Raw genomic sequence first — 56,013 nt, 5'->3', positions numbered from 1 at the left:
GCAGAGGGACCGGAGTTGGGCGGCAGCACGCGAAGCCGCCGTCGCCGAGCCCCGCGAAGCCGTCTGGATCGACCCGGTCTCCCTGCCCCGGACCACCGACGACCCGGCGGTCACCGAGGTCCCGGCGCACATGCCGCAGGAGTCGGACCCGGCACCCGCCCCGGAGCCGGCCCTGCGCCCGTTCAAGCTCGGCAGATTCGAGTTCACGAACCTCAACCAGACGGACCGGTACCTCGACAAGGCCGTCCGGATCATCGAGCTGCTCGACGAGCACGCCACCATCAAGGACTACGTCGGCGACCGCACCGTCCGCATCACCCTGCACGTGCGGACCACGGAGACCCCGGCCGACGTGCGCGACCTCGGTGACGACGGCGTCGAGATCAACCTCGCCAGTTACTACTTCGAGAAGTACGACGTCGGCTACATCATGGGCATGCTGGCCCACGAGATCGGCCTGCACCCCCTCGCCTCCCGCAACGAGCGGATCCCCGAGGAGGAGGACCTCTACCAGGGCATGCCGCTGCTCGTCCCCGGACTGGAGAGCCTGACCACACCCCGTTTCATGAACACCGACGGCGCGGGCCAGGCGGACCACGTGATGGCCGCGTTCCCGCACACCATCCGGCACGGCGTCTACCGCGACATCGTCCTGGAGATGGCCGAGGTCCTCGCGCGGCACGCGCGGGTCGGCGTGAACGGCGCCAAGCCCAAGGACGTCACCGACCTCATCGACACCTACCTGATGGACCTCGCCTCCATCGCGGTCACCAACGACCACCGCGCGCAGGCGCTCAGGGAACCCGCCTACACGGCACGGGTCTACAACGCGTACAAGGCGCAGCTCGCCGAGCGCCTCGCCCAGGACAGCCCCGTACGCGCCCTCCTGCCCGCCGACAAGGGACGCTTCGGCGTCCTTGGCGACTTCGCCGCACTCGCCGCCGCCATCGGAACCAACAACCGCGGCGACAGCATCCAGCGCCCCGCCGCTCCGGCACCGGCCGCGGGCACCACCGGCGAGGCCCGCCCCCGGCTGCCGCAGAGCGGCACCGGCGTCGCACCGCGCGTGCAGCAGGGCCCCGGCACGGCACGCACGGCACCGGAGCCGGCCCTCGTCCCCTTCACGTCGGGGAACTTCGAGTTCACCAACCTCAAGCACACGGACGAGAAATACCGCGACAAGGCCGTCCGGATCATCGGGGTGCTGCGCAAGCACGACACGATCCGCGCGTACATCGGCAGCCGGCCCGTCCGGATCACCCTGCACGTACGCACGACGGAGACCCCGGCCGACGTGACGGACCACGGCGAGGACGGTGTGCAGATCAACCTCGCCAGCTACTACTTCGAGAAGTACGACGTCGGTTACATCATGGGCATGCTGGCCCACGAGATCGGCCTGCACCCTCTCGCCTCCCGCGACACCGGCATCCCGGACGAGGAAGGAATGTTCGCGGGGATGCCGCTGACCGTTCCCGGGCTGACGGATCTGAAGACGCCCCGGATGATGAACACCGAGGGCGCTGGCCAGGCCGACCACATCATGGCCGCGTACCCGAGCAGCACCCGGCACCGGATCTACCGCGACATCGTGCTCGACATGGCCCACGACCTGGCGGAGGAGGCGCGGGAAGGCGAGGAGGGCGCACGGGAGCAGGACGTCACGAACCTGATCGACTGCTACCTGATGGACCTCGCCACGATCGCGCTCACCAACGACAGGCGCAAGGACGCGGCCTGGGAACCCCGGTACACGGCGAAGGTCTACAACGCGTACAAGGAGCTGTTCGCGGCCCGGCTGGCGCCGGACAGCCCCGTACGGCGACTGCTGCCGAAGGACAAGAGCTGGTACAACGTCACCGGCAACTTCCTCGGCCTCGGCAGCAGCCTCGCGTTCAACAACCAGGGCGACAGCATGCAGACCGCCGCCCTGCCGCAGCCGGCCGGCGACACCGCGGAGACCCGCTCCCGGCTGCCGCGGCAGAGCGCGGGCACCGTCGCACAGGACCTGCCGTCCGGCACGACGCGGCCGGCCGGACGCCGGGACGACCGGCCGCGCTTCGTGGTGCGGTCGAGCTTCGACGTAAGGCGGTTCACCTACGACGGCGACCCGGTCACCGACCTCACCGTCCGTGTCGCACTGCGCGGCCCGGACGACCAGGCGGCCCGGACCTTCGCGCAACTCGCCGCGGGCGTCGCCGAGTTCCTGAACGCCCCGGGGCACCGGCTGCCCGGCGGCGACCTGCTCCACGTGAGCGTCGAACACGTCGACCCCTCCGAGGCCCCGCACCTGACCGTGGACCTGACGGGCCGGGACCGGACCATGGACCAGAACACCTGGTGGGCGGACGCCGAGCCCGTACAACTGGTGCACGAGCTGACCCACCAGCTCGGCCTGCGCGACGAGTACCGGGACGCCGACGCGCCCCACCGCCCCCATATCCCCGGGAGCCTCCTCGGCGACCTGGACGCGGCCCCCGAGCACCTCTCGCTGCGCGCCGCCGGTCTGCGCGGGCGCCACCTGGCCCTGCTGGGGGCACTGATCGGGGACGTGCCCAGGCGGTCCGAGCCGAACGGCGAGGACGGCGAGCAGACCTGGAACGCGCTGCGCACGGTCACCGACGGGGTCCCCCGGGAGTCCGTGTGGGTCGACCCGGTCTCGCTGCCCGGGCAGCGCGCGGCCGACACGGACGGCACGGCGGACACGCGGGGCGCCGAGGTCACGGGCGTCCCGGCCCGTATGCCGCAGGACCCGGACGCGGGGCCCGCACCCGCCGCGCCGGCCGACGTGCCGTTCTCGTCGGGGAACTTCGAGTTCACCAACCTGGCGCACACGAACGAGAGGTACCGCGACAGGGCGATCCGCATCATCGACCTGCTGCGCAAGCACGACACGATCCGGGACTACATAGGCGGCCGACCCTGCCGGATCACCCTGCACGTGCGGACGACGGAGACCCCGGCCGACGTGCGCGACCTCGGCGACGACGGCGTGCAGATCAACCTCGCCAGTTACTACTTCGAGAAGTACGACGTCGGGCACATCATGGGCATGCTGGCCCACGAGATCGGCCTGCACCCCCTCGCCTCCCGGAACACGAAGATCCCCGAGGAGGAGGACCTGTACCGGGGCATGCCGCTGCTGGTCCCGGGGCTGGAGGGCCTCACGACACCGCGGTTCATGAACACCGAGGGCGCGGGCCAGGAGGACCACGTCATGGCCGCTTTCCCGCACTCCATCCGGCACGGCATCTACCGCGACATCGTCCTGGACATGGCCCGGGTGCTCGCCGAGGACGCGCGCGCGGGGGAGGAGGGGGCGAAGCCACAGGACGTCACCGACCTGATCGACTGCTACCTGATGGACCTCGCCTCCATCGCCCTGACCAACGACCACCGGACGAACGCGGCGCGGGAGCCCGGCTACACCGCGCGGGTCTACAACGCCTACAAGGAACTGTTCCGGGAACAGCTCGCGCAGAGAGCCCCCGATCTGCGCGCCCTCCTGCCGTCCGACAAGAGCATGTTCGGGGTGATGAACGACTTCCGGCGCATCGCCACGTACGTCGCGATCGGCAACAGCGGCGACAGCATCCAGCGGACCGGCCGGGCGTGAGGCACGGCTGAGCATCCCGGACCTCACGGGACCCCGGAGAGGCCCGTCCCGCGCGCCGGCCGCGAGGTGTCAGACTGACGCCATGAACGAGCGCGAATTCGGCAGGTCAGGACAGCACGCATCCGTCATCGGCCTCGGCACGTGGCAGCTGGGCGCGGACTGGGGCGACGTGGACGACAAGGACGCCCTCGCCGTGCTGGAGGCGGCGGCGGAGTCGGGGGTCACCTTCTTCGACACGGCCGACGTGTACGGCGACGGACGCAGCGAGCAGACGATCGCCACCTTCCTGCGCGGCAGGCAGGACCTGCACGTGCTGGTCGCGACCAAGATGGGCCGCCGTGTCGACCAGATCCCCGAGAACTACGTCCTCGACAACTTCCGTGCCTGGAACGACCGGTCACGGCGCAACCTCGGCGTCGACCGCATCGACCTGGTGCAGCTGCACTGCCCCCCGACCCCCGTGTACTCCTCCGACGAGGTGTTCGACGCCCTCGACACCCTGGTCGAGGAGGAGCGGATCGCCGCGTACGGCGTGAGCGTCGAGACGTGCCAGGAGGCGCTGACGGCGATCGCCCGCCCGAACGTGGCGAGCGTCCAGATCATCCTCAACCCCTTCCGCATGAAGCCGCTCCGTGAGGTGCTGCCTGCGGCGGCCGCGGCCGGCGTCGGCATCATCGCGCGCGTCCCGCTGGCCTCCGGCCTGCTGTCGGGCAAGTACACGAAGGACACCGTGTTCGGCGAGAACGACCACCGGACCTTCAACCGGCACGGTGAGGCCTTCGACCAGGGCGAGACCTTCTCCGGCGTCGACTTCGCCACCGGCGTGGAAGCCGCGGCCGAGTTCTCCGCGCTCGCCCCGGAGGGCTTCACCCCGGCCCAGCTCGCGCTCCGCTGGATCGTGCAGCAGCCCGGCGTGACCACCGTGATCCCGGGTGCCCGCTCCCCGGAGCAGGCCCGCGCCAACGCCACCGCCGCCAAGCTGCCGGAGCTGTCCGCGCAGACGCTCGACGCGATCGGTGAGCTGTACGAGCGCCGGATCAAGGAGCAGGTCGAGGGCCGCTGGTAGCGGTTCCTCGCCCGAAACCGAGGAGGCGGCTCCACCCGGAGCCGCCTCTTTCCCGTCGTCCCGACCTGAGTGGCTTCCCCCTGCCGACTCCCTGAGCGGACGTCGGCCCGAACCGCTCCCGCGCGAGGACCCACCGCAGGCGCCCCGCATCCAGGTGACCGGACGTGGCAGGCGCACAGCGTCCACCGGACGTCGCGCACGCCCCGCATCCAGGTGACCGGACCTCGCGGGCGTACCGCCAGAGCACGTGCGTCACGCCGGCCCCGGACCCGGTCGTTCACCACGGTGTCACCGTCCGGACGCGCCCGTCGCTTCCCGCACTTCGCGGAGCCTTCTATCCTCGCGTCGGGCCGCCGCCCGAAAGCCGTCGGGTGCGGGCCCGTTGGACCTGTCCTGCACCGCTCCACCGTCGGAAGGCGACACCGCACATGCGCCCACCATGGCTGCGTACGGCGAGACGGCTCGGCATCCGATCGGCCGCCCTCCTCGTGACCAGCGCCCTGGCCCTGGCCGTTCCGTCCCCGGCCGTCGCGGCGGCCCGCCCGGCCGACCGGCCGGTCTCCTACGTCGACCCGCTGATCGGCTCGGCGAACGGCGGCAACACCTACCCCGGCGCGACCCTCCCGTACGGGATGATCGCCTGGTCCCCGACCAGCACCACCGGCGACCAGACCAGCACCGGGGCCGCCAACGGCTATCAGTACGACGCCACCCGCATCCGCGGGCTGAGCCTGACCCACGTCAACGGCGCCGGCTGCAACCCGGGCGCCGCGGGCGACGTCCCGATCATGCCGTTCGTCGGCGACGTGACGTCCTCGCCCTCGGCGGACACCAAGGACGCCGTCTACGCGGCCGACTTCGCGCACGCCGACGAGAAGGCCGTACCGGGGCGCTACACCCTCGGTCTCAAGTCCGGGGCCGGCGCGGACCTGGCCGTCGGCAAGCGGGCCGGCGTCGCCGACTTCAGCTTTCCGGCCGGCCGTCCCGCCAACCTGCTGTTCCGCGTCTCCAACTCCCTCAACGGCAGCGAGGACGCGCACGTCGACATCGACACCGCGCACCGCAAGGTCACCGGCTGGGTGCTCACCGGCGCCTTCTGCGGCCGCCGCGCCAACGGCGGGACCAACAACCGTAAGAGCTACTACAAGCTGTACTTCAGCGCCTCGTTCGACCGGGCCTTCTCCTCCGTCGGCACCTGGAAGGACAACACGCTCTCGGCGGGCTCCACCTCCGCCTCCGGGGGCGAGGGGTACGCCACGGGAGCGGACCGCGCCGGCCGCGGCTCCGGCGGCTACGTCGGCTTCGACACGCGCTCTGACAACGATGTCCGGATGCGGATCGGCATCTCCTACGTCAGCCTCGACGGCGCCGAGGCCAACCTCCGCGGCGAGATACCCCCGCGGGCGAGCGTCGACGACGTGGCCCGTGCGGGCGCCGACGCCTGGAACCGCGAACTGAGCACCGTGCGCGTCGCGGGCGGCAGCACCGCGCGGCGCACCACGTTCTACACGGCGCTCTACCACTCCCTCATGCAGCCGAACCTCATCAGCGACGCCGACGGCCGCTACCACGGCATGGACGCCGAGGTGCACCGCCTGGCACGCGGCCAGCGGGCCCAGTACAGCAACTTCTCGGGCTGGGACCAGTACCGGGCGCAGATCCAGCTGCTCGCCCTGCTCAAGCCGAGGATCGCCGGCGACTTCGCCCAGTCGCTGTTCAACTTCGCCGGGCAGAACGGCGGGGTGTGGGACCGCTGGGTGCACGTCAGCGGCGCCACCCACGTCATGACCGGCGACCCGTCGGCGGCCACCCTGGCCACCTTCTACGCGATGGGCGTCCGCGACTTCGACTACGAGGGAGCCTTCGAGTCGCTCGCGCGCCAGGCCACCGTGCCGCACGCGGACGGACTCTCCGACGCCGGCTGCCCCGGGCAGTGCGTGGGCCAGCGCCCCAACCTGGCCCAGTACCTCGGCTCGCACTACGCGGCCCAGGACGTCTGCCACTGCTGGGGCGGTGCCGCCGAGACCCTGGAGGACGCCGTGGCCGACTCCGCGCTGGCGAAGTGGGCGAAGCTGCTGGGCCGCGACGAGGAGGCGGCCGCCTTCGCCGAACGGGGCGGCTACTGGCGCAACGTCTTCAACCGCGACGCCACGGCCGACGCCGGTTACGTCCAGGCCCGGAATCTCGACGGATCGTGGGTGACGCCGTTCAGCCCGGGCAGCGACCGCGGCTTCGCGCAGGGCACCAGCGCCACGTACACCTGGATGGTGCCGCAGGACGTCCAGGGGCTGGCCGCGGCCATGGGCGGCCGGGAGCGTGCCGCCGAACGCCTCGACGGGTTCTTCCACACGGCGGACGGCGCGTGGTCGGTGCGCGGCGGCGACCCGCTCCGCTACGACCCCACCAACGAGCCCGGCATCCACGCCCCTTGGCTCTACAACGCCCTCGGACAGCCCTGGAAGACCCAGGCGACCGTGCGGCAGATCCTCGACACCGTCTACGGCACCGGTCCCGCGGGACTGCCGGGCAACGACGACCTGGGCACCATGTCCGCCTGGTACGTCTTCTCCGCGCTCGGGCTCTACCCGCAGACCCCGGGCAGCGGCGCGATGCTGCTGGGCGCCCCGCTGTTCCCGGAGGCGGTCGTCGACCGGCCGGGCGGGACCGGCATCACCGTCGAGGCCCCCGACGCCGACGCGGCGCACCCGTACGTCGGCGCCGTAAGGCTCGACGGCCGCACCACGAACCGCTCATGGGCGGGGGCCGGCCTGGTGAAGAGGGGCGGCACGCTCACCTACCGGCTCGCCGAGCGGCCCAACACCTCGTGGGGCACCGACCTCGCCGGTCTGCCGCGGTGACCGCTGCGGCTCCGTGCGGACACTCAGCGTGTTCTCATGGAGCCGCACCCCCGGGACGGGAACTGAACCTGTCCGTAACGGCGTTCAAGCTTTCGAAGGACGCCGCACGGTGTGCGTCGCGAGCCCGCGGTGTGACGGCCTTCACGTTCATGTGTCGGACAGTGATGAATTCCTTACAAGGGATACACGTACCGGTGTGCATAGAGGCATCGTCAGACCGCGGGAGGTTCTTCGTGCGACCGTTCACGCTCAACTACGCCCTGCCCACAGGGCAACCGGCGGCCGCCCTGCCTCCGTACCACTTCGACGCCTCCCTGCAGCTGAACGTGCTGCCGGACGGACGCCCGGCGGTCAGTGACCGTGCGTTGCTGATGGCCGCGGGGACCACGACCTCCACCGCCGGTTCCCAGACGCACTTCGACGACTGACGGACCGCCGCGGATGACGGTCCTGGTCCTCACCGCCGAGGAGGATGTCACCGCCGACATGGTGGTGGCCGAACTGAACGCACGCGGTGTCCCGGTGGTACGGCTCGACCCCGCCGACCTCCCCGACAAGGCGGTCCTGTCCGCCGACTACGCGCACGGCGACTTCGAGGGCCACCTGTCCGTGAACGGCCATGTGCTCAGCATGACGGGCCTGCGCTCGGTGTGGGTGCGGCGGCCGGGTGAACCGGCCGCCCACGCGGCCCATGCCTCGCCGTGGCTCACCGCCGAGACCCGGCAGGCCCTGTTCGGCATGCTCTACTCGGCCGTCACCCGCTGGATGAACCACCCCGGCAGCGCCGAGCAGGCCCGGCACAAGCCGTGGCAGCTGCGCGTCGCCCACCTCAGCGGCTTCGCGGTGCCGCCGACGGTCGTCACCACCGCGCCGCGTGTGGCGCAGCAGTTCGCGGAGGAGTACCGCGACGTGGTGGTGAAGTCCGCGTCGGGACCGCCGCCCGGGGACCCGACGGTGTCCCTGCCGACCACGCTGATCGGGCCCGACGCGGACTTCTCCGGCGTGGCGGCAGGACCCGCGCTGCTCCAGCGCTACGTCCCCAAGCGGGCCGACATCCGGCTGACCTGTGTCGGGTTGCGGCTGTTCGCCGCCCGGAAGACCGCCGCGCCCGGGCAGATCGACGGGCGTTACGGCGACACCGGCCACCTCTGGGAGACCACCTCCGTGCCGGACCGCGTCGCCAAGTCGGTCCAGGAGTACATGGCGTTCACCGGGCTCGCCTACGCGGCCTTCGACTTCGCGGAGGACGCCGAGGGCCTCTGGTGGTTCCTGGAGTGCAACCAGGGCGGGCAGTTCGGCTTCGTCGAGCTGGAGACCGGGCAGCCCATCGCCGAGGCGGTCGCCCTCTGGCTGGCCTACCGAAGACCCGGCTCCGACACCCGGACGGACTGAGCGGCACGGCCGCTCACGGCCCGTCAGGTGCGCGCGTGCTCTCCCGTGGACCGCGACAGCATCATCTCGGCCTGGCGCCTCTCCCGCGCCGCTTCCAGACGCGGACGGAGTCGGTTGACGCCCGGCGCGCGAGGGCCGTGCCGCCCGTACGGCTGTGCCTGTGGCGCGGCGCGACCGACACCGCCGGTGCGGGCGTCCCCGGATCACCGGCGAACGGGAACAGAATGACCTCGGGGCGCGTGTCGAGATCCCCGTCCCTGCTGCGTCCCCGCAGTGGACACGGTCACAACGGCCGTGGCGCACCGAGGAGAACACCATGGCCAAGTACCTGCTGCTGAAGCACTACCGGGGCGCGCCCTCGCCGGTCAACGACGTGCCGATGGACCAGTGGACGCCGGAGGAGGTCACGGCCCACGTCCGGTACATGCAGGACTTCGCGGCCCGCCTGGAGCGCACCGGGGAGCTCGTCGACGTCCAGGCCCTCTCCCCGGAGGGCATGTTCGTCCGCCACGACGGCGAGGGGCGGCCCCCGGTCACCGACGGCCCGTTCGCGGAGACCAAGGACCTGATCGCCGGCTGGATCATGATCGACGTCGAGACCCACGAGCGGGCGCTCGAACTGGCCGGCGAGCTGTCCGCGGCCCCGGGCGCGGGCGGCAGACCCATCCACGAGTGGCTGGAGGTGCGTCCGGTGATGGCCGCGCCGCCGACCATCACGGAGTGAGACGCGTGGACGAGGCACTGCTGCGGACCCTCACCCCGGCGGTGATCGGTGTCCTCGTCCGCCGCGGAGCCGACTTCGCGGCGGCCGAGGACGCCGTGCAGGACGCCCTGGTCGAGGCGGTGCGCCGGTGGCCGGAGGACCTGCCCCGGGACCCCAAGGGCTGGCTGGTCACCGTGGCGTGGCGCAAGTTCCTCGACGCGGCCCGCGCCGACGCCTCCCGGCGCCACCGCGAGGTGCGCGTCGAGGTCGAGCCCGCACCCGGCCCGGGCGAGGCGGTGGACGACACGCTCCAGCTGTACTTCCTGTGCGCGCACCCCTCCCTGACGCCGGCCTCGGCCGTCGCGCTCACCCTGCGCGCGGTCGGCGGCCTGACCACCCGGCAGATCGCGCGGGCCTACCTCGTGCCGGAGGCGACGATGGCCCAGCGGATCAGCAGGGCCAAGCGGACGGTCTCCGGCGTCCGCTTCGACCGCCCCGGCGACGTCGGCACCGTGCTCCGGGTGCTCTACCTGGTCTTCAACGAGGGGTACTCCGGCGACGTCGACCTCGCCGCCGAGGCGATCCGGCTCACCCGCGAGCTGGCGGCCCGGATCCCCGACGAGGAGGTCGCGGGCCTGCTCGCGCTCATGCTGCTGCACCACGCCCGGCGCCCGGCGCGGACCGGCCCCGACGGCGCTCTCGTGCCGCTCGCCGAGCAGGACCGCGGCCTGTGGGACACCCGGCTGATCGCCGAGGGGGTTGGCGTGCTCCAGGCGGCGCTCGCCCGCGACCGGCTGGGCGAGTTCCAGGCGCAGGCCGCCATCGCCGCGCTGCACGCCGACGCCCCCTCGGCCGAGGAGACCGACTGGGTGCAGATCGTCGAGTGGTACGACGAGTTGGTGGCCCTCACCGGCAGCCCGGTGGCCCGCCTCAACCGTGCCGTCGCGGTCGGCGAGGCCGACGGCCCCCGGGCCGGCCTTGCGGCCCTGGCGGACCTCGACCCCGCCCTGCCGCGCCACACGGCCGTCGCGGCCTATCTGCACGAGCGGGACGGCGACACCGCCACCGCGGCACGGCTCTACGCGGAGGCCGCCCGGTCGGCCACCAGCCTGCCGGAGCGCGAGCACCTCACCCGCCAGGCGGCCCGGCTCAACGCCCGCCTGCGCGGGTGAACACCGCACGGCGGACGCGGGGAGCGTACGGGCGGCGGGTCGTGTCTCACCCGGCGGAGGCGCGGAAGGTGCGCAGGAAGACGTCCAGCGCACGCCGGTTCGCGGTGTCGTCCCAGTCGGCGGCCGGGGTCGTCCAGCGGAAGGAGAAACCGCGGCCCGGCCCGGTGAGGAAGCCGCGGCCGAGGGTGCGCTCGCGGACGCCGGAGGATTCGGACAGCCACTCCATGTCCGCCGCGTCCAGGCCGCGGTAGTCGACGGAGCGGATGGCGCCCACCCGTTGGTAGTCGACGGACGTCCGCTTCAGGGAGGGCTCCAGGTCCCGCCAGACACCGACGGGGTCCGGCCCGAGCCGCTCGCTGTAGGTGACCGCCAGCGTGCGCGGATCGCCGGACGCGCCGAACGTCACCCGGTAGGAGGCGTCGGAGGCGCTGTCCCGGTCGACCGGCCGCCAGCCGGTGGGCAGGGCGATAGAGAACCCCTCGGGCGCGTCGTAGCGGCGGAAGCCGGCGGGCGGACCGCTCCGGTCGGGCCGGGAGGGTGAGACGGAGGGCGCGGGAGAGGACGGCCCGGACGAGGTGGGCGGCGCGGAGGACCGCGCGGTGGGCGGCACGGTGGGCGCGTTCCCGCCGGCGGCCGGGCGGGACGGCTCGGGGCGGGACGCGGAGGGACCGCCGTCCTGGCCGCCGCCGGTGAGGGCGAGGGCGGCGAGCGAGGCACCGGTCACGGCCAGCGCAAGAACGCCCAGCAGCACCGGCCGGCCCACGGTGCGTCTGCCCCACACCCGGCCGGTGCGCCAGGCGGCCGCGTAGGCGTCGCGCAGACAGGGCAGCGGCGCGTCCGGCCCGGGCTCCCCGGGGTCCTCGCGCAGGATGCGGGTGAACGCCGCGCGCACCACCGGCTCGGGCAGCCGTTCCTGCGGGTCCTTGCGGAGCAGCCCCTGGACGGCGGGGCCGAGCGGTCCGGCGTTCTGCGGGGAGCGGATGGGCAGCAGGTCGACCGCCCGCAGGGTCGCCTCGACCGGGCCGCGGTCCCGCACGGGCGGACGCCCCTCCACCATCGTGTAGAGGATCGCCCCGAGCGCCCACAGGTCCGACGCGGGCCCGGCTCCCTCGCCGCGCGCCTGCTCGGGGGAGGCGTACGACGGCGCGGTGACGCGAGGCGAGGCAGCGGCGCCCAGCAAGCCGAAACCGGCGACGAGCACCCCTCCGTCGCCGCGCACGAACACCTGCCCGGGACTGAGGTCGCCGTGCGTGATGCCCTCGCGGTGGGCCGCCGCGAGGACGTCGAGGATCGCGAGGCCCGTGCGGGCGGCCCGGACGTAGCTGACCGGCCCCTGCCGCAGCAGGTCGCTCAGCGGGGTGCCGTCGATCCGGTCCATGACCGTCCACAGCGCGCCGTTCTCCTCGACGACGTCGAGGACGGTGGCGACCCGGCCGGGGCAGGCCAGCTCCATGCTCTCGGACTCGCGCAGGATGCGGGCGGTGCCGGGGCGTGCGCCCGTGCCGTGCCGCGATTCGGTCAGGGAGACCGGCCGCCGGAAGCGGACGTCCTGACCGCGCAGTCCCGTCCGGCCCTCCTCCCGGTGCACGACCTCCTCGGGCCGGTACCGTCCGGCGATCAACTCCTGTGTGCTGGCTTGCCCTTCGGTCATGGTCATCCCTCGCTGCGCACCGGTCTCACGCCTTTCCCGGTTGTACGGCGGGGGCGGCGCCCGGCGTTCAACGCGGACGCGATTTGGGCGGCCGGGTTCGTCCCGGACGGCGCGCTTCGAGCAGGCGTGCGGACAACTCGCGCCAGGCGATGGCCAAAGGGTGACGCTACGGCGTGGCGCCGATGTACGACTCGGCGAAGGCGGCGCCCGCGGCGGGGGAGCGCAGCAGGCGACGCAGCCGGGCCGCGGCGGCACCCGCGCGGAAGGGGTCGCCGGAGGAGGGGCCGTGCAGCAGCTCCGCGAACCACCGCGAGAACTCCTGGTACTCCCACACCCGCCGCAGGCAAGCCGCCGAGTAGCCGCGCAGGCCGCTGTCGTCTCCCTCCCCGCAGAACGCGATGAGCGCGTCGGCGAGCAGGAAAGCGTCGTGCAGGGCCAGGTTCATGCCCTTGGCGGCGATCGGCGCGACGAGATGGGCCGAGTCCCCCGCGAGGTACAGTCGCCCGTACGACATCGGCTCCACCACGTAGTTGTGCATGTCGAGCACCCGCTTCTCGATGAGCCGGCCCTCGGTGAGGGGAGCGGCCCCCGGGACGGCCAGCCGCGCGTGCAGCTCGGCCCAGACCCGCTCGTGGGACCAGTTCTCCGGGTCGTCCCCGGGCGGGCACTCCAGGTAGTAGCGGGTGACCTCGGGGCTGCGGGCCATGTGGGCGGCGAAACCGCGCGGGTGGATGCCGAACACCACGCAGTCCGAGGACGGGGGCGCCTCGGCGAGCAGCGCCAGCCAGCCCACCCCGTACTCGAAGCGGGAGACGGGCGCGTGCTCGGCGGGCAGGTGGCGGCGGGTCACCCCGCGGGCCCCGTCGCAGCCGGCGACCACCGCGCAGTCGACACGCCGCCGCGCGCCGGTCAGGGGGTCCGTGTACGACACCGAGGGCTCCGTGCCCTCGATGCCGGTCAGCTCCACGTCGCGCACCCCGAAGCGGATGTCGCCGCCCCGCACGTCCGCGTACTCCCGCACCAGGTCCGTCACCAGCAGGGGCTGCGGGTACACGAAGTGGCGGTCCCCGGCCGGCTCGGCGTAGCGGAACCTGTGCCGCTCGCCCGCGAACCGGAACTCGCACTCGTGGTGGGGCTGAGCGCGCTCCACCAGCCGCTCTGCGAGCCCGTGCCGGCGCAGGGCACGCACGGCCCACTCCTCGATGAAGCCCGCGCGGGGCCGCTGCTCGACGAACTGTCTGCTCTCGGTCTCCAGGACCACGCAGCCGACGCCCGCGGCCCGCAGGATGTTGGCGACGGTGAGACCGGCCGGACCCGCGCCGACGATGACGACGGGTATGCGCTCGGCCGGGGCGGAGGAAGTGGGGGAGGCGGGATTCACCGGACCATCATGACGGCGCCACCACCGCGAACGGCCGCCGTGCACAGGCGGGTTGGCTCGCGCGCGGACCCCGGCGCGGCCGTGTCCGCGCCGGGGTCCGCACCGCTCCGGCGGACGGCGTCAGGCGAACGCGTCGCGCAGCGCCGGCAGCAGCGTCTTCTCCGACCAGTCGAGGAAGGCGTGCTGGGAGTCGCCGCCGATCTGCACCAGCGCGACCTCGGTGAACCCGGCCTCGGCGTAGGGGCGTACGGCCTCGACGAAGGCCTGGGGGTCGTCCCCGCACGGAATCGACTCGGCGACGTCGTCCGGCGTGACGAACTGGGTCGCCCCGGCGAAGGACTGGGGATGCGGAAGCTCCGAGTTGACCTTCCATCCGCTGCCGAACCAGCGGAACTGGTCGTGCGCCCGCTGTACGGCCGCCTCGCGGTCCGGGTCGAAGCAGACGGGGAGCTGCCCCACCCGGGGCTTGCCCTGCCCGCCGTGCCGGTCGAAGCCCTCGAGGAGCTCCGCCTTGGGTTCGGTGGCGATCACGAGGTCGGCGAAGCGGCCCGCCAGGCGGCAGGAGCGCTCGCCGGACACCGCGAGCCCGATCGGCGGGGCCTGGTCCGGGAGGTCCCAGAGCTTGGCCGACTCCACGTCGAAGTGCGTGCCGCGGCGGGTGACATGGCCGCCCTCGAACAGGTCGCGGATGATGCCGACCGCTTCCTCCAGCATCTCGTGCCGCACGTCGACCGAGGGCCAACCCCCGCCCACCACGTGCTCGTTGAGGTTCTCGCCGGAACCGAGGCCCAGCCGGAACCTGCCCTCGGACAGCAGCTGCATCGTCGCCGCCTTCTGCGCCACCACCGCCGGGTGGTAGCGGAAGGACGGGCACGTCACGTACGTCATCAGCGGGATCCGCGAAGTGGCCTGGGCGGCGGCCCCGAGCACGCTCCAGGCGTACGGGGAGTGGCCCTGGGACTCCAGCCACGGGAAGTAGTGGTCCGAGGTCACCGAGAAGTCGAACCCGGCCTGCTCGGCCCGTACCACGTGGTCGACGAGGTCACGGGGGCCGGCTTGCTCCGTCATCATCGTGTATCCGATTTGCACCATAAGGAACGGGTCCCCGATCCGGTGATCCGGAAACAGGGACCTTCCCCCGTACGGCGCTACCCCGCGACGCGGGCCACGAACTCCCAGCTCCCGTGCGGCGCCTCGTACACGACGAACCCGGGCTCGGCGCGCACGAACGCCGCGCCCTCGGGCTCCCGGACGTCCGAGCGGGCCCCCGCCGGGACGTGGACCTCGGCCGTCGATCCCACCGGCACCCGCACCGACAGCCGCAGCGCGGTGCCGACGACGGACCACGCGACGGACGCCTCGCCCCGGACCGTGCGCACCGAGGTGCGGGCCCAGTCCACGCCCGCACGGCCGTCGGGCCGCACGGTGAAGGTCCGGTACCCGGCGTCACCGGGCCGCAGTCCCGCCACGTTCTCGTACAGCCACTGCACGACCGTGCCCTGGAAGTAGTGGTCCCGGGAGCGGGAGTCCAGGGGCCACATCTCCCACATGGTGTCCGCGCCGTGCTCGAACCAGTACCCCCAGCCCGGGTACGTGCGCTGGGTGGCTATCGCGTGCGCCACCTCGGGGTGCCCCTGCGCGGACAGCTCGCGCAGCAGCACGCTCGTCCCGAGGGCCCCGGTGTTGAGATGGTCGCCGCGCCCGCGGATGTCGGCGAGCAGCGAATCCACGACGCTCGCCCGGGCGCCGGGCGGGACGAGTCCGAAGGCGAGCGGGACGCAGTTGCTGGTCTGGCGGTAGCCGGGGTCCTTGGCGGTGCGGTAGTGGCCCTCCGGGCTCAGGAAGGCGGCGTTGAATGCCTCCTTCAGCTCATCGGCCGCCTTGCGGTAGCGGACGGAGACATCGTTGTCGTCGAGCAGGTCCGCGAGTTCCGCCGTCCCGGTCAGGGCCCGGTACAGATAGGCCGTAGCGGTGAGCCGGGTGTCCTCGGGCGGGTTGCCGCCGTAGCCCGGCGGCAGGTAGTCGCCGAGGGCGGTCACCGCGAGCCCGTCCTCCAGGCGTGAGATCTCCCAGTCCAGGTAGCGGGTGAGGGGCTCCCAGTGGTCCCGGGCGAGCCGCTCGTCGCCGTACACGCGGTACATCTCGCGGACGAGGAAGGGGTAGACGGTCGTCCACTCGGGCGAGGGGCCGAGGTCTCCGTAGCCCCAGCCGCCGCTGGGGACGATGACCGGGAGCTGCCCGTCGCCGTTCTGGCTGTCCGCGAGGTCGCCCAGCCACTTGGTCAGGAAGCGGTGCACCCCGAACGCGTACGCCATGACGGGCGCGCCGAGCTGGGCGTCGCCGGTCCAGCCGTTCTTCTCGTACATCGGCGTGTCCGTCGGGATGCCATGCAGGTTGTTCAGGACCGTGCGCCGCATCGCCGCCTCCAGCCGCTCGTAGAACGGTTCCGAACAGGCGAAGGCGCCTGTCCGTTCGACCGGGGTGTGCACCACCCGGCCCAGCACCTGCGAGGCTTCCGGCTTCGCGGGCAGGCCGCTGACCTGCACATAGCGGAAACCCTTGTACGAGAAGGCGGGCTCCCACACCTCCTCGCCGCCGCCCGCGCACACGTACTCGTCCGTCTGGAAGCGGCCCGGCACGTGCCCGGTCTCCGCGTGCACGCTCCCGTCGTCCTTCAGCTTCTCGCCGTGCACGAGCCGGACCGTCGTCCCGGCGGGCGCCCGGACGGTCAGCCGGGACCAGCCCGCCATCGTGCGCCCCATGTCCACGACGTACACACCCGGCCGCAGCTCCGACACGGCCACCGGGCGCACGGTCTCCACCACCTCGATCGGGTCGTGCCCCTGGGCGCGCAGCGTCCCCTTGGGGGCCGGCTGCCGCGGTGCCTTCCGCCAGCCGGTGTCGTCGAACCCGGGGCGCGTCCAGTCGCCCGGTGCCTCGCGGGCGTCGTAGGTCTCGCCCGCGTAGAGGGAGTTGGAGCGGGTGGGGCCCTCGGTCAGCCGCCACCGCCCGTCCGTGGCGACCGTGGTGCGCGAGCCGTCCGGGTGGTCGATCTCCAACTGGGCCAGCAGCCGGGGCTCGCCGTGCCAGGGCGGCCGGTGCCAGTTCCACACGTTGGGCGTCGTCATGCCGAAGAAGCCGCGCCCGAGCGTGACTCCGATCGCGTTGCGGCCGCGCCGGACGCGGTCCGTCACGTCGTGCACCGCGTACAGCACGGTCTCGTCGTAGTCCGTGAAACCGGGGTCGAGGACCTGGCGGCCGACCCGTACGCCGTTGAGTTCGGCGTCGTAGTAGGCGAGCCCGCTGAGGTACAGGCGGGCGCGCGCCACCGGCTTGGGGACGTCGAACTCGCGGCGCAGCAGCGGAGCGGGCCGCTCGGGCGCGGGGACCGTCACGCCGTCGCCCCAGGGACCCTGTCCGTAGGGGGCGAGCACGGCCGCCCGCTCCCACCGTCCGTCGTCGAACTCCGGCTGCTGCCAGCCCTGTTGCTCGCTGTCGGCGCAGAGCCAGCCGCCGTCGGTGACGAACTCGACGGTGCCACCCGCCGCCGTCTCGACGAGCAGCCGGACGAGCAGCCCGCCCGGGTTCACCGAGGCGGGAGCGCCGCGGTTGGTGGCGAGCGCGGCCACCACCATCCGCCCGCCGGGCGCGGCCCGCACCTGCCCGGTGACGTCCGCGGACTGTCCGGTGCGCCAGGCGTCCGTCCGCTCGTCCTGGTGCAGCACCCGCTGTCCGCCGACGTACAGCGTGAAGTCGTCGTCGGCGGTGGCCACCAGCGTGGCGCGGCGGACGTCGGTGCCGGCGGGAAGCGTCGTCGTGCCGCGGAACCAGCGCGGCCCGGTGGGGGAGGAGCCGGCGGTCGAGCCCGGCGACCAGATCCAGGCCGCGCCCTCGAAGCCGGGGGGCTCGGGGGCGGCGTCCGCTCCGATCCAGACACCTCGCCAGGCGTCCTTTGGCATCGTTGTCTCCCACCAGCGCGAGGTGCTCCACGCGGACGGGCGGCCGTCGCCGTCCCAGACGCGGACCTGCCAGTGGTAGCGGGTACGGGCCTTGAGGGCGGGGCCCGCGTACACGACGCCGACCGTACGGTCGGACGCGACCCGGCCCGAGTCCCAGACGAGGCGGCGCCCTTGCCGCAGCTCCCCGGCGTCCAGCGCGACCCTCACCTGGTAGGCGGTCTGCCGGGCCGCGTGCCCCTCGGCCGTCAACTCCCAGGTCAGCCGCGGGCGTTCGACCGCGGTGCCGAGCAGCGTCTCGGCGTACTCGACGGTGGTCCGTTCGATGCGCAGCCCGCCCGGCCGTACGGCGTCGCCGCCCCGGTCCTCGGACGCGGACGCGGTGCCGGCCGCCGCTCCGAGCGCGACGGACGCGCCCGCCCCGGCGATGGAACTTCTCAGGAAGACCCGGCGGTCCCAACCCTTGGCCATCTGTGCCCCTCGGTGGATTTCGATGGATTCGGCCCATGCGTCGCCAGGGACCCATGGTGATTGAAACGTTTCATTCCGTAGTCGTCGATCCTATGCACCGGCTGTGGCGGCCTTCAAGAGGCGTGCACGGGTGGCGTGGACACCAGGGAGGCGCGCGGGAAGGATGGCGTGTGCACGCAGCGGGCGTTCGCGGCGGCGGGGGCACCCCGCCGCCGTGGGGGCGCCCGCCCCGCCCCTCGTCCGCCGTCCCTCAACCGCCCGGAGGCCGCCCCGTATGAGCGCCCGCCCCCTGCCCGAGAGCGGTCCCGCCGCCGAGGGCGTCGACGCGTCCGGTGTCCACGCCTTCCTCGACGCGGTCGAGGCCGCGCCCGGCATCGAGCCGCACAGCCTGATGATCCTGCGGCACGGACGCCTCGTGGCCTCCGGCTGGTGGGCGCCCTACACCCCCGAACGCCCCCAGCTGCTCTACTCGTTGAGCAAGAGCTTCACGTCCACGGCCGCCGGACTCGCCGCCACCGAAGGGCTGTTGGACCTGGACGAGCCGGTGGTCTCGTACTTCCCCGAGTTCGAGGCCGACATCACCGATCCGCGCAGCCGCGCCATGCTGGTGCGGCACGTCGCGTCCATGGCCAGCGGACACCTCGCCGAGACCCACGACGCGGCGTTCAGGCGTGATCGCGCGGAGCCGGTGCGCGGCTTCCTGCTCACGCCGCCGGACCGGGACCCCGGCACCGTCTTCGCGTACAACCAGCCCGCCACCTACACCCTCGCCGCGATCGTCCAGCGGGTCACCGGCCGCACGCTGACGGAGTACCTGCGCCCCCGGCTCTTCGACCCGCTGGGCATCGGCAAGGTGGCGTGGATCCAGCGGCCGTCCGGCCGGGACCTCGGCTTCAGCGGACTGCACGCCACGACCGACGCGATCGCGCGGCTGGGGCAGCTGTACCTCCAGGACGGCGTCTGGGAGGGGCGGCGGCTGCTCCCGGCGGCCTGGATCGCCGAGGCGACCCGCGCGCACGTCTCCACCTGGGACGGCACGCCGCAGGGCAGGGAGTCGGACTGGCAGCAGGGCTACGGGTTCCAGTTCTGGCGGGCCCGGCACGGCTACCGCGGTGACGGGGCGTACGGGCAGTTCTGTCTCGTGCTGCCCGAGCACGACGCGGTGGTGGCGACGACCGCGGCGACAGAACAGATGCAGGAGCTGCTGAACCTCGTCTGGCGGCACCTGCTGCCCGCCTTCGGTCCGGCCCCGCTTCCCGGCCACGACGACGAGAGCCTGCGCAAGCGTCTCGCGGAACTGGCCCTGGCGCCGGTGCCGGGCGACGGCGCCCCGCGGACGCGGGCGGAGTCGTGGTCCGGCGCCCGCTTCGCCCCCGCGGCGGACGATACGGGCGCCGCCAAGCCGAAGAAGCTGACGGGCGTCCTGGTCGACGCCGACGGGGACGGCTGGACCCTCACGCTGGACGAGAACGGCACCCTCCTGCGGCTGCGGCTGGGCGGCGCCGGCTGGACCACGGACGGCGGACCGGTGCCCACCGCGGTCAGCGGGGGATGGAGCGACGCGGACACCCTGCGCGCCGACGTCCTGTTCCTGGAGACGCCGCACCGGCTGAGCGTGACCTGCTCGCTCACCTCCCGTACGTTCACCGCGCGCTGGCGCACGGTGCCCCTGCACGGCGGCCCGCTCGCCTCCCTGCGGGCCCCGGGACGGGACACCGCGTCGGGGGCCCCCGGCCCCGGCCCCGCATCCGGGTGAAGGCGGCGGCGCACTCCCCGCACGGCACGCGTCGCCCCCGGTCGTGCGCGCCGGGCGGACGTATGGCATGCCGATGCACGGGTAATCGCCGATGATCGTACGAGGACGGCGGCGGCTGCCCGGGTGCGCCGTCACGGCAGTGGAGTGTGCTGATGCAGCTGAATCTCGAAGGACGCACCGCGCTCGTCACCGGCTCGACGCAGGGGATCGGGGCGGCCATCGCCCTGGGCCTCGCCCGGGCGGGCGCCCGCGTCGGTGTCAACGGGCGTGACGAGGGCCGGGTCGCGGAGGCCGTCGCCCGGCTGAACGGGGACGCCCCACAGGCGGAGTTCGTCCCGGTCGCCGCCGACCTGGGGACCGAGGAGGGGGCGGAGAGCGCCCTGGAGACGCTTCCCGACGTCGACATCCTGGTCAACAACCTCGGCATCTTCGGTGCCAAGCCGGCCCTGGAGATCAGCGACGACGAGTGGCGCCGCTACTTCGAGGTGAACGTCCTGGCCGCCGTCCGGCTGACCCGCGCCTACCTGCCCGGCATGACGCGGCGGGGCTGGGGGCGCGTGCAGTACATCGCGAGCGACTCGGCGGTGGTGATCCCGGCCGAGATGATCCACTACGGCATGTCCAAGACGGCGCTGCTCGCGGTGAGCCGGGGCTTCGCCAAGGAGGCGGCGGGCACCGGGGTCACGGTCAACTCCGTCATCGCCGGCCCCACGCACACTGGCGGCGTCGAGGACTTCGTGTACGAACTCGTGGACCGCGAGCTGCCCTGGGACGAGGCACAGCGCGCGTTCATGCGCGAACACCGCCCGCAGTCCCTGCTCCAGCGGCTGATCGAGCCCGAGGAGATCGCGAACCTCGTCGTCTACCTGAGCTCGGACCAGGCGTCGGCCACCACCGGGGGCGCCGTCCGGGTGGACGGCGGCTACGTCGACTCGATCCTGCCCTGACGGTCCGGCCGACAACGACGCGACGCGGGGACCCCTTTGAGCGGGGCCCGGCGTCGCGGTGTGCGCAGCCGCGGTCGAAGCGCTTCCGGGCCGGTGAACTCGGCCTCCACAGCCACGACATGCGCGGACACCTCGCCGGGGCCGGCCCGCGCCACGCCGGCTGACGGACGCGGCACACCGGCCGGGGAGCCACCCGCGCCGAGCCGCCACCGGAGCCCTTTACGGACCCACCCCCTGGCGGATCACCGGCGGAACGACGTCCCGGGGCAGGACGTCGTTCATCACTACGTGGTGCGCCCTTGGGCCGGCCAGGACGCCTGCGGGTCCCTGAAGATCAAGGCTTGAGGGCGACGGCGCCGAACTGCGGGAGCGTGGGCGCCGAGTCGGAGTCCGCACGCCACCGGGAGCAGGACACGAGACCCGGGGTGACGAGGTCGAGACCGTCGAAGAAGGAGGCGATCTCCTCGCGGGTGCGGGCGGTGATCGGCGGGGTGGCGTTCTCGTTCCAGAACTTCATGGCCTCGACGTTGCCCTCGCCGCCGAGGTCGGCGTCCGTCGTCGGGTGGGTCAGCGCGAGGCAACTGCCCGACGGGACGGCCGCCATGACCCGGCGCACGATGTCCCGCGCCTTGTCGGTGTCCAGGACGAAGTTCAGGATGCCCAGCATCATCACCGCGACGGGCCGCTCCAGGTCGAGGGTGTCCGCGGCGCCCCGGACGATGGTGTCCGGGTTGTGCACGTCGGCGTCGATGTAGTCGGTGACGCCCTCGGGGGTGCTGGTCAGCAGGGAGCGGGCGTGGACGAGCACGATCGGGTCGTTGTCGACGTACACGATCCGCGAGTCCGGCGCGATCCGCTGCGCGATGTCGTGGGTGTTGTCCAGGGTCGGCAGGCCGGTGCCGATGTCGAGGAACTGGCGTACGCCGAGGTCGGCGGCGAGGAACTGCACGGCACGGCCCAGGAATTCGCGGTCCGCGCGGGCCACGTCCCGGATCACCGGGAACATCGAGGCGACCTGCTCGCCGACCTTCTGGTCGACCTCGTAGTGGTCCTTGCCGCCGATCCAGTAGTTCCACACCCGGGCGTTGTGCGCCACCGAGGTGTTCAGTCTTCCGGAGGCACCTGTCGGGCGCTGCGTGTCGCTCATGTCGTTCCCTTCCTGCGCGCCCGAGGGCGTCCGGGCGCGTGTGGCCGCCGGGGCGGCACCTGACCGTCGCCGCCATTGTGCCCCCTTGATCACGCGGACCGGACCCGCCCCGGCACGAACCCGACGGGCCCGCGGACCGGCGAACCGGTCGGCACGGCACGGCAGTTCGCGACCGCGCACGCGAGCCGACGCCGAGACCGCCGCCCCCTCACGTACGCGTAGGGGACGGCGGGGAACCCGGGGTACTCGTCAGGAGAGGCAGCCCACGTGGGCCAGGGCCTGCCGGAGCAGGACGCCGTGGCCGCCGGGCATCTCGTTCAAAACCATCTGCGACGACGCCTCCTGGGGGCTGAACCACACCAGGTCGAGTGCGTCCTGCCGCGGCCGGCAGTCGCCGGTCACCGGGACGATGTAGGCGAGCGACACCGCGTGCTGGCGAGGGTCGTGGTACGGCGTGACCCCGTGCGTGGGGAAGTACTCGGCGACGGTGAAGGGCTGCAGCGACGCCGGGACCCGGGGGAGTGCCATCGGGCCCAGATCCTTCTCCAGGTGGCGCAGGAGGGCGTCCCTGACCCGCTCGTGGTGCAGCACCCGGCCGGAGACGAGGGTGCGGCTGACCGTCCCGTCGGGGCCGATGCGCAGGAGCAGTCCGATGCTGGTGACTTCGCCGCTGTCGTCGACGCGCACGGGGACGGCCTCGACGTACAGGATCGGCATCCGGGCGCGGGCCTGGTCCAGTTCGTCGGGAGTCAGCCAGCCGGGCGAGGTCTCGGTCATGTCAGACATTCGTTGATCATACTTTCAGTGACCCCCGCTTGGCCCGTACGTCGCGGGTCCGACCGGGGGCGCGTCGGCGGCGCGCCGGGCAGGTGCTGCCGAACCGGGCGGCGGAGGTCTAGAGTGAACCCGCCAGTTGGTTGAATTGCCAACCAGGTCGTGGACAACCGAGGAGCCCCGATGGAACCTGTGGACCTGGCAGCCGTCGAAGCCGAGCGCTCGCGGATCCGGGAGACCTACCTGGCGGCCTCGGACCGCCCGGCGAGCTCCGCCCGCGGCGTGCACCACGTGGCCCTCCTCTCCTCGGACGTGGAGCGCACCGTGCGCTTCTACCAGGAGGTCCTCGGGTTCCCGCTCACGGAGATGATCGAGAACCGCGACTACAAGGGCTCGACCCACTTCTTCTTCGATCTGGGCAACGGCAACCTGCTGGCCTTCTTCGACTTCCCCGGCCTCGACCTCGGCCCGTACGCCGAAGTGCTCGGCGGGCTCCACCACCTCGCCATCTCCGTCGACCCCACCACCTGGCGGCGACTGCGCGAACGCCTCGGCGAAGCGGGGGTCGACTACCAGGAGGAGAGCGGTACCTCCCTCTACTTCCGCGACCCCGACGGCGCCCGCGTCGAACTCCTCGCCGACCCCCTCGGCGAGATGTACGGCACGACCGTGCTCTGAGGCCCGCCTCTCCGGCGGCCACGACGAGACGTGCGCCGGCCGCCGGCCGCGGAGCCGGACGGTACCGCTCGCAGGGCCGTGCGCTGGGCCGTATGCAGCAGCACCGGGGGCAGGCGACCGCCCGCGCCGCCGACGCTGGAGGCTCAGTCCCCACCCTCAGGAGCCGAGATGCCTCTGCGCCCCCTGCCGTCCCCTGCCGCCGTCACCCCGCGGCGGCTGCGGAAGGCCGCCCTCGTCACCGTCTGCGTGGCGGCGCTGACCGCCCTCACCCCGAGTGCCGCCGGTGCCCGTCCCAGCGCGCCCGACGACCGCGCTCTGCAACAGGAGATCGACGAGTTCGCCGGGGCCCCGGGCGGCCCGCCGGGAGTCATCGCCGTGCTGCGCGACGGCCGTGGGACCCGCGTCCTGCGGGCCGGGACCGCCGATCTGAGCACCGGCCGACCGCCGCGCGCACACGACCACATGCGCATCGCCAGCGTCGCCAAGGCCTTCAGCGGGGCGGTGGCCCTGACCCTGGTCAACAGCAAGGACCTCGCCCTGGACGACACCCTGCGCGAGCGCCTGCCCCGACTGCCGCGCGCCTGGGGCTCGGTGACGCTCCGTCAGCTCCTGAACCACACCAGCGGGCTGCCCGACTACACCCAGGCCCCGGCGTTCCGCGAGACGGTGACCGCCGACCCCCGGCACCACTTCGACTCCCGCCGGCTGCTCGACTACGTCGCCGACGAGCCGCTCGACTTCAAGCCGGGCTCCCGATACCGGTACTCCAACTCCGACAACATCGCCGTCGCCCTGATGGCCGAGGCCGTCACCGGCACGACGTACGAACGGCTCCTGGACGAGCTCGTGTACCGGAAGCTGGGCCTGCGCGACACCAGCCTGCCGCAGGGCTACCGGCTGCCGAAGCCCTACCTGCACGGCTACGACGTGAGCGTGCCCGACGCCCCCGAGGACATCAGCGAGGTCCTCGGTGCCTCCGGCGTCTGGGCCTCGGGAGGCATCGTCTCCACGCCCTCCGACCTGAACCGCTTCATCCGCGGCTACGCGGGCGGCGAGCTGTACGGCCGCAAGGTCGTGCGGGAGCAGCGGCGCTGGGTGAAGGGCGCCTCCGAACCCGCGGGCCCGGGACGCAACAGCGCCGGACTCGCCCTCTTCCGCTACACGACCCGGTGCGGTGTCGTGCTCGGCCACACCGGCAACTTCCCCGGCTACACGCAACTGGCCGCCGCCACGCCGGACGGTAGCCGATCGCTCACCTTCTCGGTGACCGCCCAGATCAACAAGGAGCTCGCCCCCGCGCAGCTGGAACGGCTGCGCGCCGTCCAGGAGGACTTCGTCTGCGCGCTGCTCGGCAAGGGCCGCTGACCGCTCGGGTCCCGGCGCCGGGCTCCGGCGCCGGGACCCGAGAGGGCCGCCGCCCGGTGACGCCGCCGGCCACTCCGATGAGTTCCGGGCCGCGCCGGAGTCCTTTCCCTCGTCACCGTGACCGCGGCGGCTGCCGCACGGCGGAAGGAAGACCGTCCATGACCACCACCCACACCCTCGACGTGCCCGGGGCGCGCCTGCACTACGAGGTCCGAGGTTCGGGTCCGCTGCTGCTGGTGACGGGAGCCCCGATGTCCGCCGCCGCCTTCGCGCCGCTGGCCGACGCGCTCGCGAGCGACCACACCGTCGTCACCCATGACCCGCGCGGCATCGCGGGCAGCCCCGTCGACGACCCCGGTCAGGACTCCACCCCCGAGCTGCGGGCGGACGACGCCGTCGCCCTGCTCGACGCGCTCGGGGCGGAGCGCGCCGACGTGTTCGGCAGCAGCGGCGGAGCGGTGACCGGCCTCGCGCTGGTCGCCCGGCATCCGGGACGGGTGCGTACCCTCGTCGCGCACGAGCCGCCCGTACTGGACCTCCTGCCCGACGCCGCCGAGCGGCACGCCGCCACCGAGGACATCATCGCGACCTTCCACAAGGAGGGCGTGGGGGCCGCCTGGACGAAGTTCATGATCGTCTCCGGTGTCGCGGGCACGGGCGAGGAGCCGCCCCCGCCGTCAGGCGAGCCCTCGGCGCAGGACCTCGCCGACAGCGCCCGCTTCTTCGCCCACGAACTGCGGGCGACCACCCGGTACGTCCCCGACATCGCGGCGCTCACGTCCGCGCCGGGACGCGTCGTCGTCGGGATCGGCGCGGACTCCGGGCCGCTGCTCACCCACCGGACCTCCATGGCGCTGGCCGGCCTCCTCGGCACGCCGCCGGTCGAGTTCCCCGGCGGCCACGGCGGGTTCATGGAGCGGACCGAGGACTTCGCCAAGGCGCTCCGCGAGGTGCTGGCACGGGAGGCGGCGGGCGAACCCGCCGCGAGCTGACCCGCTCCCGCCGGGCGGCCGCGTGCCCCGCGGCCCTCAGCGCAGCGTGTCCGCCCAGTTCGCCGGGACCCGCCCCGCCGGGCCGGGCACCGGCTGCTCGGCGGGACGGGAGACCGGCGGAGCCAGGTCCGGACCGGTCTCGTACAGCTCCGAGGTGTCGAAGTTCCAGAACCAGTTCTCGCCGGGCTCGAAGCTGCGCATGAAGGGGTGCCCGCTCTCCTGCGCGTGGGCCGAGGCGTGTTTCGAGGGTGAGTCGTCGCAGCAGCCGATGTGGCCGCACTGCGCGCAGCGCCGCAGGTGGAGCCACCAACCGCCGGTCGCGTCGCACTCGACGCACCCGGTACCGCTCGGCGGGACGGCGGGGTCGATTCCGTCGGGCAGGGTCATGAAGGCTCCTCGGATGTGTCGGGCTCCGCGGCGGTCAGGGGCAGGCGGACCTGGAAGCGGGTGTCGCCGGGCACGGACCGCACCTCGAGGTGTCCGTGGTGCTTGTTGACGACGATCCGCCAGGAGATGTCCAGGCCGAGCCCGGTGCCCTCGCCCACCGGCTTGGTGGTGAAGAAGGGGTCGAAGATGCGGTCGCGGATCTCGGCCGGCACCCCGGGCCCGGTGTCCCGGAACTCCACCAGGAGCCGGTCCCGGTCCATGGCGGTCCGCACGGTGAGCGTGCCGTCCCCCTCGGTGCCGTTCATCGCCGACACCGCGTTGTCGACGAGGTTCGTCCACACCTGGTTGAGCTCGCCGGGGTAGGCCGGGATCTTCGGGAGGGTGCGGTCGTACTCCTTGACCACGGTGATGCGGGGGCCGATCTTGCCGGAGAGCATCAGCAGGGTGCTGTCGAGCAGTTCGTGCACGTCGCAGACCTGGTACGGGGCGCGGTCGAGCTGGGAGTACTGCTTCGCCGCGTTCACCAGGTGCGAGATCCGGGCCGTGGAGTCCTCGATCTCGTTCATCAGGAGCTCGGTCTCCACGGTGTAGTTGAGCCAGCCGACGGCTCCCGGGAGGATCTCCGGGCCCACGGCCGCCGCCACCTGGTCGAGCCAGTCGACGTCGAGGCCGGCCTGCACGAAGCTGGGCGCGAGCTGCCACCCCTCGGCGATGCCGTGGTCGTCGAGCCAGTCGCCGAGGGCGTCCTCGCGGTCGGAGGCCTCCAGCGGGCTCAGGACCGGCGCCTTGGCGACCCGCTCCGCGGTGCGCTCCTGGATCTCGATGAGATGTGCCAGGGCCTCGCGCGAGAACGGGCCCGTGGCGATGATGCCCAGCTTGTGCCGCATCTTGGCGACCCGCTCCCGCAGGGTCGAGGTCGCCCGCACCGCCGCGGCGGCGGGGTTGTTCAGCTCGTGGGTCAGGCCCGCCGACAGCGAGCCGAGGGCCAGCAGGCGCTCACGCTGCCCGATCGCCTGCTGGGTGTTCTTCGAACCGAAGAACAGCCCCTCCAGCAGATGCACGGCCATCGGGAACCAGTCCTGCATGATCGCCGCGAACGTCTCGGCGGGCAGCACGAAGAACCGCGACGGCTCGGTGACCCGCATCGAGCTGTTGTAGACCGGCCGCACCCGGTCGCCCAGATACGCCTGCATGGCACCGGAGTACACACCGCGGCTGGAGCTGCGGCTGATCTCCACGTCGTCGTTCCCGACCCGCCGCGACAGCACCACCGTGCCTTCGAGGAGGACGAAGAAGCAGCTCGCCGGCTCGCCCTCGGTGTAGACCGGACCTGACTCGAACGTCTCCACCCGGCCCTCCCGGCACAGCCGGTCCAGCTGGTCGCCGTCGAGCTTCTCGAAGAGGAACAGGGTGCTCAGCTCGGCGACGCTGCACGGCACCGGCCGCCCGCTCACGACTGCTCCAGGTAACGGTGGACGAGCATGACGGCCATGGCTCCCTCTCCGACCGCGGACGCGACCCGCTTCGCGGACTCGGCCCGCGCGTCACCCGCCACGAACACACCGGGCACGTTGGTCTCCAGGTGGTACGGCGGCCGGTCCAGTTCCCAGCCGGGCGGCGGCTGCCCGTCCGCGGTCATGTCGGGGCCGGCCATGATGAACCCGCGCGGATCCCGCAGCACCGTCCCGTCCAGCCAGTCGGTGAGCGGGGCCGCGCCGATGAACACGAACATCCACTGCGCGTCGACGAGTTCGGTGTGCCCGCTCGCCACGTCCCGCAGGATGAGCTGCTCCAGGTGGTCCGAGCCGTGCGCGGCCTCGACGACCGTGCCGGTGCGGACGCTGATGTTGGGCGCCTCCTCGATCTGCTGGATCAGGTAGTACGACATCGACGCGGCCAGCGACGAGCCGCGCACCAGGATGGTGACCGACTTCGCGCCCCGCGCCAGGTACATCGCCGCCTGGCCCGCGGAGTTGGCGCCGCCCACGATGTACACGTCGTGGCCCTGGCACGAGGCCGCCTCCGTGAGCGCCGAGCCGTAGAACACCCCGCACCCGGTCAGGTCCGCGATCCCGGGCGCGTCCAGCTGCCGGTACGACACGCCGGTCGCCAGGATCACGCTGTGCGCGGCGATCGCCGACCCGTCGGAGAACCGGATGGTGCGCGAGGCCCCGGTGACCTCCAGGCCCGTCACCTCCCGCGCGGTAAGGATCTCGGCGCCGAACTTCGCGGCCTGCCGGCGCGCGCGGTCGGTCAGCTGCGCTCCGGACACCCCGTCCGGGAAGCCGAGGTAGTTCTCGATGCGCGAGCTCTGGCCCGCCTGCCCGCCGGTGGCCGACCGCTCCACCAGGACCGTTCGCAGACCCTCCGAGGCCCCGTAGACCGCGGCGCCGAGACCGGCCGGGCCGCCCCCGATGACGACCAGGTCGTAGAACTCCGCCGTCGGCGTCGTGGCGAGCCCGACCTGTGCCGCGAGAGCGGGGTCCTCGGGCTCGACGAGCGGGGTGCCGTCCGGGGTGATCACCAGCGGGAGACGCTGCCCGTCCGCACCGGCGGCGGACAGCAGACGCCGGCCCTCCGCCGTGTCGGACGAGTACCAGCGGTACGGCACCTGGTTGCGGGCCAGGAACTCGCGGACCCCCGAGGAGCGCGCCGACCAGCGGTGCCCGACCACCTTGCAGACCGCCACGGGCCGGTAGTCGCTGGCCCGCCACGCGTCCAGCAGGTCGTCCAGCACCGGGTACAGCTTCTCCTCGGGCGGGTCCCAGGGCTTGAGCAGGTAGTGGTCCAGGTCGATCACGTTGATCGCGTCGATCGCCGCGTTCGTGTCGGCGTACGCGGTCAGCAGCACCCGCCGCGCGCCGGGATACACGTCGAGGGCCTGCTCCAGGAACTCGATGCCGTTCATCTGCGGCATCCGGTAGTCGGCGAGGATCACCGCCACCTGGTCGCCGCGCAGCTTCAGCTCCCGCAGCGCCTCCATGGCCGTCTCGCCGGACTCCGCCCGCACGATGCGGTGGGTCTCGCCGTAGCGGCGCCTGAGATCGCGGGCCACGGCGCGCGAGACGCCGGGATCGTCATCCACGGTCAGGATGACGGTCCTCGCCGATCCGGTGGCCTGTGCCATAGGTCTCCCACCCCGAGCAGGTCCGTGTACTGGCTCAATCGTATGTTTGAACGCTCACCTTCGCCCCCGAACCGCGAGGCGTCCGGACACCGCAGCTCAGGCGGGCGGTCCGGAGTCCTCGGCCGGCGGCGGCAGCTCCTTGCGCACCGTGGGCAGGATGTTCGCCACGAAGTCCTCGACGGCCGTGTCCAGGCCTATGTCGTGCTGCGCGTGCTCCGACAGGTACCAGCGGTGCTCCAGCAGCTCGTGGTAGAGCTCCGCCGCGTCCATGGAGCCCCGCAGCTCCCGCGGCACGGCGCGCACGGTCGGCCGGAAGACCTCCCGGACCCAGCGGTGGGCGAGGACCTCGGGGCGGGCGGCGAGCGGGTCGCCGGGGGCGTAGTCCTCCTGGGTGGCCATCCAGCTCTCCAGGTCGTTCAGCAGCCGCCGGGCCTGGTTCTCCTCCGCGTCGAGCCCGGTCAGCCGCAGCAGCTGCCGCTGGTGATGCCCGGCGTCGACGACCTTCGGGACGAAGGTGACGGTGTCGCCGTTGGAGGAGTGGGCGATCTGCATCTCCGCGACGTCGAAGCCCAGGTCGTTCAGCCGCCTGATCCGGCGGTCGATGTAGTGGTGCTTGCCGGCCGGGTACACGGACGTGCGCGTCAGCTCCTGCCAGAGGCCCTGGTAGCGCGCGCAGATCTCCCTGCCGAAGTCGATCGGGTCCACGGAGGGGTGCAGCGCCCCGGCCGCCTCCAGGTCCAGCAGCTCCCCGCTGATGTTCACCCGGGCCAGGTCGAGGTCGTACTCGCGCTGGCCCTCGCTGAGCCTCGCGTGCAGCTCCCCGGTCTCGGCGTCGACCAGATACGCGGCGTAGGCGCCCGCGTCCCGCCGGAACAGCGTGTTGGACAGCGAGCAGTCACCCCAGGCGAACCCCGCGAGGTGCAGCCGCACCAGCAGCACGGCGAGCGCGTCCATCAGCCGGTGCATGGTCGCCGGGCGCATCGTCGTCTCGAACATCGAGCGGTACGGCATCGAGCCGCCCAGGTGCCGGGTGATGAGGACGGGTTCGAGCGGGCCCTCGGCCCCGACGCGGCCGGTGACGACGGCGAGCGGGTCCACCGACGGGATGCCCAGCCGGTCCAGGCTGCGCAGCAGTTCGTACTCGCGCAGCGCCGGCCGCTCCGCGAGTTCCTTGACGGCCACCACCTCGGTCCCGGCGCGTGCGTACCGCACCACGTGCCGGGAGATACCGCGCGGCAGCGGCACCAGGTGGTGCTCCGGCCATTCCTCCAGCGGCAGTTGCCAGGGCAGTTCGAGCAGGAGCGCGGGGTGCTCCGGGTTGGTCGCGCTGATCTGCAGTGCCATCGATGTGCTGCCCTCACCTCAAGGTCGACGTCCCGCCGCAGGAGCATCTCCGCATCCGCGCGCCGGTTTCGTCAACCGGGTGCCCGCAGGGTGGGCGGCCGTTCACCCGCCGGACACCGCGTCGACCAGCTCCGCCAGGGCCGAGGCGAGGCGGGGGAGACCGGGACCGGCCGGGCCGCCCGGTTCGCTCATGTACGTGTCCCGCCGGATCTCGACCATGAGGGCCTGGACGCGCGGCTCGGTGCCGTGGAAGCGCAGCGGCACGTAGGTACCGGAGAACGGGCTGTCCGTGCCCGTACCGCCGAATCCGGCGAAGGCCTTCCGCGCCGCGGCGAGCAGCTCGGGCGGCGTGTGGACGGGGTCGGTGCCCAGGCACACCGGCGGCCTGGGACCGTCGCCGTGCAGCTCGTAGGGCAGCCGGGACGTCGGGTAGGAGTGCACGTCGACGATCACCACGCGGCCGGCGGCGGCCAGCCGGTCGGCCACCGCCTGTGTCATCGCCCGCGCGTACGGGTGGAAGTAGCGCTCGACCAGCGGCGCCGGGTCGGTGTCGTCGGGGCGCAGCGGCGCGCGCCCCGTGGTGCGGGTGTAGACCGCGCCCATGCCGACGGCCAGCATCTCCTCCCGCTCGTCGGGGAAGCGTTCGGGGTCGACCACGAGGCGGGACAGCCGGTTGACGAGACGCCAGGGGGTGACTCGCGCGCGTTCCGCGGTGAGCGCGGCCAGTTCGGCGGTGTGCGCGTCGGTGATGTGGTCGAGTTCCCGCTCCAGCGCGGCGTCGTCGACCAGGATGCCCTCACGCACCGCGGCCGGTATCGCCCGCGCGGAGTGCGGCACGTGCAGGAGCACGGGCGAGTCCGCGCTCCCGGGCAGGAGTTCGAAGGACCGGAGGTCGGAGGGGGAGGCGTTGTCCATGGGGCGATTGTCGCGACCGCCCCGGCGTCAGCGCACCACGCCCCCGTGCCGGGCGTAGTGCTCGATCAGCGCCTGCCTGGTCGTCTCCAGCCGGTGGGCCAGGATGGCGGCGATCGTGCGGGTCAGGGAGAGTTCGAGGGTCGGATCGTCGGCGCACAGGGCGAGCACCTCGTCCGCCCGGAACTCGTACGCGCGCACCGGGCTGAACGCCTCGGCGCCGAAGTCCCACCGGTGCGGCGGGAACAGCCAGGACCAGCCGAGGAGATCGCTCGGCCCGAGCGTCGCCACCGAGATGCGCCGGTCCGCGACGACCTGCTGGTAGAGGGAGACCGTCCCGGAGCGGATCACCCAGAAGCGGTCCGCGACCCCTCCGGCTTCGAAGATCATTCCGTCGGCGGGGAACGAGACCTCGCGGGCCACGCCCATCAGACGTTCACGATGGTCGGCGGAGAGTGCGTGCAGCAGCCGGAGAGCAGTGGGCATACGGACCTCCGTCGCGCCGCCCCGGGGAGAAAAGGCCCCGGACCTGTGACGGGATGCGGCGCATCTCGTACCGGTTGTCTTCCGTCACCCTCCATTGGAGCGGACTCCAGGCGTTCCGTCGCGCCGGAGCCGAAATTCGCGTGCCCACCGGCCTCCGGGCACCCGGGTCACGGCTTGCGGGCCACGCCTCCGTGGACGTCCGTGGGCTCCGGCGAGGAACCGGGCTCGGGCCGCCACAGCGGGCAGGACACGACACCGGGCTCCAGCAGTTCGAGCCCTTCGTAGAACGCGGTGATCTGCTCCGGGCTGCGCAGGACGTACGGGACGGCGCCGGTGTCGTCGTAGCCCTGCTGGGCCTCCTTGAGGGCGGCGTCGGTGTCGGTGCTGTCGTAGTGCACGAAGTAGCTGCCGGAGGGCAGGGCGGCCTGCAGGCGCCGGACGATCGACTTGGCCTCCTCGTAGTCCTGGATGTGGCCGAGGATGCCCATGAGCATCAGGGCCACGGGCCGGCTGAAGTCCAGGACGCGGGCCGCCGCCTCGATGATCTTCTCGGGCTCGTGCAGGTCCGCGTCGATGTAGTCGGTGACCCCCTCGGGCGTGCTCGTCAGCAGCGCCTGGGCGTGGCGGAGCACCAGGGGGTCGTTGTCGACGTAGACGATGCGGGACTCCGGCGCCACCCGCTGGGCGACCTGGTGCGTGTTGTCGTACGTGGGCAGGCCGGTGCCGATGTCGAGGAACTGGCGGATGCCGAGCTCGCCGGCCACGTGCGTCACGGTGCGGATCAGGTAGCCCCGGGAGGCGCGGGCCATGGTCTCGATGTTCGGGGCGACCTCGCGATAGGCGTCACCCGCCTCCCGGTCGACCTCGTAGTTGTCCTTCCCGCCCATCCAGTAGTTCCAGATGCGGGCCGAGTGCGGCACCGTGGTGTCGATCTTGGACAACGCCTCTTGGTCGGGAAGGGACCGGCCGTCTGCCATGGGAGTCTCCTGCCGTGCGTCACACGTGGTCTGTCCCCAACCTAACGGCAACGCGCCTGACGTTTCCGGGAGTTGGGATGACGGGGGAACGTCCGCCCCTGGGCCGGGCGGTCACGCGATGAGGAAGTCGGCCTGGCCCGACTTGACGCCCGCCAGGAACGCGGCCATCTCGTCCCGGGAGTAGATCAGCGCGGGCCCTTCCGGATCCGTGGACTGGCGGAGGGCCACGCGGCCGCCGGACAGCGGCTTGGCCTCGACGCAACTCCCGCCGTTCGTGCCGCTCCAGGGCTTCGACCAGCCCTCGGTTCCCAGATCGGTGGCGCTGACGCCGCTGCGGACGGGGCCCGTTGATCCCATGGTCACAACTCCTTACGCAGTTCGGCCAGGATGTCCCTGGTTCGAGTGACCGGCTCCGCCTGCACGGACATCCGGTCCAGCACTTCGAGACAGGTCACGACGTCGGCCGGCTGGTCGACGTAGACCGCCCCGGCGAGGCTCTCGGTGTAGACGACGTCGGGCAGTTCGGAGAACCCGAAGCGGAAGTAGTGGAACGGCCCGAAGGCGCCGGGGTGCGCGCCCGCGCCGAAGCGCATGATCTGGATCCTGACCTTCGGCATGTCCAGCGCCTCGGCGAGCCGGTCGATCTGGGCCCGCATCACGTCGGCTCCGCCCACCGGGCGGCGCAGCACGGTCTCGTCCAGGACGGCCCACAGGGCGGGCGCGTCCGGCTTGGCGAGCAGGTCCTGACGCCTGAGGCGCAGGGCGACCCGGCGGGCGATGTCCTCGGGCGACTCGTTCGGGAAACCTACGTGCAGCAGCGCGGTGGCGTACTCGCGCGTCTGCAACAGGCCCGGGACGTAGTGCGGTTCGTACAGGCGGATGACACTGGCTTCGCTCTCCAGGCTCACGTACGCGCTGAACCACTCGGGCAGCACGTCGCGGTACTTGTGCCACCAGCCGGGCCGGTTGGCCTCCCTGGCCAGGATGAGGAAGTCCTCCAGCTCCGCCTCCGGGACCCCGTAGGCGCGCAGCAGTTCCTTCACGTACGGGATGCGGAGACCGACCTCCGCCTTCTCGATCCTGCGGACCGTCAGCGGGGTGACCTCGATGGCCCGCGCCGCGTCCTCGAACGAGACTCCGGCCTGTTCCCGCAGGTGCCGGAGCCGCTTGCCGAGAACCATCCGTAAGACGGTCGGCGCGCTGCCGCCGGAGCGGTTCTCGCTCACGTCCTACCTCCCGGTACGGCCGTCACAGCGTGCAGTGTGGCACGCGGTGACCGACAGAGACAGAGCGATGCGAATCGTTTTGAAATTATCGGAACGCCGGTTGCGGCCCGGCTCCGTCCGCCACCATAGTGATCGGGGGAGCTGGCGAGCAGTCGGCGGCGACGACGCTCAACTGCGTTCAGCCGTACCACTTCTGATGGATCACCAGGTACGGGACGCAGCCCACGCGATGCGATGTGAGACCTGGGTGACCACCGTGAAGGACGGACGATCGAGGAACCCCGGCAGGGGAGCGGCCGGACCCGGCAGGGCGCCGGTCGCGGCGCCCGGGGCCGCGGGCAGGTCCTGTGCGTCCCTCACCCTGCGGAGCGACGTACGGGACGTCCGCCGTCGCCCGGAGCCACGCCGGCACGAACGGCTCGGGCACGAGTACGGGCGCGGCGCGCGCCCGACGCCGGGGGCCGCGTCATGAGGGGAAAGCCGGGGCCGTTACCCGTGGGCCGGGCGGAAGAGGAGTACGTGGACGCGGCACCCGCGGGGGCCGGCGCCGAACCTGAACGCGACCCCGGTCCCGGTCCCGAACGCAAATCCGGACCCGACCTCGCACCGGGGCCTGATCCCGGACCCGGATTCGGACCTGAACTCGAACACGCTCCCGCTCCCGAACCCGGATTCCGAGCCGAGCCCGCCGCCCCCGCCGCGGGTCGCGGCCCCGATGGTCTCGGCGGATCGTTTCTCCGTCGTCCTGGGGCGGCTCCCGCTCCGTTCCGATGGGGTGGGCCCACGCCGCCCGCCCGCACCGGATCCCGCGCGGGCCCGGCCCTCGGACGCCGCACCGGACCTGCGGCGCCCCGCGCGACCACGGGCCCGCGACGGGACCACCGCCCTGCCCTCTGCGCCGCCGGCCGGTCCGCTCGGCCGGCCGCGCGGCCGACCGGCCGGAACGTCCTCCCGGCCGCGCCGCACGCGAAGGAGGTCCGATGACGGCACCCGGAGCGCACCCCCGCCGTCCGTCGCCCTCACCGACACACGGCGCCCACGCGCCGGACGACCACGTGCCCTTCCGCCGGGTCCGGCACCATGAGGCCCTGATCGAGTTGACCCAGCCCCGCCCCCTCCGTACCGCCGTGCCCGCCCATCCGTCGCAGGCAGCGTGCGTACGACGGACGATCACCACGCACCTCGCCGGCCTGCCGCTCCCCGCCGAGACCGTCGACGACGCCGTCCTCGCGGCGGACGAGGTCTTCGCCAACGCCGTGCGGCACGGCAGCGCCGGCACCGCCGACCTGATCACCGTCACCGTCGAGTGCACCGGACGGCACCTGCGCGTGACCGTCGCCGACAGTTCGCCCACCGCGCCCTCGGCCCGCCCACGGGACGTCACCGCGGAGTCGGGCCGGGGCCTGGCCATCGTGGCCGCGCTCGCCGACGACTGGGGGGTCGCCCCGCCCGAGCCCGGCGGGCACGGGAAACGGGTGTGGTTCACCCTCGCACTCGGGCCCGGGGAGGCGTCGTGAACCGCTTCGCCGAACGCCTGGCGGACGACCGTACGGCCGACACCTCCGAGACCCGGGCACCCGCCGAGCCGGCGCGCCCCCGGACCGCCGGACCCGGTGCGGCGGACGAGGGCCCCGAGCCGGGGGACACCTCGGGAACCCGCATGCTCCCCGCGTTCGCCGCCCTGCTGGCCGGGGAACTGGTGCGCCGGGCCGAGGAGGACACCCGCGTCACACGGCAGGCGCAGGCCGATCCCGGGACCCGGGCCCGTCGCGCGGTCCTGGAATGCCGCCGGGCCAACGCCGTCGCCCTCGAAGCGATCGTCCGCCGGCACGGCTGGCCGGCCGCCGACCAGGTGGGCGCGGAGGCCTCCACGGCGGCCCTCATGATCCTGCTGCACACGCCGGACCTCGACTTCCAGCTGCTGTGCCGCGACCTGATCGCCCAGGCCGTCGCCGACGGACGTTGCCCGCCCGCGCAGCACGCGTACATCGCGGACCACTGCGCCGTCGAACTCGGCGAGCCGCAGTTCTACGGGACCCGGGTCAATCCGGTCACCCTGCGCCCCTACGCGCTCCGGCGGCCCGGGACCGTCGACGAGCGGCGCCGTGACGTCGGGCTGTGCCCGCTCGACGAGCAGATGCGGGCCCTGCGCGAGCGCGGCTGAGCCCCCGCGGGCCGACCGCCGCCGAGCGTGATGTGCAGCACGCACCGGGACGCCGCCGTCACAGCCTGGGAAATGATTTCTGCTGCGCACGGCTTGATCGACGATCAAGCCGGGAGAATTCCCTGGCCACGGCCGGTTCCACTCATTTGACACTTCGTTGAGCACACGGATAAGAAGCAGCTTCGAAGGTCGAGAGGTGGATCGTGTACGAGCCGAATGTGGTCGGAGACTGGCAGGAGTGCGACGAGCACGCCGGCCTGCGTGTCCGCGTCCACGGCTTGGAGAAGGCGGAGCCCCCGCGCGGCCGCGACGACGCCGCCGAAGGTCTCACCTACTTCAGATTCCGGGTCACCGTCGAGAACCGCTCCGGCGAGCACTTCGGCATCCACCTGGAGGACGGCCAGATCGACGTCCGTCTCGGCGCGGACGGCGAGAGCGCGCTCCTCGACTGGCGGAACTCGCAGTTCATCGAGGGCTTCGACGTCTACCCGCTGCGCCGCGTCACCGCCGTCGCGTACGCCGCCGGCACGGACGCCGACCTGACCCGGGTCGACATCCAGGTGCAGCTGAAGGTCGACGAGGAGTGGACCGACCGCTACCTCTGGGCGGGCGGTGTCGGACTGCCCGAGGACCCGGTCGACACGGGTGTCCGCACGGGCGCCGTCGAGGAGAGCCTCGCGTGTCAGGTGAGCAACTTCCTGAGGAAGGAAGCGGGCCCCGGCGTCGAGTGAGCCCGCCGGGCCGAACCGCCGGACCCGGACGCTCCGGGCCACACCAGCACCGCGAGCGCCCCGGCGGTCAGCAGCCCGCCCACCAGGAACGTGCCGCGCACCCCCGTGACGGACAGCAGCGCCCCGCCCGTCAGCGCGCCCGCGGCCACTCCCGCGTTGAACGCGGCCGAGTTCGCCGCCAGGGCCAACTCGCTGCGCCCGGGCGCCACCTGGAGCACCTGACTCTGGGTCGCCATGAACACGGGTCCCACCGAGGCCCCCAGCAGCATCAGCATGGCGACGGTCACCGCCTGGTTCCGGCCGCCCGCGTACAGGCCGAGGAGGGCCGCCGCCTGGGCCGCCACCGGGACGATCAGCGTCCCGCGCGGGAACCGGTCCAGCAGGGGCCCGGCCGCGGCGATCCCGGCCGGCCCCGCCACTCCGAAGACCATCAGCAGCGCACCGGCCGAGTCCCGCGAGAAGCCGCTCACCTCACCGAGGAAGGGGACGACGTAGGTGAACCCGGCGAAGGCGCCGGTCACCGAGAGCGCGGTCGTCACCAGGACCACGGCGAACCTGCGGGCGTCGGGCCGGACCCCGTACGCCGCGTGCCCCGCCTCCGGCGGTGAGGTCGGCAGCAGGACCGCGACCGCCACCAGCGAGACGAGCGCGAGGGCGCCCAGCACCAGGAACGGCGCGCGCCAGCCGCCGTGCCCGCCCAGCCAGGTTCCCGCCGGGACACCGAGCACGGTGGCGAGCGAGCCCCCGACGGACAGCAGCCCGATGATCCGCCCCCGCCGCTCGGGCGGGAAGAGACCCACCGCCACCGGCCCCATCACGGCCCAGAACAGCGCCTGGGCCAGCGCCGTCGCCACCCGCGCCACGAGCAGCAGACCGTACGAGACCGGCCCGAGCGCGCAGACCCAGCTGGCCAGCACGAGCAGCCCCAGCAGCCCGGACAGCACATGGCGGCGCGGGATCGACCGGGTGACGTGGGCGACCGGCAGCGAGACCACGGCCACGGTCAGTCCGTAGCCGGTGACCAGCAGCCCGACGGCCGCCAGGGAGACCCGGAGATCGGCGGAGATGAGGGAGAGCAGCCCGACGGGCAGGTTCTCCGTGGTGTTGAAGGTGAAGGCGGCCAGCATCAGAGCCGCGACGACGGCGGCTCTGCGCCGCGAGGTGAGACGTGCGCTCCCCATGCGAATGCCTTTCCGCGCCGGGCAGTCGAAACGAGGGCCGGTCGGCCGGGGGACAGCGTGCGGGCGCGGCCGCACGGCCTTCTACTCTTTCGGACGGAGCCGAATCGCCCGGTCCGGCCGGTGCGGTCCCGCGCGGCCGGACGGACCTCGGCGCCCCGGCCCGCCCGTCACCGCCCGCGACCACCGGAGGCCGTCTTGCCGCTGACCCTGCACCTCGGCACCGACGACCTGACCCGGTGCCGGTTCGCGGTGTCCCCGCTGTGCCAGACGCACGAGGCGCTGCGGATGCTGCGGCGGCCCTCGCGGCACGCCTATCACCGGGCCTGGCTGCGCCGGGTGCGGGCGACCGTGGCGGGCCTGGACCTGTCGCTCCTGTGGCTGTTCATGCCGCGCCCGGGCGGATACACCCCCGACTTCCTGGGACCGCCGCCCGAGTCGCCCTGTCCCGCCTTCGAGGAGGAACTGGCGCGGATGCGGGCCACCGACCCCGGCATGGCCCGCACGGAGATGGCCCGTTCGCTCGCGTGCACGCCCGGGGCGGCCCGATCGCCGCACGCCCGCGCCGCCCTGGACGACCCGGCCGACGCCGTCCGCAGGCTCGCCGACCTCACCGAACGCGCCTGGCACGCCCTTCTCGCGCCGGACTGGCCACGTCACCGGGCACTCCTGGAGGCCGATGTCGCCCACCGCTCACGGCAGTTGGCGGACGGCGGACTCGAAGCCCTCTTCGACGACCTGCACCCCGGCATCCACTGGGCGGGGAACGCGCTCACCCTGCGCATGTACGGCGACCTCCAGGACGCGCAGGGCCCCGACGGCCGGGGTGTCCTGCTGATGCCCAGCGTCTTCGTGTGGCCCGATGTGGTGAGCGGCTTCGCCCGGCCGTGGCAGCCGACGGTCATCTATCCGGCGAGGGGGATGGGCGGGCTGCCGCAGAGTGCCCGCACCGGGACGCCCGAGGCGCTGGCCCGTCTCCTGGGCCACCACCGCGCCGCCATCCTGACGGGCCTCGACGCCCCGGCCTCGACGACCGCGCTCGCGGACCGGCACGGCCTGGCGCCCTCCTCCGTCTCCGCGCACCTGTCGGTCCTGCGGGAGTCGGGCCTCCTGGTGTCCCACCGCCGGGGCTACCACGTGCTCTACGAACGCACGGCACTCGGCGACGCGGTGGCGGACGGAACCTGACCGGCCGCCCGGCCGGACCGGCTCACCCGGGCTTCCGCCCGCCACCGGGCCCGGCGGCTCGGCGCGCCCGCCGACGCCTGGCCGCTCCCGGTGGACGCGAGTGCCCCCGCCTCAGCCGTCCCGGCCGATCTCCATGAGCTTGTCCCCGTTCGTCAGCACCCCGCTCACCGTCACACGGGTGCGGGACTTCTCCGGGGTCCGGACGGCGAGGGTCCGGCCGGCCCGGGACTCCGTGACGTCTCCGGCGACCTCGATCCGGCTGACCGCCCGGCTGCCGGCGGCGAGCACGTACCAGTGCCCGGAGCCCGCGCGCCAGCGGGTGCCCGCCACGACGTGCTGGCCGAAGCGGCTGCACGCCGCCGTGGAACGGGCCCGTGCCACCACCCTGGCCGGCGCGGAGGCGTCCGGCGTACGCCACCGCACGACGACGTCGCCCGGGCCGCGCCAGGTCGAGGCGCGCACGCAGGACCACACCGAACGCCCGCCGTGCTCGGGCAGGTCCTGCGCGGCGAAGTCCCAGACGTTGACCGCGCGGACGCCGCTCCCGCGCACCTCGCGCAGACCGCACCCGAGCCGCGCCCAGGCCACCAGCGCCGGCGCCCCGGTCGCCTCCCGCGGCTGGCGGCTCGGCGGGGCCCCGGTGCCGGTGCCGGGCAGCGGTGTGTAGGTCAGGTGCACCGGCGAGAGACCGCCGAGGTCGCTCAGCAGGAAGGCGTGCTTCTCCACGATCCGGGCCGAGGAGCGCAGTTGCAGCACCGGCACGCTGTCGCAGGCCGTCCGTGCCGAGGGGGCGGGAACCGTGCCGGTGACCCCGTCCGGGGCGACGCGCAGCCGCCGGGCGGGCGAGTCGGGGCGCAGCAGGTCCCGGGTCTCCGCCCCGGCGATCCAGGGCGCGGTCAGGAACCGCACCGTGCCCCGGCCGCGCGCGACGACGACCGCGGCGGCCGTCGTGACGTCGGCGTCGTCCGCCCGCGCGATCGCGAGGCTCGGCGTGCCGGAGGTGAGCGGCTCGCTGTAACGGACGATCCGCTGGACGTCGTGGAACAGGACGACGGCCCGCCCTTCGACCTCACCGGCGTACAGGAGCTGCGGTGATCGCGTGGGCGGTTCGGCCGGGGTATCCGGTGCCACGGCGGGGCGGACGCTCCGCGGCGGACGGGCCCAGACGGAGAGGGCCCGCGCCAGGAGGCCGTCGTCGTCGACACGGTCGCCGCGAGCGGGCCACGCCGTGAAGTCGACCCGCGAGGTGTCGGCCCAGACGTCCGCCGGAGTGCGCGTCAACTGCCGCGGGCCCGGCACCGGGACGCCCGCCCGCGCGTCCGTACCCGCGCCCGCGGGGGAGGGACCCTGACCGGGGCCGGGCAGGGCCCACAGGGCGAGGAAGCCCACCAGCGCGGCCAGCGTCCCCCACGCGCACCACAGGCGGCGGCGCCGTCGCAGCAGGTCGGTGGGGCGGGTCTGCACGAAGCAGGCGTCGAACTCGCGGGACCGCAGCAGCCGCTCCGCCTGCTCCCCGACGGCCGAGCCGAGCTCGTCGGCGGCCCGCAGGGCGCCCTCGGGATCACGGACGCCGGCGCCCGTGAGGACCTCACGGACCTCCGCGACGGGCAGCCCGTCCAGGCGGAGCAGCAGGAAGGCGGCGCGGGCCTCGGCCGGTGCCGTCGCCAGCAGCCGGCCCAGAGCCATGTCCTCCGCCCCGCCTGCCGCGGGGAACAACCGCAGCCCCCACACCAGCGGCAGCCCCGGCAGGAGCGTGCCCGGCGGGGGCAGTGCGGCGGGCCAGCCGCGCGGTCGCCGCTCCCGGGCCAGCGCGGCACGCACCACGTGCCGGCGCAGCCGGCGGGCCTCCGGCACCGGTGCCCCGGCTCCGTCGCCGTCCGCGTCCGGTCTGCGCGGCGCCGGGAGCCGGCCGCGCACTCCGGGCAGGGCCCGCTGCACGATGCCGTGCGCGAGGAGCACCCGGCGGTGCCGGCCGAGGCTGACGGGCAGTGTGAGATAGGCCAGCCGGGTCAGGTCGCCGTACTGGCCGATCAACGCGGACTCGGCCCGGTCGAGCGCGGTCCGGGTGCCCGTGACGGGAGGTCGTTGCCGGGGGCTGTGCATGGAGCGCGTGCCTTCCGCATCGGATACAGGTCACTGCGCTGCTTCAAACGAGTGAATCTTGGGATGGTCACAGCACCCCGGGACGCGGACCCCCGGCCGGTCCGAGCCCGGCTACAGGAAGCGCCGTATCGGCAGGACGGCGGTCTCCTTGAGGCGCTGGCTGAGCGGGCGGTGCTTCCAGCGGACCGGATCGACCCTCTCGGCGCGTTCCCGGTCCTTCTCGAAGTCCTCGTCGAGGGCCGCCGTGAACCGCTCGTCGAGCACGGCGAGCATGACCTCCTCGTCGTGCTCCATGGACCGGCGGTTGAAGTTGGTCGAGCCGATCAGGGAGGCGACCCCGTCCACCGTGATGATCTTGGTGTGGAGCATGGTCGGCTGGTACTGACTGATCTCGACCCCGGCCGCCAGCAGGCCGGAGTAGAGGTGCTGCCCCGCCAGACGGCAGGCCCGCTGGTCGGTGTGCGGGCCCGGCAGCAGGATCTCCACCCGCACCCCGCGGCGGGCGGTCGCGGCCAGCAGGTCCGCGAAGTAGTCGTCCGGGGCGAAGTAGGCGGTGGACAGGCGTACCCGCTCCTCGGCGGAGGTGAGCATGACCCGGATCAGCGTCTGCATGTCCTGCCAGCCGAATCCGGCCGAACCCCGCACCACCTGCACGGTCGCGTCGCCCGGCTGGCCGTGCTGGGTGAAGCGGTCCCGCTCGTCGAACAGCTCGTCGTGGCACTCCGCCCAGTTCTGGGCGAAGGCGGCGGCGATGCCGTCGACGGCCGGGCCGCGGAGCCTGACGTGGGTGTCGCGCCACTCGGAGGGGTCGCGGGCGTCGCCGCACCACTCCTCGGCGATCCCGACCCCGCCGGTGAACGCCGTGTGCTCGTCGACGATCAGGGCCTTGCGGTGGCAGCGGTGGTTCTGCTTGAAGGGGGACAGCCAGAGCGGCTTGCGGAACCAGGCGATCTCCACACCGGCGGAGCTCATGGACTCCAGCAGGTCCGCCTCGATCTCCTTCGCCCCGAAGCCGTCGAGCAGCAGCCGCACGCGCAGGCCCGCGCGGGCCCGGTCGGCCAGCGCCGCCGCGAAGTCGTGGGCTATCTGCCCCCGCCAGTACACGAACGTCATCAGGTCGACCGTGTGCTCCGCGGACCGGACCGCGTCCAGCATGGCCGGGAAGATCTCGTCACCGTTGCGCAGCGGGACCAGCTCGTTGCCCTCGGTGGCGGCGATACCGATCAGCCGTTCCAGCCGTCTTCGCAGCCGCTGCTTGCGGCCGGCCGCGTCGCCCCCGGCCGCCGTGTCCTCGTGCTGGATCTCCAGCGCAGTCGCCTCACGCATTCACCGTCTCCTGTATCCGTTCTGTGCGCCGACGATCCGGGCCGGACCCTCGGCCGGTCCCGCGGGCACGCCGCGGAACCGCTCGCCTGCCGGGCGGGATCACGTCGGGAGGGGCGGCCGCGCCCGCCCTGTGTCTCCCATGACGCGGCCTGCCCCTCCGCTCGACCGCGCGGGCGCCGGGGTGACCCGTCCCCTTCGCCCCGCGCGGGAGCATCGCCACCGGCGGGACCGGGGGAGTCCGCCGGTGGCACACACTCTCGTGCCCCCGATCCGGTGGGGTACTCCGGTGGATCTCCCGGCCGTCCGGGACCCGCCGGCGGAGGGTTTCCGGGTCTGCCGGGGGCGGGCGTCCTGAAGGACACTGGGGCCATGGACACGTACGCATCCGCGGTCTCCGGTCTGCGTGAGCGGCTCGGCGCCGAGCTGTTCAGCCGGGTCGCGGGGCCCGAGGGGCCCGCCAACCGGGCCCGGATCCACGACACACCGGGGGAGCGGTGGTTCGGCCCGGACCGTCCCATCCGCACCGTCCACGGGGACGCCTCGATGTTCGTCGGAGGGCTGCGCGCGCTGCTCCTGCAATCGCTGCACCCGCTGGCGATGGCCGCGGTGGCCGCCCACTCCGGGTACCAGGGCGATCCGTGGGGTCGGCTCCAGCGCACCAGCACGTTCCTCGCCGTCACCACCTTCGGCACCGCCGAGGACGCCCAGCGGGCCGTCGACCACGTCCGCGCCATCCACCTCAAGGTGCGGGGCAGGACGGACCTCGGCGAGCCGTACCACGCCGCGGACCCGCACCTGCTGGGCTGGGTGCACGCCGCCGAGACCGACAGCTTCCTCGACGCCCATCAGCGGTACGGGGCACATCCGCTGGACGCCGCCGGGTGCGACGGGTACGTGGCCGACACGGCACGGGTGGCGGAGGCCCTCGGTGTGGCGGACCCGCCCCGCAGCCGCGCGGAACTCGCCGAGGTCCTCGACTCCTACCGCGGCGAGCTGCGGGCCACGCCGCAGGCCCGGTCGGCGGCGCGCTTCATCCTCTTCCGCCCGCCGCTGCCGCTGGCGGCCCGGCCCGCCTACGGCGTCCTCACGGCGACGGCGGTGGCCGACCTCCCGCCCTGGGCCCGCGGCCCGCTGCGGCTCCCGCGGGTGCCGGTCCTGGAGGGCGTCGTGGTCCCCCGCGCCGGCCGCGCGCTGGTCACGACGATCCGCTGGGCGATGACGCCGCCGCCGTCCCGGCAACGCTGAGCCAGCGGACTCCGGCCGAGTTTCCAGGCCGGGGCCAATCCGGAAGCGCTCCGGCGACGGATCACCTGTGAGTCCGGTACGAAGGCTCCTTCCGGACTCCGGCATCCGCGCCACGGCGTACGACTCGCGCCACGACCCCTCCGGCCGAAGAGACCGGCGGTGACCAGTCCGGCGGGTACGCACGCGAGCGGGCCGTGGCAGATGTCGGCTCCCGGGCGCGGACCGCGTACCGCGCTTGCTACGGCTGCGTCTCGGCGTCGACCGCGGCGGCGCGCAGGGCGTCGGCGACGCGGGCGGCGGGTTCGCTCAGCGGGCCGGTGAGGCGGGCCAGCACCAGACGGCGCTGCTCCTGGGGGCCGCCCCGCACCGGCAGGATCCGTACGCCCGGCGGGGCGGCCGGCACGAGCGAGGGCGGCACCGTGGTGAGACCGCACCCCGCCGCGACGAGGTGCAGCTTGGCCAGCCAGTCACGGGCCGTGTGCGCGATCTCCGGACGCTCGTCCAGCCCGGGCCAGACCCCCATCAGCCGGTCCTCACCGGAGGCGGGTCCGGTGATCCAGGTCTGGCCGCGCAGCTCGGCCACGTCCACGAAGTCGCCGCGGGCCAGGGGGTGGGCGGCCGGCACCGCGAGGCGCAGGCCGCGTTCGGTGAGCGTGCGCACGCTCAGCGGGGGCGTCTCGGTGTCGAGCGGACGGAAGGGCGGCGCGGAGGCCAGCAGGGCGAGGTCCAGGCTGCCGGCCCGCAGCGCGCGCACCAGCGCGGGGGTGCTCCCCTCACGGGTGATGACGGTGATCGCGGGATGCGCGCGGCGCAGGGCGGCGACGGCCTTCGGCACCAGGACGGCGCCCGCGCTGGGGAACCAGCCCACGCGTACGGTCCCGGCCTGGGCGGGCAGGCCGGCCAGTTCGCGGGCGGTCGCGTCGATCTGGTCGATCACGGTCGACGCCCGGCGCAGCACCACGTGCCCGGCCGCGGTCAGGCGTACGCCCTCCCGGCGCCGCTCCAGCAGAGGGCTTCCGGCGGCCCGTTCCAGCGAGGCGATCTGCCGGGACACGGCGGACTGGGTGTAGCCGAGCGCCCCCGCCGCGGCGGTGAAGGTGCCCTGTTCGGCCACCTCGCGGAAGACCCGCAGGGCGGTCAGCGAGACGTCACTGAAGTCCATGACGTCCACGCATACCAGCCGCACGTGCCTTTCGGCGAAGGCATAGGGGTGGGAGCGTCCTGCAACCGGGTACACCCGGCCTCCGCCAGGTGTACCCCGTAGTTGCCAGTCCTGCGCGTGGCGCACGGCGGCCACGGCCAGGACGTGTGCCCGCCGAAAGGTCCTACCGGCGCGGGCGTTCGAAGGTGAGCAGCAGACCCTCGACCGCGCCGGGCCCGATCCGTCCCTTGACGTCGGCGGACGTGATCGCCTTCAGCGCCCAGCCGTCCCCGGCGTGCTTGTTGAGGAGCTTCTCCAGCTTGTCGCTGTCGAGGGCGTCCCCGACGAGCGACTCCCGGAAGGTGACGACCTTGTACTCGAGGATGTAGGGATCGCTCATGGCGGAGGGCCTCCTGCGGATAGGTCGCGACGACCGGCGGACCGCCGGTCACCGGAGATGCCCTGGAGCCTACGCGGACGTCACGGACGTGCCCGAGCGGGCGCCCGGTGCCGTCGTGTCACCCCGGGCGCCCGCCCCGCGCGACGTAGCCTGGGCCGCGCCGAAGGCTGAGGCACACGACGACGGTCGACCCCGGGGTGGCGCGATGTGCTGGAGTGCGAAGGCCGATCTCGTGGCGGGCGCCGGGATCGCGGCCGTCGGAGTGGCCTGCGTCGTGCGCGCGCGTCGGCGCCGCGATCTGCCGTTGGCAGCCCTGCCGTTGCTGCTCGGGGCGCACCAGCTCGTCGAGTCCGTGGTCTGGCACGCCGGCGGCGGATCGGGCCCCGCCACCGTGGCCTGGGCCGTCATCGCCCTCCCGCTGCTCGTGGTGTGGGTGCCGGTGGGGGTGGTGTGCGCCGTGCCCGCGCGTGCCCGGCGTCGCCTGACGGTCCCCCTGGCGGCCGGGACCGTGACGGCGGCGGCGCTCGCGCACGCACTCGCCACGCGTCCGGTGACCGCCGAGATCCGCGGGCACACGCTCGCCTACGTCCTTCAACTCCCTTACTCCCGGCTGCTGATCGCCGGCTACCTGGCGGCCACCGTCGGCTCCCTGCTGCTGTCCGGCGACCGCGGGCTGACGGTGCTCGGGATCCTCGTCGCCGTGGGCGCCCTCGTCTGCTGGGCGCTGTGGCGAGTGGAGTTCGTCTCGACGTGGTGCGCGTTCGCGGCGGTGTGCTCGGTCGTCCTGCTCCTCTGGGTGCGCGGACGGCGGGGCCCCGAGGCCGTGGACCGGGCCGGACCGGACATGGCACGCGCCCGGGGGAGGGGCGACGGGAGATGAGCCTCCCCAGGGGCGGCTCCACGCCCTGTGTGAGCGCGTCAGACGGGACGGTGGGACACCCGGCGCGCCGTGCTGTCCGCGGGTGCTTCGCGCGGGCGGTCCGCGTCCGTCGCCGCCGGGCGGCCGCGGGAGACGACACGCGTGCCGAAGGCGTCGACGGTGCGCATCTGGAGGGAACCGCAGCCGCACCGGGCCCACACGGTGCGGCCGTTCGCCGTGGCGTGCCGGGAGAGCACCTGGAAGGGCTCGGCGTCGTCGGGCCATCCGCAGTGGGGGCACACGCCGGTGCCCGGACCTCCGGCGGCATTGCTCGGGCCGGTCATCGTCAGCTCCTTCGATCGGCAGTACGGGAGTGCGTCGCGACGACTCCAGCGTGGACCGCGGCTTCTTGCACGTCCAGGTTGACTTTCCGGACGGCACCTTGAAGCGTGACCTTCATGATTGACCTGCGCCGGCTCCATGTCCTGCGGGCGGTCGACCACTACGGCACGGTGACGGCCGCCGCCCGCGCCCTGCACGTCACGCCCTCCGCCGCCTCGCAGCAGATCCGCCAACTCGCCCGCGACCTGGGCGTGGAGCTGCTGAGGCCGCACGGGCGCGGGGTGCGCCTCACCCCGTCCGCGCACCGGCTGCTGGCACACGCCGACGCCATCCGGGCCCGCTGGGAACGGGCCGAACTGGACCTCAGGGCCGATCACGACGAGGCGGCGGGACCCCTGCGGGTGAGCGGCTTTCCCGTGGCCGTCGCGACGCTCCTCGCTCCGGCGGCGGCACGGCTGCGCGAGCGCCACCCGCGTCTGCGGATCGGAGTCCGGGAGGCGGCGGCGCCGGAGAGCTTCGACCTGCTCTTCGAGGGGGAGGTCGACCTCGCGGTCGTCGAGTCGACCCCGTACAACCCGCCGCGCGGCGACGCCCGGTTCGACCAGCAGCCGCTCATGGACGACCCTTTCGACCTGGTCGTCCCCGACACGCACCCCCTCGCGGGCCGCCGCGACATCGACCTCGCGGAAGCGGCGCGTGAGGACTGGATCGCGCCGGTGCCGGACAGTCCGTGCCGACCGCACGTGCTCTCCGCGTGCGGCGCCGCCGGTTTCACGCCCGACATCGTGCACCACGCGCTCGACTGGAACGTCACCGCCCACCTCGTCGCCCACGGCCTGGGCGTCGCCCTGATCCCCCGACTGGCGCACCTCGCCCCGCAGTTGCCCCTCACCCGGGTCAGCTGCACCGGCGACCCGCACCGCAAGCTCCTGACCTGCACCCGCGGCGGCGGCCGGGAACGGCCCGGCGTCGCCGCGGCACTGCGGACCCTGCACGACATCGCCGCGGCCGCCGAGGTCTGAACGCCCCACCACCCGGGCAGGCCACTGATGCGACCGGTACGGGCGGACGACCGCCGCCCCCGCTCCCGGGCCGTCCCGGACCTGCGAAAGGCCATGCCGATGCCGATGTCAATGCCGTCGTTGCCCCACGTCGACGAGCACACGACTGTCCTCGACGCGGACACCGCGGACGCCTGGCGTGCGCTGGGCGAGACGCTGGACGAGTCCTTCACCCGCCGTGGAGCGGCCGGCTACGCGAGGCTGGTGGGATGCGCCGACCGCACGGCGTCCGGACCGCGGCCCCTGGCCGAGGGGTCGGCCTTCCCCGGGTTCCGGGTGGCCGCCGCGGACCCGGAGCGTGAGCTGGTCCTTCGAGGGCGCCACCGGTTCTCGTCGTACGCCCTGGTCTTCCGTCTCGAACCCCTCGGCCCGGGACGGTCGCGGCTGCGGGCCGAGACGCGGGCCCTCTTCCCCGGCCCGGCGGGCAGCGTCTACCGGGCGCTCGTCGTGGGAACCGGCGGGCACGCGGTGGGCATGCGCAGGCTCCTCGCGGGCATCCGCCGCCGCTCGTGCGCGAAGGACGCGGGCGGGAGCTGAGCCGCGCGTCCTCCCGACGTCAGCGCCGACGCGGCCCGTTCACCCCTGGTACTCGGTGAGGTCGATCGCGTGCACCGCCAACGCGTGGCCGTACAGGGGGTGTTCGGTCTCCCGCTCCGGGGCCAGCCCGAGCTTGCGGATGACGTTCTCGGAGGCGTCGTCTCCCATCCGGCTGATGCTGACGACCCGGTCGAGACCCCGGTCCTGCAACGCGAACTCCAGTGTCGCCTGGGCGGCTTCGGAGGCGTAACCCTGCCCCCAGAACGGGGTGCCGAGCCGCCAGCCGATCGCCACGGCGGGCAGCACCTCGGGCAGGAACTCGGGCACCGACAGCCCCACGCAACCGGCCAGTTCACCGGAGGCGAGCAGTTCGACGGCGAAGACGCCGAAGCCCTCCTCGTCCCACTCCTCCTCCCAGCGCTCGATCTCCTCGGCCGTCTCGTCCAGGCCGAGGACCGAGCCGTCGCCGATCCAGCGCATCACCTGCGGGTCCGCGTTGATGTCGGCCATGGGCACGAGGTCGTCGTCGGTCCAGCGGCGGAGGAGGAGGCGGGGGGTGCGGATCTCGGTCATGAAGTCCATCCTGCCCGACGTGCGAGGTCACGGCTGACCTGGGGCCGACCGCCGCACACGGTCGTTCCCCGGCCGACGGCGCGGCCGGAGAGAAGCGGTCGCGGACGAACGATGCATTGACGTGCGGCAAAACGGGCAAGAACCCAAAGCGGTCGGGAAGCGGCCCCGGACGACCCTGCATCTCCCTCGGCGTGGATGTTCAGCGCGGACTGCTCGATGACGCGCGTCATCCACGACGGGACTGCGGAGTCCGGGACCGGACCGCGCTGCTGCCGACCAGCGGACCCACCAGCTCGTACCAAGCGTCACTTCTCCGCGCCCGGCCGCATGCATGGCAGATACACCGAAGTCAGGCGCGCCCCACGTACGCGCTCCCTCCGCCACCGGTGGAGGGAGCGCGTTCGCGACTGCACCGGCATCGACAGAAGGCTTTTCAGGCGGAGGAAGGCGTTTGCGATGGACCACGCGGAGACAGCGCCCCAGGTATGGATCGAGAAACTCCCCGTCGAGGCGGGCAGTGGCCGCTCGGCGTGGCTGATGCGCCCGGTCGGCGACGTCGGCCACGCCGGCCATCCGCTCTTCGACGCCGTACGGAAGGCGGGGGAGCGTCCGGGCACCGGGATCGTGGTCGACCTCTCCCATGTGCGGGCCCTGTCGTCCGCGGCGGTCCGGGAGTTGCTGGACTGCGCGCACGCGCTGGAGGCGACCCAGGGGCGGCTGCTGCTGGCGGGCCCGAGCCAGGACGTGGACCCGCTGCTGCGGCTGGCCCTCGGCCTCGCCCCGATCCCGGTCTTCGCCACCCTCGGAGCGGCGGTCCACGCCTGCGCGAGCCGCGCGTCCCTCGCCGACGCGGCCGGCGTCATGGGGACGGGCCCGGACGCCGGCGCGAGCGGCCCGCCGGCCTCGCTCCACGACGAGCTGGCGCAACTGCAGCGGGCGGTGTCCTCGCACGCGGTCGTCGACCAGGCGATCGGGATCGTCGTGGCGCTGGCCGGCCTGCGGACCGAGGACGCCTGGCACGTCGTACGGGAGATCTCCCAGCACACCAACATCAAGATGCGGCACGTCGCCGAGCTGATCGTGGAGTGGGCGCACACGGGGCATCTCGCCAGCGACATCCGCCATCAGCTCCAGAAGAGCCTCACGAACCGCCGCCCGGTGCTCCCCGAAGCGGGCTGACGCGCGGTTCCCGCCGCGGGGGCCTCGGGCGACCGCCCGTACGCGCCCTCGCGGCGGACGCCGGAGACCCGCCGCGGACGGGTCCCGCGCCGGCCGACGCGGGGCGTGGCGGTTGGACTCGGCAGCGGGGGTACCCCTCCACCATGAACGACACCAAACCGCTGGCCCTGGTCACCGGGGCCTCCAGTGGCATCGGCTTCGAACTGGCCAAGCAGTTCGCCCAGAACGGGTTCTCGCTCGTGATCAACGCCGAGGACGACCGGCTCGCCGACGCCGCCGAGCAGCTCAGGCAGTTCGGCGGCCACGTGGAGACCGTCCGGGCGGACCTGCGGCACCACGACGGCGTCGAACGGGTGTACCGGACGGTCGCGGGCCGGATGGTGGACGTGGCCGCGCTCAACGCCGGTGTCGGACTCGGCGGCGCCTTCGCCGACACCGACCTCGCCGACGACCAGTCCGTCATCGACCTCAACGTCACCTCGACCGTGCGGCTGACCAAGCCCCTGGTGCGCGACATGATCGCGAACGGCGAGGGGCGGCTGCTGTTCACGTCCTCCGTCGCCGCGGCCGTGCCGGGCGCCTTCCAGCCGGTCTACAACGCCACGAAGTCGTTCGTGCAGTCCTTCGCGCAGGCGCTGCGGGAGGAGCTCAAGGACACCGGCGTCCACGTCACGTCGTTCATGCCCGGACCGACCGACACCGACTTCTTCCGGCGGGCGGGCATGGAGGACGACACGAAGATCGGCCGGATGGACAAGGACGACCCGGCTGAGGTCGCCGCCCAGGCCTTCGACGCGGTCATGCGGGGCAAGGACAAGCTCGTCACGGGCTCCGGCAGGACGAAGGCCCAGGGCATCGCCAACCGGATCGTCCCGGACCGGCTGAAGGCCGTGGCCCACCGCAGGCTGGCGGAGCCGGACCCGGCCGGGAGCGAGCGGCGGGACTGAGACCGCCGGGCCACCGTCCGCGCGGGGCGGGCGGACGACACGGCTCCGCGGCCGGCTGTGGAAGAGGACCAGCCGGCCGCGGAGCCGTGTCACGCCGGGATGCGGCGGCCCGTCAGCGCGTCACCGTGTGACGGGTGTCGGGCACGCAGTGCGTCATGGTCAGGCCGGACACGTCCCGGGGCGGGTTGTCGCCCAGGTTGGCGAGGCGCTTGCGGTCCTCGTCGGTAAGGTCCTGACTGGCCAGCGGTTCGAGGCCGGACACGTCCTGCGGACTGATGCCGAGACCCTCGCCGACCTTCAGGCCGAGCTCGTTCTCCACCAGCAGGAAGTGCCAGACCATCCGCTCCTGCACCGCCCGGTCGCACTGCGACAGCAGGTCGGTGAAGTTCTTCACCAGGTCGTCCCGCTCCCACTGCTCCATCAGCAGGTAGCGCTGACCCGCCTGCATGTAGTCGTTGGTGCGGGGGATCCGCTTGCGGGTGAGGCGGCCGTGGATCTCCGGCCCCTGCTCGTCGTGCGTCGGGTACCGCGCCTCGCGCAGGCCGCCGGTGATCGACGGCTCGTAGTTCACGATCGGGTTCTCACCCGCGCCGTCCTGGTGGTACGCCATCTGCCCGTCGCGCTGGTTGGTGCGCACGTCGGCGTTCTTGGCCTGGTTCACCGGGAGCTGGAGGTAGTTCGGGCCGACCCGGTAGCGCTGGGTGTCGCTGTAGGAGAAGGTCCGGCCGACGAGCATCTTGTCGTCGGAGAAGTCCAGTCCGTCCACCAGCACACCGGTGCCGAACGAGATCTGCTCGTTCTCCGCGAAGTAGTTCTCCGGCATCCGGTCGAGCACCATCCGGCCGACCGGCCGCGGCGGGAAGTCCTGCTCCGGCCAGGTCTTGGTGTCGTCCAGCGGGTCGAAGTCCAGCTCGGGGTGGTCGTGGTCCTCCATCATCTGGACCAGCAGTTCCCACTCGGGGTACTCGCCGCGCTCCACCGCCTCGTACAGGTCCTTGGTGGCGTGGCCGAGCCCCTGGGCCTGGACGTTGGCCGCGTCCTCCTCGGTCATGCTGCGCACGCCCTGCTTGGGCATCCAGTGGTACTTGACCAGGACCGTGTTGCCCTCCTGGTTCACCCACTTGTACGTGTTGACGCCGAAGCCCTGCATGTGGCGGTAGTCGGCCGGGATCCCGCGCGGGCTGAAGAGGTTGACGAGCATGTGCATCGACTCGGGCGTCTGCGACATGAAGTCGAAGATGCGCCGCGGCTGCTGCTCGAAGGTGACCGGGTCCGGCTTGAGGGCGTGGATGACGTCCGGGAACTTGATGGCGTCCCGGATGAAGAACACCCCGAGGTTGTTGCCGACGAGGTCCCAGTTGCCGTCCTCGGTGTAGAACTTCACCGCGAAGCCCCGCGGGTCGCGGGCGGCCTCCGAGGAGTCACGGCCGCCGATCACGGTGGAGAAACGGACGGCCACGTCGGTGCGCTTGCCGCGCTCGGCGAACACCTTGGCCCGGGTGAACCGCTCGATGGGCTCGTCGCCCCAGGCGCCGTACGACTCGAAGTGGCCGTAGGCGGTCACACCGCGGGCGTGCACGACGCGCTCGGGGATCCGCTCGCGGTCGAAGTGGCTGATCTTCTCCAGGAACTGGTAGTTCTCCAGCGTCGCGGGACCGCGGGCCCCGACGGTGCGCTGGTTCTGGTTGTCGTAGACCGGATGGCCCTGCCGGTTGGTGAGGACCTTCCGGTCGTCGTCCGGGGCGGGACCCTTGCCTGATACGTCCGTCACGTTCGTCGACTCCTTCAACCCGTATGTGCGGTTCTATCCCGATGTACCACGATTTTGAGTTGTCCGTTCACCGGCTGCGGCAGACGGCGTGTGGGTACCCCTGCCGCCGCCGTCGAGTCCCCCGGGCGGCCGCCTACGCGACGGGGTGGACGCCGGTGATCCGGAACCCGCTGCGCGGGCGCGTCGGTATGCGCCGCAGCGGGATGGTCAGGTCCTGGACCGGGACGTCGTACTCCAGCCGGGACAGCCGCACCGCGAGGGCCTCCAGCAGGGCGATGGTGACGGCCTCGCCGGGGCACCGGTGTCCGGTGGACGGGTCGTCGCCGCCCTGCGGCACCAGCTCGTCACGCTCCACCGGACGCTCCAGGAAGCGCTCCGGGCGGAACCGGTACGGGTCCCCCCACAGCTCCGCGTCGTGGTTCTGCCCGTACAGGTCGAGCAGTACGAGGCCCCCGGCCGGGATGTGCTCGCCCTTCCAGTACAGGTCGGCCGCGGCCCGCCCGCCGGTGAAGGGCGCGAAGGGGTAGAAGCGGCGGACCTCGTGCACGAAGGCCGCGCTGTACGCCGCGTCCCCCGCCCGCAGCGGGGCGCGGTTCTCGGGCCACCGGTGCAGGGCGTGCGCCGCGAAGGCGACGAACCAGGACACGGCGACGGTGGGGCGGACGATGTTCAGCAGCTCCACGGCGGCAGTCTGCGCGTCGAGCGGCCGGCCGTCGGCCTCACGGTGGTCCGCCACGGTCGCCACGGCCGAGCCCTCCGGCACCTCGGTCTCACCGTCGCGCACCTTCTCCACCAGGTCCGCGAGCCACGCCTCGCAGCGGACGCGGGCCCGGCGGGCGCGCCAGTGCCGTACCCCCGGGGTGGCGAAGCCGTCCACCAGCGCCACCAGGTCCTGCGCCGTGGCCTCGGTCCGGTCCCGCTCCAGCGGTATCCCGGCCCAGCGGCACACCCCGGCCGTCAGGACCTTCGCCGCCTCGTCGAACAGCACGGTCTCCGGCTGTCCGCGCCAGGCGTCCGCGGCCTCGTCCCATGCGTCCGTGACGTGTTCCACGAGGTCGGCGACCTGGGCCGGCGGAGTCAGCAGTGACAGGAACATGGCCTTGCGGACCCGGTGTGCCTCACCGTCCAGCGTGTGGATCGCCCCGTGGCCGAACAGCGTGCTGCGCACGGGCTCCGGCACGGCCTCGCGGCGGTTCACGTGCCGCTCGTCGTAGAAGAACCGGACGGCGTCGGGGCCCCGCAGTGCCACGGTGTGCCGGCCGAGCAGCCGGGCGCGGACGACCGGGCTCGCCGCGCGGCGCATCCGGTCGGGAAGCCAGGCGTAGCCCTCCAGCAGCAGGGAGCCGGTGTGGTCGGCGGCAGGGAGGGGTGAGGTACGCATGGGGCCCGGGTGCCCGAGGGGGCGCCGCGAAAACGCTTCCCCCGGGGCGCGCGTGCGGGCTGTTCCGGAGGTGCGCCGCGGCGGGCCGCGGGTGCCCCGGGGTGCGGAACATTCGGGTCCGTCCGCACGTTGAACGGTATGTGGACGCGGAGGGAACTGTGTCCCCGGGACTCATCCATTCGCCCACGAGGACGATCGTTCGGCTGAAGCCTCGTGGAGCCCCTCGCCGGGAGGCGACCGCCCTCCGTGTCCGCCCTCGACCGGCCCCGGCTGGGTGTCCCCCGAACCAGTCGGGGCCTTCCCCTGCCCGGGAGCCGTCCGGGTGCACACCGGACCGCGGTGGGGCCGCGTGACGGGGAGTGCTCCGGCGGACCCGCGGGAGCACTCCCCGTCCGGCGAAGTCAGGTGCGGTCGCGCTTCATGGAGCGGCCGGTCTCCTGGGCACGCTCCTGGGCCTGGCCCCTGACCTTCTTGGCCTCGCCGCGGGCCTGGTCGAGCTTGCCCTCGGCCTGGCGCTCACGGCTTCCCGTGACCTTGCCGGTCATCTCCTTGGCCTTGCCCTTCATCTTGTCCATACCGCCCTTGTCCGCCATGGTTCCTCCTTGTGTGGGGGGTCGCTTGCCCGCCCAACGTAAATGGGGATCGGGAACCACCGCCCGCTGAAGTGTCACGTTCCGTCACCACGGCCCGTCCCGTGCACGCCGTGGACCAGCGCGTACCCGAGCCGCCCGGGGTCCGTCGTCGCCCTGCGTGCCCGGTACGTCGAGGAACACGCGCGACGCCAACTCGGCCGGTTAGAGCGCCTGTTCGGGCCGGACCCGTTTCCCGCGCCCGCCCGGGGTAACCCGACAGGGACGAGCGGACCACACGGAGGTGTTCCCCATGAACACAGGCGTCGGCACCGAAGACCCCGCGGCACCCGAGGACGGGCGGGCGGCGGACGGCGCGCGGACCGTTCCGCCCGCTCGTGTCCCCGGGAGCGAGGCCGCCGAGGAGCAGGAGAGCACCGGCCTGGGGAGCAACATCATCCTCGGTGAGGACTGAACCCGCAGACCGGACACTGGAGTTGACGCATGGACAGGAACCCGGAGTTCACGCTGGCCGCCACCGTGCTGGACGCGCCCGACGCCCGTGAACTGTCGGTGTTCTACCGCGGCCTGCTGGGCTGGGAGGTGCGGGAGGACGGCCCGGACTGGGTGATGATCGCGCCGCCGGAGGGCGGCGCCGGCCTGTCGTTCCAGACCGAGCCGCACTTCGTCCCGCCGCGCTGGCCGTCGGCCCCCGACGAGCAGCAGATGATGCTCCATCTGGACTTCGAGGTGGACGACCTGTCCGCGGCCCTCACGCGCGCCACCGCCCTGGGCGCCCGCCCGGCCGACGTCCAGCCCCAGGACGACGTACGCGTGTTGTTCGACCCCGTGGGGCATCCGTTCTGCCTGTTCGTGCGCGATTCCGGTCCCCGCTAGTTTGCCGACGCGCATTCGAGGGAGGCGGGGATCATGT

Annotated in this window: 50 protein-coding genes (2 of these 50 running past the window's edge); 25 read left to right on the top strand and 25 right to left on the bottom strand. The window is 73.2% G+C overall.

Features of this window, described 5'->3' with window-relative positions; genetic code table 11:
• The 7 genes from ACZ4VA_RS07670 to ACZ4VA_RS07640 form a co-directional block, all read left to right on the top strand.
• Positions 1-3,616, top strand: partial view of a hypothetical protein gene (locus ACZ4VA_RS07670; protein WP_468080285.1) — the 3' portion only. It extends 14,468 nt beyond the left edge of the window; only the last 3,616 of its 18,084 coding nucleotides appear in the window; its start codon lies beyond the left edge, outside the window; the stop codon is at positions 3,614-3,616.
• A gap of 82 nt (positions 3,617-3,698) precedes the next feature.
• The gene (locus ACZ4VA_RS07665) at positions 3,699-4,682 is read left to right on the top strand and encodes an aldo/keto reductase (RefSeq protein ID WP_355789287.1); all 984 of its coding nucleotides are present in this window, start codon (positions 3,699-3,701) and stop codon (positions 4,680-4,682) included.
• A 428-nt stretch (positions 4,683-5,110) separates the two neighbouring features.
• The gene (locus tag ACZ4VA_RS07660) at positions 5,111-7,540 is read left to right on the top strand and encodes a GH92 family glycosyl hydrolase (RefSeq protein ID WP_468080283.1); all 2,430 of its coding nucleotides are present in this window, start codon (positions 5,111-5,113) and stop codon (positions 7,538-7,540) included.
• A 233-nt stretch (positions 7,541-7,773) separates the two neighbouring features.
• The gene (gene tgmA / locus ACZ4VA_RS07655; RefSeq protein WP_355794446.1) at positions 7,774-7,968 is read left to right on the top strand and encodes a putative ATP-grasp-modified RiPP; all 195 of its coding nucleotides are present in this window, start codon (positions 7,774-7,776) and stop codon (positions 7,966-7,968) included.
• A 13-nt stretch (positions 7,969-7,981) separates the two neighbouring features.
• Entirely contained in the window at positions 7,982-8,932 is a 951-nt protein-coding gene (tgmB, locus tag ACZ4VA_RS07650; RefSeq protein WP_468080281.1) for an ATP-grasp ribosomal peptide maturase, read from the top strand.
• Between the two features lie 316 nt (positions 8,933-9,248).
• The gene (locus ACZ4VA_RS07645; protein ID WP_355795499.1) at positions 9,249-9,656 is read left to right on the top strand and encodes a YciI family protein; all 408 of its coding nucleotides are present in this window, start codon (positions 9,249-9,251) and stop codon (positions 9,654-9,656) included.
• Between the two features lie 5 nt (positions 9,657-9,661).
• Positions 9,662-10,807 carry an RNA polymerase sigma factor gene (locus tag ACZ4VA_RS07640; RefSeq protein WP_356239765.1) on the top strand — a complete coding sequence of 382 codons (1,146 nt, stop codon included), beginning with the start codon at positions 9,662-9,664 and terminating at the stop codon, positions 10,805-10,807.
• Between the two features lie 46 nt (positions 10,808-10,853).
• Here ACZ4VA_RS07640 and ACZ4VA_RS07635 read toward each other — a convergent pair whose 3' ends face one another.
• The 4 genes from ACZ4VA_RS07635 to ACZ4VA_RS07620 form a co-directional block, all read right to left on the bottom strand.
• Positions 10,854-12,458, bottom strand: a complete 1,605-nt coding sequence (locus ACZ4VA_RS07635) for a serine/threonine-protein kinase (protein ID WP_468080278.1) — start codon at positions 12,456-12,458, stop codon at positions 10,854-10,856.
• Positions 12,459-12,624: 166 nt separating this feature from the next.
• On the bottom strand, positions 12,625-13,839 hold the full coding sequence (locus ACZ4VA_RS07630; RefSeq protein ID WP_468080276.1) for a 4-hydroxybenzoate 3-monooxygenase: 1,215 nt from the start codon (positions 13,837-13,839) through the stop codon (positions 12,625-12,627).
• A 120-nt stretch (positions 13,840-13,959) separates the two neighbouring features.
• Positions 13,960-14,931, bottom strand: coding sequence for an LLM class F420-dependent oxidoreductase (locus ACZ4VA_RS07625; RefSeq protein WP_355784522.1), 972 nt, complete (start codon positions 14,929-14,931; stop codon positions 13,960-13,962).
• A gap of 56 nt (positions 14,932-14,987) precedes the next feature.
• Positions 14,988-18,266, bottom strand: a complete 3,279-nt coding sequence (locus ACZ4VA_RS07620; protein ID WP_468080274.1) for a family 78 glycoside hydrolase catalytic domain — start codon at positions 18,264-18,266, stop codon at positions 14,988-14,990.
• 274 nt (positions 18,267-18,540) lie between these two features.
• On the opposite strand from ACZ4VA_RS07620, the gene ACZ4VA_RS07615 reads away from it, so the two are divergent.
• Both ACZ4VA_RS07615 and ACZ4VA_RS07610 read left to right on the top strand, forming a co-directional pair.
• Positions 18,541-20,022, top strand: coding sequence for a serine hydrolase domain-containing protein (locus ACZ4VA_RS07615; protein ID WP_468080272.1), 1,482 nt, complete (start codon positions 18,541-18,543; stop codon positions 20,020-20,022).
• Positions 20,023-20,174: 152 nt separating this feature from the next.
• The gene (locus ACZ4VA_RS07610) at positions 20,175-20,969 is read left to right on the top strand and encodes an SDR family NAD(P)-dependent oxidoreductase (RefSeq protein ID WP_355792582.1); all 795 of its coding nucleotides are present in this window, start codon (positions 20,175-20,177) and stop codon (positions 20,967-20,969) included.
• Between the two features lie 334 nt (positions 20,970-21,303).
• On the opposite strand, the gene ACZ4VA_RS07605 is transcribed toward ACZ4VA_RS07610, so the two are convergent.
• Entirely contained in the window at positions 21,304-22,116 is an 813-nt protein-coding gene (locus ACZ4VA_RS07605) for an SAM-dependent methyltransferase (RefSeq protein ID WP_356239776.1), read from the bottom strand.
• Positions 22,117-22,365: 249 nt separating this feature from the next.
• Positions 22,366-22,902, bottom strand: coding sequence for an NUDIX hydrolase family protein (locus ACZ4VA_RS07600; RefSeq protein WP_355792576.1), 537 nt, complete (start codon positions 22,900-22,902; stop codon positions 22,366-22,368).
• Positions 22,903-23,073: 171 nt separating this feature from the next.
• Here ACZ4VA_RS07600 and ACZ4VA_RS07595 point away from each other — a divergent pair, with 171 nt between their 5' ends.
• From ACZ4VA_RS07595 to ACZ4VA_RS07585, 3 genes are all read left to right on the top strand, one after another.
• Entirely contained in the window at positions 23,074-23,568 is a 495-nt protein-coding gene (locus tag ACZ4VA_RS07595) for a VOC family protein (RefSeq protein ID WP_356168148.1), read from the top strand.
• Positions 23,569-23,736: 168 nt separating this feature from the next.
• The gene (locus ACZ4VA_RS07590; RefSeq protein ID WP_356239779.1) at positions 23,737-24,933 is read left to right on the top strand and encodes a serine hydrolase domain-containing protein; all 1,197 of its coding nucleotides are present in this window, start codon (positions 23,737-23,739) and stop codon (positions 24,931-24,933) included.
• Positions 24,934-25,091: 158 nt separating this feature from the next.
• Positions 25,092-25,925 carry an alpha/beta fold hydrolase gene (locus ACZ4VA_RS07585; protein WP_355793156.1) on the top strand — a complete coding sequence of 278 codons (834 nt, stop codon included), beginning with the start codon at positions 25,092-25,094 and terminating at the stop codon, positions 25,923-25,925.
• A 36-nt stretch (positions 25,926-25,961) separates the two neighbouring features.
• Here ACZ4VA_RS07585 and ACZ4VA_RS07580 read toward each other — a convergent pair whose 3' ends face one another.
• The 9 genes from ACZ4VA_RS07580 to ACZ4VA_RS07540 form a co-directional block, all read right to left on the bottom strand.
• Positions 25,962-26,312 carry a UBP-type zinc finger domain-containing protein gene (locus ACZ4VA_RS07580; protein ID WP_355793157.1) on the bottom strand — a complete coding sequence of 117 codons (351 nt, stop codon included), beginning with the start codon at positions 26,310-26,312 and terminating at the stop codon, positions 25,962-25,964.
• Positions 26,309-27,766 (bottom strand): ATP-binding protein, encoded by a 1,458-nt coding sequence (locus tag ACZ4VA_RS07575; protein ID WP_356168141.1) that lies wholly within the window; start codon positions 27,764-27,766, stop codon positions 26,309-26,311. The genes ACZ4VA_RS07580 and ACZ4VA_RS07575 overlap by 4 nt, the downstream gene beginning before the upstream one ends.
• The gene (locus ACZ4VA_RS07570; protein WP_468080267.1) at positions 27,763-29,439 is read right to left on the bottom strand and encodes an NAD(P)/FAD-dependent oxidoreductase; all 1,677 of its coding nucleotides are present in this window, start codon (positions 29,437-29,439) and stop codon (positions 27,763-27,765) included. The genes ACZ4VA_RS07575 and ACZ4VA_RS07570 overlap by 4 nt, the downstream gene beginning before the upstream one ends.
• Positions 29,440-29,535: 96 nt before the next feature.
• Entirely contained in the window at positions 29,536-30,783 is a 1,248-nt protein-coding gene (locus tag ACZ4VA_RS07565) for a DUF4032 domain-containing protein (RefSeq protein WP_356168136.1), read from the bottom strand.
• A 102-nt stretch (positions 30,784-30,885) separates the two neighbouring features.
• On the bottom strand, positions 30,886-31,698 hold the full coding sequence (locus tag ACZ4VA_RS07560) for an N-formylglutamate amidohydrolase (protein ID WP_355791223.1): 813 nt from the start codon (positions 31,696-31,698) through the stop codon (positions 30,886-30,888).
• 27 nt (positions 31,699-31,725) lie between these two features.
• Positions 31,726-32,181 carry a cyclic nucleotide-binding domain-containing protein gene (locus tag ACZ4VA_RS07555; protein ID WP_355791226.1) on the bottom strand — a complete coding sequence of 152 codons (456 nt, stop codon included), beginning with the start codon at positions 32,179-32,181 and terminating at the stop codon, positions 31,726-31,728.
• A 167-nt stretch (positions 32,182-32,348) separates the two neighbouring features.
• A complete protein-coding gene (locus tag ACZ4VA_RS07550) occupies positions 32,349-33,158 on the bottom strand; it encodes an SAM-dependent methyltransferase (protein WP_355791229.1) in 810 nt (269 codons plus the stop codon).
• Between the two features lie 111 nt (positions 33,159-33,269).
• Positions 33,270-33,515: a DUF397 domain-containing protein gene (locus tag ACZ4VA_RS07545; RefSeq protein ID WP_355791231.1), complete on the bottom strand. Its 246-nt coding sequence runs from the start codon at positions 33,513-33,515 to the stop codon at positions 33,270-33,272.
• A 2-nt stretch (positions 33,516-33,517) separates the two neighbouring features.
• Positions 33,518-34,384, bottom strand: coding sequence for a helix-turn-helix domain-containing protein (locus ACZ4VA_RS07540; RefSeq protein ID WP_355791234.1), 867 nt, complete (start codon positions 34,382-34,384; stop codon positions 33,518-33,520).
• A 980-nt stretch (positions 34,385-35,364) separates the two neighbouring features.
• Between ACZ4VA_RS07540 and ACZ4VA_RS07535 the strand changes: the two genes are divergently transcribed.
• The 3 genes from ACZ4VA_RS07535 (at position 35,365) to ACZ4VA_RS07525 (ending at position 37,279) form a co-directional block, all read left to right on the top strand.
• Positions 35,365-35,901 carry an ATP-binding protein gene (locus ACZ4VA_RS07535; protein WP_356239788.1) on the top strand — a complete coding sequence of 179 codons (537 nt, stop codon included), beginning with the start codon at positions 35,365-35,367 and terminating at the stop codon, positions 35,899-35,901.
• The gene (locus ACZ4VA_RS07530) at positions 35,898-36,548 is read left to right on the top strand and encodes a DUF6624 domain-containing protein (protein ID WP_468080263.1); all 651 of its coding nucleotides are present in this window, start codon (positions 35,898-35,900) and stop codon (positions 36,546-36,548) included. Before ACZ4VA_RS07535 ends, ACZ4VA_RS07530 begins: the two co-directional genes overlap by 4 nt.
• Before the next feature lie 203 nt (positions 36,549-36,751).
• Entirely contained in the window at positions 36,752-37,279 is a 528-nt protein-coding gene (locus ACZ4VA_RS07525; RefSeq protein WP_356168124.1) for a hypothetical protein, read from the top strand.
• Here the strand turns inward: ACZ4VA_RS07525 and ACZ4VA_RS07520 are convergent.
• Positions 37,231-38,460: an MFS transporter gene (locus ACZ4VA_RS07520; protein ID WP_356168121.1), complete on the bottom strand. Its 1,230-nt coding sequence runs from the start codon at positions 38,458-38,460 to the stop codon at positions 37,231-37,233. The genes ACZ4VA_RS07525 and ACZ4VA_RS07520 overlap by 49 nt on opposite strands.
• A 195-nt stretch (positions 38,461-38,655) precedes the next feature.
• Here ACZ4VA_RS07520 and ACZ4VA_RS07515 point away from each other — a divergent pair, with 195 nt between their 5' ends.
• Positions 38,656-39,645: an ArsR/SmtB family transcription factor gene (locus tag ACZ4VA_RS07515; RefSeq protein ID WP_468080260.1), complete on the top strand. Its 990-nt coding sequence runs from the start codon at positions 38,656-38,658 to the stop codon at positions 39,643-39,645.
• 111 nt (positions 39,646-39,756) lie between these two features.
• Here the strand turns inward: ACZ4VA_RS07515 and ACZ4VA_RS07510 are convergent, their stop codons facing one another.
• Together ACZ4VA_RS07510 and ACZ4VA_RS07505 are read right to left on the bottom strand one after the other, a co-directional pair.
• Complete coding sequence (locus tag ACZ4VA_RS07510; protein ID WP_468080259.1) at positions 39,757-41,748, bottom strand: hypothetical protein; 1,992 nt, start codon at positions 41,746-41,748, stop codon at positions 39,757-39,759.
• Positions 41,749-41,859: 111 nt separating this feature from the next.
• Positions 41,860-43,074: a phospholipase D-like domain-containing protein gene (locus ACZ4VA_RS07505; RefSeq protein WP_356168113.1), complete on the bottom strand. Its 1,215-nt coding sequence runs from the start codon at positions 43,072-43,074 to the stop codon at positions 41,860-41,862.
• Between the two features lie 369 nt (positions 43,075-43,443).
• Between ACZ4VA_RS07505 and ACZ4VA_RS07500 the strand changes: the two genes are divergently transcribed.
• Complete coding sequence (locus tag ACZ4VA_RS07500; protein WP_356168110.1) at positions 43,444-44,319, top strand: oxygenase MpaB family protein; 876 nt, start codon at positions 43,444-43,446, stop codon at positions 44,317-44,319.
• A gap of 238 nt (positions 44,320-44,557) precedes the next feature.
• Here the strand turns inward: ACZ4VA_RS07500 and ACZ4VA_RS07495 are convergent, their stop codons facing one another.
• On the bottom strand, positions 44,558-45,481 hold the full coding sequence (locus ACZ4VA_RS07495; RefSeq protein ID WP_468080257.1) for a LysR family transcriptional regulator: 924 nt from the start codon (positions 45,479-45,481) through the stop codon (positions 44,558-44,560).
• A 163-nt stretch (positions 45,482-45,644) separates the two neighbouring features.
• Entirely contained in the window at positions 45,645-45,860 is a 216-nt protein-coding gene (locus tag ACZ4VA_RS07490) for a DUF4177 domain-containing protein (protein ID WP_355794285.1), read from the bottom strand.
• 205 nt (positions 45,861-46,065) lie between these two features.
• Between ACZ4VA_RS07490 and ACZ4VA_RS07485 the strand changes: the two genes are divergently transcribed.
• Positions 46,066-46,740: a DUF6629 family protein gene (locus ACZ4VA_RS07485; RefSeq protein WP_468080255.1), complete on the top strand. Its 675-nt coding sequence runs from the start codon at positions 46,066-46,068 to the stop codon at positions 46,738-46,740.
• A 38-nt stretch (positions 46,741-46,778) separates the two neighbouring features.
• Here the strand turns inward: ACZ4VA_RS07485 and ACZ4VA_RS07480 are convergent, their stop codons facing one another.
• Positions 46,779-47,063, bottom strand: coding sequence for a hypothetical protein (locus ACZ4VA_RS07480; RefSeq protein ID WP_389389994.1), 285 nt, complete (start codon positions 47,061-47,063; stop codon positions 46,779-46,781).
• Positions 47,064-47,177: 114 nt separating this feature from the next.
• Here ACZ4VA_RS07480 and ACZ4VA_RS07475 point away from each other — a divergent pair, with 114 nt between their 5' ends.
• Positions 47,178-48,083: a LysR family transcriptional regulator gene (locus ACZ4VA_RS07475; protein WP_356168101.1), complete on the top strand. Its 906-nt coding sequence runs from the start codon at positions 47,178-47,180 to the stop codon at positions 48,081-48,083.
• Positions 48,084-48,188: 105 nt separating this feature from the next.
• Positions 48,189-48,659: a hypothetical protein gene (locus ACZ4VA_RS07470; RefSeq protein WP_355794521.1), complete on the top strand. Its 471-nt coding sequence runs from the start codon at positions 48,189-48,191 to the stop codon at positions 48,657-48,659.
• 39 nt (positions 48,660-48,698) lie between these two features.
• Here ACZ4VA_RS07470 and ACZ4VA_RS07465 read toward each other — a convergent pair whose 3' ends face one another.
• Complete coding sequence (locus ACZ4VA_RS07465; RefSeq protein WP_355794519.1) at positions 48,699-49,232, bottom strand: GNAT family N-acetyltransferase; 534 nt, start codon at positions 49,230-49,232, stop codon at positions 48,699-48,701.
• A 456-nt stretch (positions 49,233-49,688) separates the two neighbouring features.
• Here ACZ4VA_RS07465 and ACZ4VA_RS07460 point away from each other — a divergent pair, with 456 nt between their 5' ends.
• Both ACZ4VA_RS07460 and ACZ4VA_RS07455 read left to right on the top strand, forming a co-directional pair.
• Complete coding sequence (locus tag ACZ4VA_RS07460; RefSeq protein ID WP_356168098.1) at positions 49,689-50,411, top strand: ANTAR domain-containing protein; 723 nt, start codon at positions 49,689-49,691, stop codon at positions 50,409-50,411.
• Positions 50,412-50,554: 143 nt separating this feature from the next.
• Positions 50,555-51,358, top strand: coding sequence for an SDR family NAD(P)-dependent oxidoreductase (locus tag ACZ4VA_RS07455; RefSeq protein ID WP_356168095.1), 804 nt, complete (start codon positions 50,555-50,557; stop codon positions 51,356-51,358).
• Positions 51,359-51,470: 112 nt separating this feature from the next.
• On the opposite strand, the gene ACZ4VA_RS07450 is transcribed toward ACZ4VA_RS07455, so the two are convergent.
• The 3 genes from ACZ4VA_RS07450 to ACZ4VA_RS07440 all read right to left on the bottom strand — a co-directional run bounded on the left by ACZ4VA_RS07450 (position 51,471) and on the right by ACZ4VA_RS07440 (position 55,103).
• Positions 51,471-53,129: a catalase gene (locus ACZ4VA_RS07450; protein WP_355793569.1), complete on the bottom strand. Its 1,659-nt coding sequence runs from the start codon at positions 53,127-53,129 to the stop codon at positions 51,471-51,473.
• A 133-nt stretch (positions 53,130-53,262) separates the two neighbouring features.
• Positions 53,263-54,510, bottom strand: coding sequence for a cytochrome P450 (locus tag ACZ4VA_RS07445; protein ID WP_355793571.1), 1,248 nt, complete (start codon positions 54,508-54,510; stop codon positions 53,263-53,265).
• A gap of 401 nt (positions 54,511-54,911) precedes the next feature.
• On the bottom strand, positions 54,912-55,103 hold the full coding sequence (locus tag ACZ4VA_RS07440) for a CsbD family protein (RefSeq protein ID WP_355782814.1): 192 nt from the start codon (positions 55,101-55,103) through the stop codon (positions 54,912-54,914).
• Positions 55,104-55,392: 289 nt separating this feature from the next.
• Here ACZ4VA_RS07440 and ACZ4VA_RS07435 point away from each other — a divergent pair, with 289 nt between their 5' ends.
• The 3 genes in view from ACZ4VA_RS07435 to ACZ4VA_RS07425 are tightly spaced (at most 33 nt apart) and all read left to right on the top strand, a layout consistent with a single transcriptional unit that may run on beyond the window.
• A complete protein-coding gene (locus tag ACZ4VA_RS07435; RefSeq protein WP_356168090.1) occupies positions 55,393-55,554 on the top strand; it encodes a hypothetical protein in 162 nt (53 codons plus the stop codon).
• Between the two features lie 29 nt (positions 55,555-55,583).
• Positions 55,584-55,976, top strand: coding sequence for a VOC family protein (locus ACZ4VA_RS07430; protein ID WP_452922078.1), 393 nt, complete (start codon positions 55,584-55,586; stop codon positions 55,974-55,976).
• A gap of 33 nt (positions 55,977-56,009) precedes the next feature.
• Positions 56,010-56,013: the beginning of an alpha/beta fold hydrolase gene (locus ACZ4VA_RS07425; protein ID WP_355782806.1), read on the top strand. It continues 902 nt past the right edge of the window; only the first 4 of its 906 coding nucleotides appear in the window; it begins with the start codon at positions 56,010-56,012; its stop codon lies off the right edge, out of view.

This window comes from Streptomyces sp. NPDC028308 (assembly GCF_055565855.1).
Note: the sequence above shows the minus strand (reverse complement) of the source record. Positions and strands in the feature narration are given on the sequence as shown.

Coding starts and splice junctions, on each gene's coding strand:
- ACZ4VA_RS07460 (WP_356168098.1), top strand. CDS start 49,689: ATGGACCACGCGGAGACAGCGCCCCAGGTATGGATCGAGAAACTCCCC.
- ACZ4VA_RS07595 (WP_356168148.1), top strand. CDS start 23,074: ATGGAACCTGTGGACCTGGCAGCCGTCGAAGCCGAGCGCTCGCGGATC.
- ACZ4VA_RS07430 (WP_452922078.1), top strand. CDS start 55,584: ATGGACAGGAACCCGGAGTTCACGCTGGCCGCCACCGTGCTGGACGCG.
- ACZ4VA_RS07625 (WP_355784522.1), bottom strand. CDS start 14,931: ATGGTGCAAATCGGATACACGATGATGACGGAGCAAGCCGGCCCCCGT.
- ACZ4VA_RS07615 (WP_468080272.1), top strand. CDS start 18,541: ATGAGCGCCCGCCCCCTGCCCGAGAGCGGTCCCGCCGCCGAGGGCGTC.
- ACZ4VA_RS07505 (WP_356168113.1), bottom strand. CDS start 43,074: ATGCGTGAGGCGACTGCGCTGGAGATCCAGCACGAGGACACGGCGGCC.
- ACZ4VA_RS07475 (WP_356168101.1), top strand. CDS start 47,178: ATGATTGACCTGCGCCGGCTCCATGTCCTGCGGGCGGTCGACCACTAC.
- ACZ4VA_RS07600 (WP_355792576.1), bottom strand. CDS start 22,902: ATGTCTGACATGACCGAGACCTCGCCCGGCTGGCTGACTCCCGACGAA.
- ACZ4VA_RS07480 (WP_389389994.1), bottom strand. CDS start 47,063: ATGACCGGCCCGAGCAATGCCGCCGGAGGTCCGGGCACCGGCGTGTGC.
- ACZ4VA_RS07590 (WP_356239779.1), top strand. CDS start 23,737: ATGCCTCTGCGCCCCCTGCCGTCCCCTGCCGCCGTCACCCCGCGGCGG.
- ACZ4VA_RS07455 (WP_356168095.1), top strand. CDS start 50,555: ATGAACGACACCAAACCGCTGGCCCTGGTCACCGGGGCCTCCAGTGGC.
- ACZ4VA_RS07645 (WP_355795499.1), top strand. CDS start 9,249: ATGGCCAAGTACCTGCTGCTGAAGCACTACCGGGGCGCGCCCTCGCCG.
- ACZ4VA_RS07545 (WP_355791231.1), bottom strand. CDS start 33,515: ATGGGATCAACGGGCCCCGTCCGCAGCGGCGTCAGCGCCACCGATCTG.
- ACZ4VA_RS07610 (WP_355792582.1), top strand. CDS start 20,175: ATGCAGCTGAATCTCGAAGGACGCACCGCGCTCGTCACCGGCTCGACG.
- ACZ4VA_RS07535 (WP_356239788.1), top strand. CDS start 35,365: ATGACGGCACCCGGAGCGCACCCCCGCCGTCCGTCGCCCTCACCGACA.
- ACZ4VA_RS07560 (WP_355791223.1), bottom strand. CDS start 31,698: ATGGACAACGCCTCCCCCTCCGACCTCCGGTCCTTCGAACTCCTGCCC.
- ACZ4VA_RS07555 (WP_355791226.1), bottom strand. CDS start 32,181: ATGCCCACTGCTCTCCGGCTGCTGCACGCACTCTCCGCCGACCATCGT.
- ACZ4VA_RS07580 (WP_355793157.1), bottom strand. CDS start 26,312: ATGACCCTGCCCGACGGAATCGACCCCGCCGTCCCGCCGAGCGGTACC.
- ACZ4VA_RS07435 (WP_356168090.1), top strand. CDS start 55,393: ATGAACACAGGCGTCGGCACCGAAGACCCCGCGGCACCCGAGGACGGG.
- ACZ4VA_RS07485 (WP_468080255.1), top strand. CDS start 46,066: ATGTGCTGGAGTGCGAAGGCCGATCTCGTGGCGGGCGCCGGGATCGCG.
- ACZ4VA_RS07570 (WP_468080267.1), bottom strand. CDS start 29,439: ATGGCACAGGCCACCGGATCGGCGAGGACCGTCATCCTGACCGTGGAT.
- ACZ4VA_RS07470 (WP_355794521.1), top strand. CDS start 48,189: ATGTCAATGCCGTCGTTGCCCCACGTCGACGAGCACACGACTGTCCTC.
- ACZ4VA_RS07660 (WP_468080283.1), top strand. CDS start 5,111: ATGCGCCCACCATGGCTGCGTACGGCGAGACGGCTCGGCATCCGATCG.
- ACZ4VA_RS07500 (WP_356168110.1), top strand. CDS start 43,444: ATGGACACGTACGCATCCGCGGTCTCCGGTCTGCGTGAGCGGCTCGGC.
- ACZ4VA_RS07495 (WP_468080257.1), bottom strand. CDS start 45,481: ATGGACTTCAGTGACGTCTCGCTGACCGCCCTGCGGGTCTTCCGCGAG.
- ACZ4VA_RS07490 (WP_355794285.1), bottom strand. CDS start 45,860: ATGAGCGATCCCTACATCCTCGAGTACAAGGTCGTCACCTTCCGGGAG.
- ACZ4VA_RS07605 (WP_356239776.1), bottom strand. CDS start 22,116: ATGAGCGACACGCAGCGCCCGACAGGTGCCTCCGGAAGACTGAACACC.
- ACZ4VA_RS07620 (WP_468080274.1), bottom strand. CDS start 18,266: ATGGCCAAGGGTTGGGACCGCCGGGTCTTCCTGAGAAGTTCCATCGCC.
- ACZ4VA_RS07665 (WP_355789287.1), top strand. CDS start 3,699: ATGAACGAGCGCGAATTCGGCAGGTCAGGACAGCACGCATCCGTCATC.
- ACZ4VA_RS07585 (WP_355793156.1), top strand. CDS start 25,092: ATGACCACCACCCACACCCTCGACGTGCCCGGGGCGCGCCTGCACTAC.
- ACZ4VA_RS07445 (WP_355793571.1), bottom strand. CDS start 54,510: ATGCGTACCTCACCCCTCCCTGCCGCCGACCACACCGGCTCCCTGCTG.
- ACZ4VA_RS07550 (WP_355791229.1), bottom strand. CDS start 33,158: ATGGCAGACGGCCGGTCCCTTCCCGACCAAGAGGCGTTGTCCAAGATC.
- ACZ4VA_RS07565 (WP_356168136.1), bottom strand. CDS start 30,783: ATGGCACTGCAGATCAGCGCGACCAACCCGGAGCACCCCGCGCTCCTG.
- ACZ4VA_RS07465 (WP_355794519.1), bottom strand. CDS start 49,232: ATGACCGAGATCCGCACCCCCCGCCTCCTCCTCCGCCGCTGGACCGAC.
- tgmB (WP_468080281.1), top strand. CDS start 7,982: ATGACGGTCCTGGTCCTCACCGCCGAGGAGGATGTCACCGCCGACATG.
- ACZ4VA_RS07440 (WP_355782814.1), bottom strand. CDS start 55,103: ATGGCGGACAAGGGCGGTATGGACAAGATGAAGGGCAAGGCCAAGGAG.
- ACZ4VA_RS07635 (WP_468080278.1), bottom strand. CDS start 12,458: ATGACCGAAGGGCAAGCCAGCACACAGGAGTTGATCGCCGGACGGTAC.
- ACZ4VA_RS07510 (WP_468080259.1), bottom strand. CDS start 41,748: ATGCACAGCCCCCGGCAACGACCTCCCGTCACGGGCACCCGGACCGCG.
- ACZ4VA_RS07520 (WP_356168121.1), bottom strand. CDS start 38,460: ATGGGGAGCGCACGTCTCACCTCGCGGCGCAGAGCCGCCGTCGTCGCG.